This is a genomic window from Serratia sp. CY33525 (assembly GCF_052169115.1).
In the GTDB taxonomy this organism is placed as follows: domain Bacteria; phylum Pseudomonadota; class Gammaproteobacteria; order Enterobacterales; family Enterobacteriaceae; genus Serratia; species Serratia sarumanii.
Window position 1 is genome coordinate 54,390 of record NZ_JBJNLK010000012.1, and the last position, 56,698, is coordinate 111,087.

The following is a 56,698-nucleotide window of genomic DNA, read 5'->3' on the forward strand; positions in this document are numbered from 1 at the left end:
AATCTTTCTTCACCGTATGCAGCGCGATTAACGCCTGGCGATCGCTTTCCGGCAGCGGGAAATCGCCGATGAACGCTTCATAAGAGCGGCCGTTGAGACGATCGCGCGGAATGTCGTCCGCCACCGTGCGGCCCGGATCGCCGCTCACCACCTTGTCGACGCCGAAGTTCTTGCGATCGAAGTAAACCCCGCGGCTCAGGTTCAGATCCGGGTAGAAGGTGGTGTCAAACGCCTGCTCCAGCCGATCGATATCGACGCCGAGATTGCGCAGCAGCCCCATCGCCACCGGGCTGAAGTTGGAGCGCGGCGACTGCAGCGATTCGCTGCCGCCGTAGCCGAGCAGCATGCCGTCGTCGGTGTTGAATTCGTTGCGCTTGGCGTGGCCGCCGAAGTCGTCATGGTTGTCGATCAGCAAAATGCGCTGCTGCTCACCTTTCAGCTGCTGCCAGAAGCAGGCGGCCGCCAACCCGCTGATGCCGGCGCCGACCACCACCAGATCGAACTCTTCAACGGCGGGCACGCTGCCGAAATCAAAGGTTTTGCCGTCGCGCCCCAGCTGGTGCGCATGCTCGAACGAGCCCGGATGGTTACCCCGCAGCCCGGTCAGCGCCGGCGGGTAGTACAGGGTTTGATTGGCGGTTTGCGGCGACGCGCGCAAGATTTGCAGCGGCGTCAACCCGGCGGCGATGGTGATCGCCACCCCGTTGAGAAAATCGCGTCGGGTGATACCCATATAGGCTTCCTTTCAATTTTTATTATCATCGGCCGGCCGGGGCCGGCCCGAAGGCCGCGCTATTGTGCGGATAATTATTGTAAAATCAATGTTTGAACATCACATGACGAATGGCGGTGTAATCCTCCAGCCCGTACATCGACATATCCTTGCCGTAGCCGGACAGTTTCTGGCCGCCGTGCGGCATTTCGCTCACCAGCATGAAGTGGGTGTTCACCCAGGTGCAGCCGTATTGCAGGCGGGCGCTTAAGCGATGCGCGCGGCCCACGTCGCGAGTCCACACGGACGACGCCAGCCCGTAGTTGGATTCGTTCGCCCAGGCCAGCACCTGCTCTTCGTCGTCAAACGGCGTCACCGTCACTACCGGGCCGAACACCTCGCGCTGCACGATTTCATCCTCCTGGCGCGCACCGGCCAGCAGCGTCGGCTGGAAGTAGTAACCCGGCCCCTTCACCTTCTCGCCGCCGGTCACCACCTGCACGTGCGGCAACGCTTTGGCGCGCTCGACAAAACCGGCGACCCGCTCCAGATGCTGGGCGGTAATCAATGGCCCCAGCTCGGTGCTCTCGTCGTCCGGCGCGCCGATCTTCAGGCTGGCCACCGCCTCGCCCAGCCGCTTCACCAGCTCGGGATAAATGCTTTTCTGCGCGTAGATGCGGCAGGCGGCGGTGCAATCCTGCCCGGCGTTGTAGAAACCGAAGCCGCGAATGCCGTCCACCACCTGCTGCAGATCGGCGTCGTCGAACACCAGCACCGGCGCCTTGCCGCCCAGCTCCATATGGGTGCGCTTAATGCCGGCGGCGGTGTGGGCGATGATGTGCTCGCCGGTGGCGATCGAGCCGGTCAGCGACACCATGCGCACCTTGTCATGCCCGGTCAACCGATCGCCGACGCTTGCGCCGCGGCCGAACAGCACGTTGAGCACGCCCGGCGGGAACAGCCCGGCGGCCAGTTCGGCCAGTTTGAAAGTGGTCAGCGGCGTCTGCTCGGAAGGCTTGATCACCACGCAGTTGCCCGCCGCCAGCGCCGGCGCCAGTTTCCAGGCCGCCATCATCAGCGGGTAGTTCCACGGCGCGATCGAGGCCACCACGCCCAGCGGATCGCGGCGGATCATCGAGGTATGCCCGGCCAGATACTCGCCGGCCGCCATGCCGGTCAGGCAGCGGCTGGCCCCGGCGAAGAAGCGAAACACGTCGGCCACCGCCGGCAGTTCGTCGTTCAACACGCAGTGATAAGGCTTGCCGCAGTTGAGCGACTCCAGCCTGGCGAAGGTCTCGGCATGCGCATCGATCAGATCCGCCAGCTTGAGCAGATGCTCGGCGCGCTCTTTCGGCGTGGTTTGCCCCCAGGCGGCGAACGCGGCGTCCGCCGCCAGCACCGCGCGATCGACCTGCTCCGGGCTGGCCTCCGCCACCTGCGCGATCACTTCGCCGGTCGCCGGGTTATACACCGGCTGGGTCGCGCCCTGGCCGTTCACCAGGTGGCCGTCAATCAACAGTTGGCTTTGCATAGGGTTATCCTTTTATCAGAGGTCGGGTAAGGAAATTATTTGCCGCTGCCGGCGACGCTTTCCCCACCTTTGGTCAGGTAGTAAGCGCCGAGGATCGGCAGCATGGTCAACAGCATTACCGACAGCGCCACCACGTTGGTGATCGGCACATCGCGCGGGCGACCGAGCTGGTTCAGCAGCCACAGCGGCAGCGTGCGCTCGTGGCCGGCGGTAAAGGTGGTCACGATGATTTCATCGAACGACAGCGCGAACGCCAGCATGCCCCCGGCCAGCAGCGCCGAGCCGAGGTTCGGCAAGATCACGTAACGGAAGGTTTGCCAGCCGTCGGCGCCGAGATCCATCGACGCTTCGATCAGGCTGTACGAGGTGCGGCGGAACCGGGCGATGACGTTGTTGAACACGATCACCACGCAGAACGTCGCATGGCCGACGACGATAGTCAGGATGCCCGGCTCGATGTTCAGCGCCTTGAACGCGGCCAGCAGCGCCAAACCGGTGACGATCCCCGGCAGCGCGATCGGCAGCAGCAACAGCAGCGAAATGCTGTCCTTGCCGAAGAAATCGCGCCGATACAGCGCCGCCGCCGCCAAGGTGCCGAGCACCAGCGCGATGGCGGTCGCCAGGCAGGCGATCTGCGCCGACAGCAGCACCGCATCGAGGATATCCTGCCGCCCGGCGGCAACGTTGAACCAGTGCAGCGTAAACCCCTTCGGCGGGAAGCTGAAAGCGGCATCCTCGGTGTTGAAGGCGTAGATGGCGATGATCGCCAACGGGAAATGCAGGAAGACAAGTCCGCCCCAGGCGGCCAGCTTCAGCCCTAAGGGCGCGCGTTCAGAGTGCATCGAAAGCCCCCAGACGTTTGACGATGGAAAGGTAGATGGCGATCAGGACGATCGGCACCAGCGTAAAGGCCGCGGCCATCGGCATATTGCCGATCGCACCCTGCTGGGCGTACACCATGCTGCCGATGAAATAGCCCGGCGGCCCCACCAGCTGCGGCACGATAAAGTCACCCAGCGTCAGCGAAAAGGTGAAGATCGACCCGGCGGCGATGCCCGGCACCGCCAGCGGCAAAATGACGTGGCGGAAGGTCTGCGCCGGCCGGGCGCCCAGATCCGCCGAGGCGTGCAGCAGCGAGGGCGGCAGGCGCTCCAGCGCCGCCTGGATCGGCAGGATCATGAACGGTAGCCAGATATAGACGAACACCAGAAAACGCCCCAGCCCTGAGGTCGACAGCGTGTTGCCGCCGACGCCGGGCACCGTCAGCAGCGAAGCCAACAGTGGCTCCAGCCCCAGGTGCTGCAGGAACCACTGCGCCACGCCGTCTTTCGCCAGCAGCAGGGTCCAGGCGTAGGCTTTAACGATATAGCTGGCCCACATCGGCATCATCACCGCGATGTAAAAGAACGCCTTGACGCGGCCGCTGGTGTAGCGCGCCATGTAATAGGCGATCGGGAACGCCAGCACCGCGCTGGCCAGCGACACCAGCACCGCCATGGTCAGCGTGCGCAGGATGATGTCGTAGTTGGCCGGGTTGAACAGCGCCGCCAGGTTGGCGAAGGTCAGATCCGGCGTCACCGCCATGGTGAAATCGTCGAAGGTGTAAAACCCTTGCCACAGCAGCGTCAGCAGCGAACCGAGGTACACCGCGCCGAACCACAGCAGCGGCGGCATCAGCAGCAAAAGCAGATACAGCGTCGGCCGGCGATAGAGCCAGGTCGACAGCGCGCGCACGGTGCCGCCGCGCGCCGAGGGGGAATCGATGCTCATGTCCATCTCACCTCTCCTCCAGCAGCGGCACCATCGCCGCGCGCGGCCAGCAGGCGACGATCGGCTGGCCGATCTGCCGCTGTTGCCCTTCGGCGAGCCACTGCGGATTGGCCTGGCTGACCAGCAGCTTTTCGCCGCCGTTCAGCGCGATTTCATACCGCGTGGCCGCGCCCTGGTAATGGATTTCCTGCAGCGTGCCCTGCACCTGGATCTCGTCCTGCGCCGCGCCGCCCAGCTCCAGCAGGCGGATATGCTCCGGCCGGATCGAGAAGGTTCGGCTTTCGCCGAGCAGGCGCTGCGCCAGCTCGCTGCGCACCACGTTGGAGGTGCCGACGAATTCGGCGACGAACGGCGTCTTAGGCCGCATGTAAAGCTCGCGCGGCGTATCCACCTGTTCGATGCGGCCGTTATTGAACACCGCCACCCGATCGGACATCGACAGCGCTTCGCTTTGATCGTGGGTGACGAAGATAAAGGTGATGCCCAGCTGGCGCTGCAGCTTCTTCAGCTCGCCCTGCATCTGCTCGCGCAGCTTGAGATCCAGCGCGCCGAGCGGTTCGTCCAGCAGCAGCACCCGCGGCCGATTGACCAGCGCGCGCGCCAACGCCACGCGCTGCCGCTGGCCGCCCGACAGGTGCGCCGGTTTGCGTTCGGCAACGAAACCGAGCGCCACGCTCTCCAGCGCCTCTTGCGCCCGCGCCAGCCGCTCGCGTTTGGCGACGCCCTTCACCATCAGGCCGTAGGCGACGTTTTCCAGCACCGACATGTGCGGGAACAGCGCGTAATCCTGAAACACCGTATTCACGTCGCGCTGGTACGGCGGCAGGTTGGCGGCTTCCTGGCCGTGGATGCGAATCGAGCCGGAAGAGAGCTGTTCAAAGCCGGCGATCAGGCGCAGGCAGGTGGTTTTGCCCGAGCCGGACGGCCCGAGCATGGAGAAGAATTCCCCGTCCTGAATGTCGATAGATACCCGATCCACGGCGCGAACATCGCCGAAAGTCCGCGAAACATCGATGAATTGCACGGCAATGGTCATTTTCTGTGCTCCATACTGATGTAGTTCGGGCGCAGCGGGCTGCGCCCCGCGGCTTAGCGGCCGCCCATGATGGCGATGTAATCCTGGGTCCAGCGGCTGTACGGCACGAACTTGCCGCCCTGCGCCTGCGGCGTTTTCCAGAAGGCGATTTTGTCGAACTGGTTGAAGCCGTTGGTTTCGCAGCCCTTCTCACCCAGCAGCGCGCTGGCCTTGCAGCCCGCCGGCGAAGCCGGCACCGACCCGAACCAGGCCGCCACGTCGCCCTGCACCTTCGGCTCCAGCGACCAGTTCATCCACTGGTAGGCGCAGCTCGGGTGCTTGGCGTCGGCATGGAGCATGGTGGTGTCCGCCCAGCCGGTCACGCCCTCTTTCGGGAACACGGTGGCGATCGGCTGCCCCTCGCCCTTCAGGGCGTTGGCCTGATACGGCCAGGCGCTGGAGGCCACCACGCCTTCGTTTTTAAAGTCGCTCATCTGCACCGAGGTGTCGTGCCAGTAGCGGTGGATCAGCGCGTGCTGGCTGCGCAGCAGCTTCAGCGCCGCCTGATACTGCTCTTCGTTGAGCTGGTATGGATCGCTGATGCCGAGCTGCGGCTGGGTGGCCTTCAGGAACAGCGCCGCGTCGGCGATGTAGATCGGGCCGTCGTAAGCCTGCACCCGGCCCTGGTTGCTCTTGCCGTCCGGCAGGTTCTGCTGCTGGAAGATCACCGCCCAGCTGTCCGGCGGCGTCGGGAAGGTTTTGGTGTTGTACATCAGCAGGTTCGGCCCCCACTGGTACGGCGTGCCGTAGGTTTTGCCGTCCACGGTGTACCAGGCGCCGTTCAGCAGGCGCGGATCGATGTTCTTCCAGTTAGGGATCAGCGCGGTGTTGATCGGCTGCACCCGCTTGCCGAAGATCAGGCGCAGCGAAGCGTCGCCGGAGGCGGTCACCAGATCGTAGCCGCCCTTGGCCATCAGGCTGACCATTTCATCAGAGGTGGCGGCGGTCTTCACATTCACCGCACAGCCGGTTTGCTTCTCAAACTGGGTGACCCAGTCGTAGTTTTTGTCGGACTGGCCGCGTTCGATGTAGCCGGGCCAGGCGATGATATCCAGCCGGCCTTCGCCTTTGCCCAGCGTCTGCGGCAGATCGGCCGCCTGGGCCAGGCCGCACAGCACGGTAAGACAGAGCGCGGAGACGGTGGTGGTGACTGCGGTAGTTTTTCCCATCGTAATTACCCCTGTGTTGCTTATCGGTATGCGGCAGGGAACGGCTGCCGCCTGATTTTTCTTGATATAACCGTTAGAAGCCGGCTTTGAACTTCGCCATTACGTGCCTGACAACGCTGTAATCCTGCAGTGAATCGCTGGACAGATCCTTGCCGTAGCCGGAGCGTTTCAGGCCGCCGTGCGGCATCTCGCTCGCCAAGGTGAAATGGGTGTTGATCCAGGTGCTGCCGTACTGCAGATGGGCGGCGATGTGCAGCGCCCGATCGATATTTTGCGTCCACACCGACGAAGCCAGCCCGTATTCCGAGTCGTTGGCCCACGCCACCGCCTGCTCCAGGTGTTCGAAGCGCGTGACGCTGACCACCGGGCCAAACACCTCGCGCTGCACGATTTCGTCGCTTTGCAGGCAGCCCGCCAGCAGGGTCGGCTGGTAGTAGAACCCCGGCCCGGAGTGGGCCGCGGCGCCGGTGATCAATTCGATATGCGGTTGGCTGAGCGCCCGCTCGACGAAGCTGGCGACGCGATCGCGCTGGCGGGCACTGATTAACGGGCCGATCTCATTATCCTGATCGCGCTTGCGGGCGAAGCGCAGGCTGGCAACCGCCTCGCCCAGCGCGTCCACCAGCTTGGGATAGATGCCCGCCTGCGCGTAGATGCGGCAGGCGGCAGTGCAGTCCTGGCCGGCGTTGTAATAGCCGTAGGTGCGAATGCCGTTGACCACTTCGTCGAGATCGGCATCGTCGCAGACGATCACCGGCGCCTTGCCCCCCAATTCCAGGTGGGTGCGCTTGACGCTTTTGGCCGCCGCCTGAAGAATTTTTTGCCCGGTGACGATATCGCCGGTGACCGATACCAGCCGCACCTGCGGGTGCCCCACCAGCTGGCTGCCGACCCCTTCCCCGCCGCCGTAGACGATATTCAGCACGCCCGGCGGCAGGATCTCCTGCAGCGCCGGCACCAGCGCCAGAATGGTCAGCGGCGTATGTTCAGAGGGTTTGAACACCACCGTATTGCCCGCCGCCAGCGCCGGCGCGATCTTCCACGCCGCCATCATCAGCGGATAGTTCCAGGGGGCGATCGAGGCCACCACGCCGATCGGATCGCGGCGGATCATCGAGGTGTGGCCCGGCACATACTCGCCGGCCAACTGCCCTTGCTGCGTGCGTACCGCGCCGGCGAAGAAGCGGAACACGTCGACCGCCGCCGGCAGATCGTCATTGAGCGCCTGATGCAGCGGTTTGCCGCAGTTGAGGGCTTCCAGCTGCGCCAGCTGCGGCGCCTGCCGCTCGATGGCGTCGGCAATGCGCAGCAACAGGGCGGCGCGCTGGGCCGGCGTGGTGCGCGACCAGTGACCAAACGCCTGCTGCGCGGCTTTCACCGCGCTGCCGACCTGCGCCGAAGAGGCTTCGGTCAGGGCGATCAGCGTCTCGCCGTTGGCCGGATTGACGATGCATTCCTGCTGGCCTTCGCCGTCGATAAGCTGACCGTTAATGAACTGCTGACAGGACAAACCTGAGAGAACCTGCACATCTGCCATCGCCTGACGCCCCTAAGTGACAAAAACGTTAACTAAATGTGAATAAGTTAGTTTTAATCAGCCTAAGCGAGCCTCTGGCGGGCAACAAATTCTAAATACTGAACGCCGCGTTCGATTAAATCGAATGCTTAAGCCCGGCGGCGTGTTTGCTGCCGTTCTCGCGCGCGATGGTAAGGAACGGCGTCACCAGCTCCGGCCGCGCGCTGCCGCGCCGCCACGCCAACCCGATGTCCAGCGGCTCCAGCAGATCGTCCAGCTTGCGCGCCTCGATCATGTTGCCTTCCAGCGACCAGGCGCGGTACGCCATGTCCGGCTGGATGGAGACCCCCATCCCCGCCGCCACCAGGCTGCGCACCGCCTCGGTCGAGGCGGTCTTCATGGCGATCTCCGGTTTCAGCCCGGCGCGCGCCCAGATGCGCCGCGCGTGCACGTCCATTTCATCGGCGTTGAGCTGGATCAGCGGCTGTTTGGCCACGTCCGCCAGGCTGATACTCTCGTGCTCCAGCAGCGGGTGCAGCGGCGGCAACCACAGGCGATACGGCGAGTGCATCAGTACCTCGGTCTGCAGCGCGTCGCGGTCTTCGATGTTCGACAGGATCAGCACGCCGATGTCGATCTCGCCGCTGACCAACAGATGCTCGATATACGGGCGCTCGTCTTCAACCACCTGCACGGTGACGTTGGGATAGGCCGATTTAAAGCGCGTGAGCAGCTCCACCAGGAAGTAGCCGGCCACCAGGCTGGTGACGCCGACGGTCAGCTTGCCGGTCAGGCTTTCGGTGCCGATCTGCAGGCTGCGCTTGGCGTTGTCCACCGTCGCCAGGATCAGATACGACTGGCGCAGAAACTGGTGCCCCTGATGGGTCAGCGTCATGCCCTTGGCGTGGCGATCGAACAGCCGCACGCCGATCTCGGTTTCCAACTGCTGGATCGCCAGCGTCAGCGAAGACTGGGAGACAAACACCGCCTGGGCGCCGGCGGAGATCGACCCGGTTTCCGCCACCGCGATAAAGTGGCGGATTTGGCGTAACGTCATCATCCCCATCGCCTTTCAAGCCGCTGCGTTGTTGTCTGCGTTCTATTACGTGGCCCATCCGTGGGCCACGCCCTAACGGGCCGCTGCAAGCAGCGTTCAAATCTGCTCCCGGCAGATTTGTCCCCCCAGTCACTTACTTGAGTAAGCTCCTGGGGATGCACGCCCTTGCCGCCTAGCCGCAACTTGAAATTCATTGGGGATCACCTCAATCAAGATTGTTAGATTGATTGTAGATCCCGCAAAAAAAGCGATCGGGCAAAGTATCAAAAACGCGATAGCGTTCGCTTTTTTAGAATGCTAATGGTGAAAATAACCAGAATTGTGGAGAAGTCGGGAGATGTTCACTGAGGTGTGGGGCGTAGCGAGCGCCGGCCAGATTGGGCACGGCCAGCGCGCAGGGCCCGGAGCGTACACGCAGTACGTGAGGAGACCGAGCACTGCCCAGGCTCAAGCTGGCGGTGCTCGGTAGACGATCACATTAAATCGCTTCTTCGTCCTGCTCGCCGGTACGAATGCGCACCACGCGCGCCACGTCGAAGACGAAGATTTTGCCGTCGCCGATCTTGCCGGTCTGCGCGGTCTGCATGATGGTTTCCACGCAGGTGTCGACGATGTCGTCGGCAACCACGATCTCGATCTTCACCTTAGGCAGAAAGTCGACCATGTACTCGGCGCCGCGGTACAGCTCGGTGTGGCCCTTCTGGCGGCCGAAGCCTTTCACTTCGGTGACCGTCATGCCGGTGATGCCCACTTCGGCCAGCGCTTCGCGGACGTCATCCAGTTTGAACGGCTTGATAATCGCGTCGATCTTTTTCATCTTCTTTCCTTTTACCAATTTTTGCGGCCAAAACCGGATGTGATGGGGTAGCGGCGGTCTTTGCCGAAGTTACGGGCGGTGATACGCGGCCCGACGGCGGCCTGACGCCGCTTGTATTCGTTGATGTCCACCAGGCGGATCACCTTGCGCACGATCGCTTCGTCGAACCCTTCGGCCACCAGATCGGCGACCGACTTGTCGCGCTCAACGTAGCCTTCCAGGATCGCGTCCAGGATATCGTATGGCGGCAGGCTGTCCTGATCGACCTGATCCGGCGCCAGCTCGGCGGACGGCGGACGATCGATCACCCGCTGCGGGATCACGTAGGAGACGGTGTTACGGTATTCGGACAGCTTGAACACCAGCGTTTTCGGCACGTCCTTCAGCACGTCGAAACCGCCGGCCATATCGCCGTACAGCGTGGCGTAACCGACCGCCATTTCGCTCTTGTTGCCGGTGGTCAGCACGATGCTGCGGCGTTTGTTGGACAGCGCCATCAGCACCACCCCGCGGCAACGCGCCTGCAGGTTTTCTTCGGTGGTGTCGCGCTCGGTGCCGGCGAACATCGGCGACAGCTGGCCCATAAAGGCGTCGAACATCGGTTCGATGGAGACGATATCGAACTCCACGCCGAGGATTTCCGCCTCTTCCTTGGCGTCGGCGATGCTGATATCCGCGGTATAGCGGAACGGCATCATCAGCGCCTGCACCTTGTCTTTGCCCAGCGCATCTACGGCGATCGCCAGCGTCAGCGCCGAGTCGATGCCGCCGGACAGCCCCAGCACCGCGCCTTTAAAGCCGTTTTTGGTCACGTAGTCGCGCACCGCCAACACCAGCGCCTGGTACACCTGCGCCAGCTGCGGCAGCTCGGCGGCCGGATCGGCCATCGGCACCACGGCCAGCTCGTTGAATTCCAGGCGGGTCACCTGCTCGTCGAAGGCCGCCAGACGGTGAGTCATGGTGCCGGCGGCGTCGAAGACCTTGGAGCAGCCGTCGAAGATCAGCTCATCCTGGCCGCCGACCTGATTGAGGTACACCAGCGGCAGCTGGGTGCGCTGGCAGTGGCCGGCCATCAGCGTTTTGCGGATATACGGCTTTTCGCGGTTATACGGCGAGGCGTTGATCGACAGGATAATCTCCGCGCCGGCCGCCTTGGCGGCGTCGATCGGCTCAGGGAACCACAGATCTTCGCAAATCAGCAGACCCAGACGGTAGCCTTTCAGCTCCACCACGCAGGTGTCGTTGCCGGCGTGGAAATAGCGCTTCTCATCGAACACGCCGTAGTTCGGCAGCTGCTGCTTGAAGTAGCGGGTCAGCAGGCGGCCTTCGGCAAACAGCGACAGCGCGTTATACAGCTTGTCGCCTTCGCGCCACGGGTGGCCGACCAGGATCGCGGTCTCGGCGGAGGCCTGCTGCAGGCGCAGCAGCTGCGCGTCGCAGCGCTGATAGAAGTCATTGCGATACAGCAGATCTTCCGGCGGGTAGCCGGACAGCGCCAGTTCGCTGAACATGACCAGATCGGCTCCCGCCTTCTGCTGCTCCTGCACGATTTGCAACATGCGTTCGGTGTTGCCTTCAATGTCGCCGACCAGCAGGTTCAGCTGGGCCAGGGCGATGGAAAGTGATCTGCTCATTTGTGTACGATCCCGCTTAATACGTTCCATGGTGCTCTACGCCGGGCGCGCCGCGGCAAAGAGAACGGAGTGTAAATCATTCCGCCGGATTTGTTGAGAACCTGCGTGGCAGGCACCGGCGGCAAACTGTCATTCTTTAAAATCGTTGGCGTCCAGCTCGTGGCGCGACAGCAATTTGTAAAACTCGGTGCGGTTGCGGCCCGCCATGCGCGCGGCCTGGGTCACGTTGCCCTTGGTGATCTGCAACAGCTTGCGCAGGTAGTGCAATTCGAACTGGTTGCGCGCTTCGGCGAAGGTCGGCAGCGCGGTGTTTTCCCCTTCCAGCGCCTGCTCCACCAGCGCTTCGCCGATCACAGGCGCCGAGGTCAGCGCCACACACTGCTCGATGACGTTGACCAGCTGACGCACGTTGCCCGGCCAGCTGGCGGTCATCAGCCGCTTCATGGCGTCGGTCGAGAAGCTGCGCACGAACGGCTTGTGCCGCTGGGCCGCTTCGCGCAACAGGTGGTTGGCCAACAGCGGGATATCTTCGGCGCGTTCGTTGAGCGCCGGGATCTTCAGGTTCACCACGTTGAGGCGATAGTAGAGATCTTCTCGGAACTCGTTCTTCGCCATCGCCTTTTGCAGATCGCGGTGGGTGGCGGAGATGATGCGCACGTCAATGTCCAGATCGCGGTTGCTGCCCAGCGGCCGCACCTTGCGCTCCTGCAGCACGCGCAGCAACTTCACCTGCAGCGACAGCGGCATATCGCCGATCTCGTCGAGGAACAGCGTGCCGCCCGCCGCCGCCTGGAACAGCCCTTCGCGGCTGCTGACCGCGCCGGTAAAGGCGCCCTTGGCGTGGCCGAACAGTTCGGACTCCAGCAGCTGCTCCGGCAGCGCGCCGCAGTTGATGGCGATGAACGCCTTGCCGGCGCGGGGGCTGGCGGCGTGGATCGCCTGCGCCACCACCTCTTTGCCGGTGCCGCTCTGGCCGTTGATCAAGACGCTGACGTCGGACTGCGCCACCATTTTCACCTGCTCCAGCAGGCGCAGCATCAGCGGGCTGCGGGTGACGATATCTTCGCGCCAGGCGTCGTCGCCGGCCGGGGTGGCCGACAGCGCGAGCGCTTCGTCGATCGCCTTGTACAGCGCATCGCGATCCACCGGTTTGGTCAGGAAGCTGAACACCCCCTGCTGGGTGGCGGCCACCGCATCGGGAATCGAACCGTGCGCGGTGAGAATGATCACCGGCATGCCCGGCTGATGCTTTTGGATCTCGGCGAACAGCGCCATGCCGTCCATCTCGTCCATACGCAGATCGCTGATCACCAGATCGATCTGTTCGCGCGCCAGCAGGCGCAACGCTTCCTGGCCGCTTTCGGCGGTGGTGACGTGAAAACCTTCGCTGGTCAGACGCATGCCCAGCAGCTTCAGCAGGCTGGGATCGTCGTCAACCAAGAGCAGGTTGGCCGGTTTGCGTGCGGTCATTGCGCGTGAGACTCCTTATTGGCAGGGGGCGGCGTATAGGTGTCTTCCGGTTCAACCGGCAGCGCGGTGCCCTTTTCCGGTTCGTCCTGCGGCTCCGCCCCTTTGGCGGCCGCGCCGTTTTTACCGGCGGCTTCGCCCTTTTGCGAGCCTGTGTTGTTTTCCGGGATTTCCCCTTGCAGCTGCTTGCGCGAAGAGAGCTGGCGCTCGATGTCGGTCAGGTTTTCCAGCTTGCGCGAGGTGTCCTGCAGCTGCGATTGCAAACGCGCCTGGCTCTGGCGCAGCGAATCGATCTGGCTGTCGCTGCTCTCCTGCAGATGCTGATAGCGCGCTTTTTCATCGAACAGCGTGATCTGCAGCATCTGCTGCTGGCGCCACAGCTGCGTCAGCGGCCGCAACGAGCCGGGGAACTCCATTCGGTAGCTGTTGATCCTGTCGATCATCTGGCGGCGCTCGCCGGAAGTCGGCTGCGCGCTGCCCAGCAGGATGCTCTGTTTGAAAACGCCGGACCAGCTGTCGCCAGGCACCGTTTTCGCCAGCGCGCGCGCCTGGGTCGACCCGATGCGATCGGCGCAGTCCATCGCGCGCAGCCAGTAGAGCGCGTTATCCAGCGCGTCCTTGTCGTCCAACTGCCACAGGGTATCGCAAGCCGCGGTGCGGTAATCGATCACCTTGGTATCCGGGATCGCCTCTTGCTGCTGAGCGTTCAGGCCGCCGCTGACGGCGCGATCGACGCAGCCCGCCAGCAACAGCGGCATAAAGAAGACGGCGCCCAACCAGCCGATCGGGCGTTTGCCGAGCGGCGTCCTGTGCGTGGCACGCGGTGAACCTTCGGTCTGTGAAAGACGAAGGCGCTTAGACCATGTGTACATTATTTATTCATTCTCGGCGGTTAACGGCAATTCAATGCGGAAGCAGACGTCTGCACCGGCGACCGTCGCCAGTTGCAGCTCACCGCGCATGCGACGGATACAGTCCTGAGCGATGCTCAACCCCAGTCCGCTTCCTTTTACCGCCCCTTTTCGCTGGTGACTACCCTGGAAAAAAGGCTCGAAAATCATGGCTCTTTCAGCCTCGGGGATCGGCGTGCCGGTATTGGCGACGTCGATTTGCACCCGTTGTCCAACCTGACGGCTGCGGATCCAAATGTTACCGGATTCCTTGCCGTAGTGCACCGCATTGGAATAGAGATTATCCAGCACGCGCATTAATAGCGTAGGCTCTGCCCAGCAGATTTCCGCCTCCAGCGCAATTTCGGTGGAAATCATCTTCGCCCGCGCCGGCAAACTGTGCGCGGCGACCACCAAATCGACCATTTCGCGCAGCTCGACGTTCTCATGTGCCGCCGGGCCATCGGCCAGTTTGCGGTTGTAATCCAGCAGCTGTTCAATCAGCTGCTGCAGATGGCGGCTGCTGTTGTCGAGGATCGTCACCACCTCTTTCTGATCGGAAGTCAGCGGCCCCGCCACCTCGTCGGCCAGCAGCTCGGTGCCTTCGCGCATGCTGGCCAGCGGCGTTTTCAGCTCGTGCGAGATATGGCGCAAGAACTCGTGGCGCTGCGATTCCAGCCACGCCAGCCGCTCGCTCAGCCAGATAATGCGCTGCGCCAGGGAACGCAACTCGCGCGGCCCTTTGAACGACGCGGTGCTGCCCAGCGCGCGCCCTTCCCCCAAACGGTTGATCATCCGCTCCACGGCCTTGACCGGCCCGATGATCATGCGGGTGAACAGCACCACCAGCAGCACGCTGACCAGGAACAGCAGCAGCGCCTGCCAGCCGAAGAACTGGCCGCGCTCGGCGATGGCCTGCTGCAGCTGCTGGCCGCGCGAGAACACCACCGCGCGCGTGGCCTGCACCATTTCGGCGTTGGAGCGCGAGAACGACTCGAGCAAGGCGGAAGCCTCTTGATCCGGCCCGCTGTTATGGCATTTGATCGCCGCCAGCTGGGTCAGCAGCTGGCGCAACGTTTGATAATAGCGCTCGTCCGGCAGAATCGGCGCATGGGCGTCCAGCATCTGCGAATACTGCTTGCGCTGGTTCTGATACAGCTTTTGCAGCGTGGGATCGACCAGCACGCAGTACTGACGATAGCTGCGCTCCATCTCCAGCGCCACGCTGGTCATCGCCTCGCTGCGCCGCGCGTCCACCAGCGTGGTGCGGTTGATGTCCGCCGCCTGCGCGCTGAGGTGATCCAGGCTCTGGTAGGCCTGATAGGCCAGCACCAGCAGCGGCAGCAGCACTAACAGGAAGGCCAGCAGCACCAATTGCCGCAGCGAACGGGGGAATAAACGCCATCTTTTCAACGAAATCATCTCATTCTCTCAGCTCTGTCACGATGCTAACTGACTCGCCGGAAAGAGAAAAGCCCGGCAAGGGAGAATCCTGAGCGCGCAAGGAAAAAGCTGCGGGATCGGTGAACCGCGCCCATAGGCCTGGCCTGCCGACGGCATGCGGCCCCGGTAACATCAACCGGTGCGATAGCAAGAGTGTGGGGATAGCGTCTGCGTTCGAGGGCATAGGCAACGCAACAGGGATAAGCGCAGCGTTGAGAATTGACATCGGGGCAAGAAACTTGCCCCAACGCAAGGAAAGTGTGGATGCCCTTAAACCTCGTCCCCAGGGTGATGTAGCGCAGCGGCTGGCATCGAACAGGACGAATAGCATCCGTAAGTATCCAGGATTGATGAACCCTTCATCACAGTTGGATACAGGCGGTGCCTCACTCCACGTGTCGCCCGATGCTTGATAAAGCCGCTTGCACGGTCTGTTATCGGTTTGGTTGGACGATAGGCACCATTTCTTTGGCATCATTCGGAGGCTTATGAGGCGATTTGCCGTCTAATTACGGCGCCGTCATAAAAAGGTGAATGAGCAGCCGCCGAGAATAATGCACGTTACGTGCCAACTTTGCAATAAAAATAATAACCAGATGATTTTATTAAAAAATAAGATTATATCAGCAAATTTCTTTGTGCATCACGCCCCGATGAGCGATGAAAAAAACGCCGCGCTGTCGCCAAATGCAGACAACTAAAGCCAAACCCATTTACCATTAATAAAATCAAATAGTTAAGTGTCTCCATTTAGCGACAGGGAAAATAGCGCCTGTCGCAAAATGCAGACACTGCCGCCAGACGGCGAACGCCGGCCATAAAAAAGGGCGCAATTGCTTGCACCCTCTGTACGGCGGTGGCCGTTTTTAGCCCAGCTGCTTACGGGCGTTGCGGAACATGCGCATCCACGGGCTGTCCTCGCCCCATTCTTCCGGGTGCCAGGAGTTGCTGACGGTGCGGAACACGCGTTCCGGGTGCGGCATCATCACCGTGGCGCGCCCGTTGGCGCTGGTCACGGCGGTAATGCCGTTCGGCGAACCGTTCGGGTTGGCCGGGTAAGTTTCCGTCACCTGACCGGCGTTGTTGACGAAACGCAGCGCCACCAGGCCGTGGCTTTCCAGCGCGGCCAGATGCGCCGCATCGCGCACTTCGACATGCCCCTCGCCGTGGGAAACGGCGATCGGCATGCGCGAACCGGTCATGCCCTGCAGGAACAGCGACGGGCTGGCCGCCACTTCCACCAGGCTGAAACGCGCCTCGAAACGATCCGACAGGTTGCGCACAAAGCGCGGCCAGTGCTCTGCGCCCGGGATCAGCTCGCGCAGGTTGGACATCATCTGGCAGCCGTTGCACACGCCCAGCGCCAGCGTCTGCGGACGGTGGAAGAACGCTTCGAACTCGTCCCGCACCCGCTCGTTGAACAGGATAGACTTCGCCCAGCCTTCGCCGGCGCCCAGTACGTCGCCGTAAGAGAAGCCGCCGCAGGCCACCAGCGTGTGGAAGTCCTGCAGATCGCGGCGCCCCGCCAGCAGATCGCTCATGTGCACGTCCACCGCGTCAAAGCCGGCGCGGTGGAACGCCGCCGCCATTTCAACGTGAGAGTTCACCCCCTGCTCGCGCAGCACCGCCACTTTCGGGCGAGCGCCCTTGGCGATATACGGCGCGGCGATGTCTTCCTGCGGTGCGAAGGTCAGCTTCACGTTCAGGCCGGGATCTTGTTCATCCTGCTTGGCCTGATGTTCCTGATCGGCGCACGCCGGGTTGTCGCGCAGGCGCTGCATCTGCCAGGTGGTTTCCGCCCACCAGGTGCGCAGCGTATTGCGGCTTTCGCTGTACAGCGCCTTGCCGTGTTGGGTGATGACGAAACGATCGCCGGCCTGCACGCTGCCGATGTGATGCACATTGTCGGTCAGACCGTGCTGAGCGAACGCCTGCTTCACGTCATCGAGACGTTCGGCGCTCACCTGGATCACCGCGCCCAGCTCTTCGTTGAACAGCACCGCCAGCGCATCATCGCCGAGGCCGTCAAGGTTGACGTCCACGCCGCAGTGACCGGCGAAGGCCATCTCCGCCAGCGTCACCAGCAGGCCGCCGTCGGCGCGGTCGTGGTAAGCCAACAGCGCTTGATCGGCCACCAGCTGCTGCATGGCGTTGAAGAAGCCCGCCAGCTGCGCAACGTTGCGCACGTCGGCTGGTTTGTCACCCAGTTGGCGATAAACCTGCGCCAGCGCGGTGGCACCCAGCGCGTTATGGCCGTTGCCCAGATCGATCAACAGCAGCGCGCTGTCGCCCTTATCGGTGCGCAGCTGCGGCGTCACGGTGTGGCGCACGTCCTCCACGCGGGCGAAGGCGGTGATGACCAGCGACAGCGGCGAGGTCATTTCACGCTGTTCGTTGCCTTCCTGCCAGCGGGTCTTCATCGACATGGAGTCTTTACCCACCGGGATAGTGATGCCCAGCGCCGGGCACAGTTCTTCGCCCACCGCTTTCACCGCTTCGTACAGGCCGGCGTCTTCGCCCGGGTGGCCGGCGGCGGCCATCCAGTTGGCGGACAGCTTCACGCGCTTCAGGCTGCCGATCTCGGTGGCGGCCAGGTTGGTCAGCGCTTCCCCGACCGCCAGGCGGCCGGAGGCGGCGAAGTCCAGCAGCGCCACCGGTGCGCGTTCACCGAGCGACATCGCTTCGCCGTAATAGCTGTCCAGGCTGGCGGTGGTGACCGCACAGTCGGCCACCGGGATCTGCCACGGGCCGACCATTTGGTCACGCGCCACCATGCCGGTAACGGTGCGATCGCCGATGGTGATCAGGAAGGTTTTCTCCGCCACGGCCGGCAGATGCAGCACGCGTTTCACCGCGTCGGCCAGCGTGATGTTCTCGCGCTGCACCGCCTCGCCGCTCGCCTGCAGGCGGGTGACGTCGCGGGTCATTTTCGGCGTCTTGCCGAGCAGTACGTCCAGCGGCATGTCGATCGGCTGGTTGTCGAAGTGGCGGTCGTTGAGCGTCAGGTGCTGTTCTTCGGTCGCTTCGCCGATCACCGCGTAAGGCGCGCGCTCGCGGCGGCAGATCTCGTCGAACTGCGCCATCTGCGCCGGGGCAATCGCCATCACGTAACGTTCCTGCGATTCGTTGCACCACACTTCCAGCGGGCTCATGCCCGGCTCGTCGTTGAGGATATCGCGCAGCTCAAAGCGGCCGCCGCGGCCGCCGTCGCTCACCAGCTCCGGCATGGCGTTGGACAGGCCGCCGGCGCCGACGTCATGGATGAACAGGATCGGGTTCTGATCGCCCAGCTGCCAGCAGCGGTCGATCACTTCCTGACAGCGGCGCTCCATTTCCGGGTTGTCGCGCTGCACCGAAGCGAAGTCCAGATCGGCGTCGGACTGGCCGGACGCCATCGACGAGGCCGCGCCGCCGCCCAGGCCGATATTCATCGCCGGGCCGCCCAGCACCACCAGCTTGGCGCCGACGGTGATTTCCCCTTTCTGCACGTGATCGGCACGGATGTTGCCGATGCCGCCCGCCAGCATGATCGGTTTGTGGTAGCCGCGCAGCTCAACGCCGTTGTGGCTGTTGACGCGCTCTTCATAGGTACGGAAGTAGCCCAGCAGCGCCGGACGACCGAATTCGTTGTTGAACGCCGCGCCGCCCAGCGGGCCTTCGGTCATGATATCCAGCGCGGTGACGATGCGTTCCGGCTTGCCGAAATCCTGTTCCCACGGCTGTTCAAAGCCGGGAATACGCAGGTTGGACACCGAGAAGCCCACCAGGCCGGCCTTCGGCTTGGCGCCGCGGCCGGTAGCCCCCTCGTCGCGGATCTCGCCGCCGGAGCCGGTCGCGGCGCCCGGCCACGGCGAGATCGCCGTCGGGTGGTTGTGGGTTTCCACCTTCATCAGGATGTGCGCGTCTTCCTGATGGTAATCGTAGGTGCCGGTCTCCGGCGCGGCGAAGAAGCGGCCGACCTGCGAGCCTTCCATCACGGCGGCGTTGTCTTTATACGCCGACAGCACATAGTCCGGCGTCTGCTCATAGGTGTTCTTGATCATTTTGAACAGCGATTTAGGCTGCTGTTCGCCGTCGATGATCCAGTCGGCGTTGAAAATCTTGTGGCGGCAGTGCTCGGAGTTGGCCTGCGCGAACATATAAAGTTCGATATCCGTCGGGTTGCGCCCCAAACCGGTAAAGGCATTCAGCAGGTAGTCGATCTCGTCCTGCGCCAGCGCCAGGCCGAGCCGGACGTTGGCCTGCTCCAGCGCGGTGCGCCCTGCGCCCAGCACGTCGACCGACTGATACGGCGCCGGCTGATGGTGCGCGAACAGCTGTTCGGCCTGTTGCAGTTCGCTGAAGACGGTTTCCATCATGCGATCGTGCAGCAGCGCGGCGAGCTGCCGCCACTGGGTTTCCGTCAGCTCGGGCGCCTTGACGTAGAACGCCAGGCCGCGCTCCAGGCGCACGATCTGCTGCAGACCGCAGTTGTGGGCGATGTCGGTGGCTTTGGAAGACCAGGGAGAAATGGTGCCCGGACGCGGCGTAACCAGCAGCAACCGGCCTTCGGGGGCGTGTTCGGCGAGAGAAGGACCGTACTTGAGCAGCCGCTGAAGCTTGGCGTGTTCTTCGGCACTGAGCGGTGCGCTAACATCGGCAAAGTGGACGTACTCGGCGTAGATATCACTGACGGGCAGGTGAGCGTCCTGGCAGCGGGACAGCAGTTTGGTAATGCGAAAAGCCGATAAAGCGGGCGAACCACGCAGAATTTCCATAATCAAAGTTCTCTCGTCTTCGAAGCGACGGATAAGACGCTTCATTGGGCGCAACAGGGGAAAACGCGCGTCATTATAGAGAATCCTCGCCGCCGACGAAACCGTTTGCGTAGGGATAATTGATAAAAGCGTGCCGCACCGTCGAATTGTCATAACGTGTCAATAAAGTTGCACACTGGCGTTTTGTTGCGCAAAATGCCCCCGCACTGGTGATTTAACCATGAGAAAAGTCGCGGTTATCGTCGCCGGCGTACCTGTGCCACCACTGGATAACTATTTGAAACGTCTTAAAATAAACTACATCCTCATCGGCGTTGTCACCCTGCTTCTGGCTCTCGCGCTGTGGCCCAATATCACCTGGCGCAGCGGCCAGGGCGGGCAACTCCAGGAGATCATTTCCCGCGGCGAGTTGCGTATCAGCACGCTGAACTCCCCGCTGACCTATTTCAACACCAAGCAAGGGCCGGGTGGGCTCGACTACGAACTGGCGAAGCGCTTCGCCAACTACCTCGGGGTGAAGCTGGTGGTGATCCCCCATCAGAACATCAATGACCTGTTCGACGATCTGGACGACGACGACGCCGACCTGCTGGCGGCGGGCCTGATCTACAACCAGGAGCGCCTCAGCCGCGCGCGTACCGGCCCGGCCTACTACTCCGTTTCCCAACAGCTGGTGTACCGGCTGGGCACCCCGCGGCCGAAAAGTTTCGCCGACATTAAAGGCAAGCTGGCGGTCGCTTCCGGTTCCGCGCACGTCAGCACCCTCAAGCAGCTCAAACAGGATAAATACCCGGATCTCGCCTGGGAGTCCTCCAGCGATCTCACCTCCAAAGAGCTGCTGGAGCGAGTGGCCGACGGCAAGCTGGACTACACCCTCGGCGATTCGGTGACCATCGCGCTGCTGCAGCGCATCCATCCGCAGCTGGCGGTGGCGTTCGACGTCACCGACGAAGAGCCGGTTACCTGGTATCTGAAACGCGACGGCGACGACAGCCTGTACGCGGCGATGCTGGACTTCTACAGCCAGATGGTGGACGACGGCACCCTGGCGCGGCTCGAAGAGAAATACCTCGGCCACGTCGGCAGCTTCGACTATGTGGACACCAAAACCTTCCTGTCGGCCATCGACTCGGTGCTGCCCAACTTCCGCCCGCTGTTCGAGAAGCACGCCAACGAGATCGACTGGAAGCTGCTGGCGGCCATCGCCTATCAGGAATCGCACTGGAATCCGCAGGCCACCTCACCCACCGGCGTGCGCGGCCTGATGATGCTGACCCGCGCCACCGCCGACGGCCTTGGGGTCAACGACCGCCTCGATCCGGAAGAGAGCATTCAGGGCGGCGCCCTTTACCTGCAGCGGCTGATGGCCAAGGTGCCGGACAGCGTGCCGGAAGACGAGCGCATCTGGTTCTCGCTGGCGGCCTACAACATGGGCTGGGGCCACATGCTGGACGCGCGCAAGCTGACCAAGACGCAAAAAGGCAACCCGGACAGCTGGGTCGACGTCAAGCAGCGCCTGCCGATGCTCAGCCAGAAGCGCTACTACCCGCAGTTGACCTACGGCTATGCGCGCGGGCGTGAAGCCTACAACTATGTAGAAAACATTCGCCGCTACCAGGTCAGCCTGGTGGGCTATCTGCAGGAAAAAGAGAGAAAGGCGGCGCAAGCGGCCGCCGAGCAGGAGGCGTTGGGGAAAGGCTACCCGACGGTGATGCCGGAACTGGCGCTCAACTACTGATTATTCCGGCTTATCCGCCGCCCGCTGCGCCAGCCTGAGCGCTTTTTTCTGTTCACGGCGCAGGCGGAAGAAATTGCTTAGGGTGGCGGCGCACTCCTCCGCCAGCACGCCCGAAACGATCTCCACCTGATGGTTCATGCCCGGATGGCGCAGAATGTCCACCAGTGAACCGGCCGCGCCGGTTTTCTCGTCGGCGGCGCCATACACCAGCCGGCGGATACGGCTGTGCACCATCGCACCGGCGCACATCACGCAGGGCTCCAGCGTGACGTACAGCGTGGCATTCAGCAGACGGTAGTTTTGCAGCACCGCGCCGCCCTGGCGCAGCGCCATGATCTCGGCGTGTGCGGTAGGATCGTGTCGGCCGATCGGGCGGTTCCAGCCCTCGCCGATGACCTGATTGTCCAGCACCAGCAGCGCCCCCACCGGCACCTCGCCCTCTTCCTGCGCGCGCAGGGCCAGCTGCAATGCCTGACGCATCCAGTACTCATCGTTATATTCAGTCATCGCATAATTCCTCGTGCGCTTTTGCGGCGGGCATTATACACACTAGCCCTCCTTTGTCGTAGCCGCCCGCCAATGGCTATACTGGCCGAATCAGCGTGTGATTCAGGGACAAGAAGCATGAAACTCAGTAAAAAGAACGCCGTCGTGGTGCGCAAGGCGCTGGACGGCTGGGTGGGAGAAGGCGCCTTGACGCCCGCACAACGGCAGCAGCTGCTGCAGCATGTGGCCGTGCAGCCTTTCGACTGGCGGCGGCTGGCGCGCTATGCGTTTCTTGCCGCGCTGGCCTCGCTGCTGATCGCCGTCACCAGCCTGTTCGCCGACAGCGAACTGCTTGCATGGCTCAGCGGACTGTTCCGCTTCGACGCGCCGGTACGCATGGCGATCGCCGGCGTACTGGCGGCGCTGGCCTACGTCTGGGCGCTGCGTCGCCGCCGGCGCCACCCGGAAAAACGCTACGGCAATGAGGCGGCGCTGTTTGTCGCCGTGTTGCTTACCGCCTGCGCCTTATGGCAGCTGGGGGTCTGGCTGGATAACGGCAGCGGCCGGGTTTCCGTGCTGCTGCTGTTCGCCGCGCTGCTGTACGGCACGATCGGCTGGTTCAGCCGCTCCGGGCTGGTGTGGTGGTTCGCCCTGCTGTCGCTCGGCAACGCCTTCGGCGCCGAGACCGGCTACCTGTCCGGCTGGGGCGCCTACTGGCTCGGCATGAGCTACCCGATTCGTTTTATCGCCTTTGGCGCGGTGCTGATCGCCGCCGCGCTGCTGCTGCGGCCGCTGTTGGCGCAACGCGGCCTGCAGCGGGTGTCGCTGGCGATGGGCCTGCTGTATCTGTTTATCGCCCTGTGGCTGCTGTCTATCTTCGGCAACTACGGCGACCTCGACAGCTGGTACCGCGCGCGCCAGATCGAGCTGTTCCACTGGAGCCTGCTGTTCGGGCTGGCCGCCCTCGCCGCCATTTGGCTGGGATTGAAGCATGACGACGCCATGCTGCGCGGCTTCGGGCTAACCTTCCTCGGCATTAACCTGTATACCCGCCTGTTCGAGTTTTTCTGGGACAGCATGCCGAAGACGATTTTTTTCGCGCTGCTCGGCCTGAGCCTGTGGGCGCTGGGGCATTATGCGGAGAAAATTTGGCAGTTGGGGCGCCAGCCGCACGACGTGACCGACGACCGATCGCGGTACTGATAAAAACAGCAAGGGCGGAATCCTCCGCCCTTGGCTTATTCCAGCTGCTGCAGCTCGCCCTGCTTACTTACCCGCCAGCGGTGCTCGCAAAAGAACAGCAGCGGATTATCCTGCTTGCTGTCGCTGTAACCGCTGTATAGTCTCAGCGGCGCACCGAGCCGCTGCTCCAGCTGCACCACTTTCTGCGCCCCCAGGCAGCGCAGGGGCAAGACCCAGCCGCCGCAGCGGCGCGTGATGCGGCTGCCGATCAACCGTACCCGCGGCAGAAACGCCGAATCGCGATACACCTGCTCCACCAGCCGCTCCGGCGAGCCGGTAATCAACCACACTTCGGCATCGTGCTCCTCCAGGTACTGCCGCAGCCGCATTTGCACCACCGGAAATGCGGTCACCTTCTGGCGAAAGGCCTCGATAAACTGCCGCTCCAGCGCCTTTAGCGTCGCTTCGGAACGCCCGAAGGTGATCGCCCACAGCAGCAGGCTCATCGGCCAACGCGCGGCGCGCCCCAACAGCAGCAGCGCCAGACCGATCGGCAGCAGCAGCGGTATCACCAGCAACAGGTTCAGCGGTAAGCGGCGCAGCAGAAAACGCAAGAAACTGCCGAACATATCCTCCTGATGCAGAGTGCCGTCCAGATCGAAAAAGACCACGCGGCGCCCCTCTGCGGCCGGTTGTTGCTGCTTGTCGCTCAAACGCTACTCCTCGGGATCGTTGAACCCCATCATCCAGGTGAAGAGAAAACCGGCGATAATCGTAATCAGCATCCCCGCCAGATACAACATCACCTTACCTGAGACGATGGTCAACGCCAAAGGCAGCCCCGAAATGCCGAAGGTGATCACCGTCGCCACCTTCCAGTAGCTGATGAGCGCGCCGCCGACCGCCCCGCCGAGGCAGGCGCCGATAAACGGCCGGCCCAGCGGCAGCGTCACCCCGAAGATCAGCGGCTCGCCGATGCCGAGAATGCCGACCGGCAACGCCCCTTTGATCACCTTTTTCAGCCGCGCATTGCGGGTTTTCAACAGCACCGCCAGCGCTGCCCCCACCTGCCCGACGCCGGCCATCGCCAGGATCGGCAGCAGCGGGTTGGAACCGTGCGCCTGCACCAGCTCGACGTGGATCGGTACCAGCCCCTGATGCAGACCGGAGAGCACCAGCGGCAGGAACAGCCCCGAGAGCAGCGCTCCCACCAGCAGCCCGCCCTTGTCGATCGCCAGATTGGCGCCGTGGGCGATGGCGTCGGAGATAATGCCGCCGATCGGCTGCAGAATCAGGATCGCCAGCGAGGCGGTGACCAGCGTGGTCAGCAATGGATTAAGGATCAGCTCAACCGATTCCGGCAGCAGCGCGCGCAGGCGTTTCTCCACCCAGCACATCAACGCCACCACCAGCAGCACGGCGATCACCCCGCCGCGCCCCGGCTGCAGCGCCTCGCCGAACAAGGTGATCTGCGCCAGCGCCGGGCTGGAGAGAATGCCCGCCATCACGCCGCCCATCGCCTGGGAGCCGCCGAACACCCGCGCGGCGTTGACCCCGACCAGAATGTTCATGATGGCGAACACCGCGCTGCCGAAGATCGCCAGCAACCCCAGCACGTTCGGGTAGTCCACCGCCAGTTGGCCGGCGATGTCGGGCCGTTTCAGCAGGTTGATGATGCCGGTGATCAGGCCCGAGGCGATAAACGCCGGGATCAGCGGAATAAAGACATCGGCCAGCTTTTTCAGCGCACCGCTCATCGGCGCAGCGTATTTTTGCTTGGCCTGCGCCTTGGTGCGGGCCGCGTCACCGACGGCGACGGCAGGCTGCGTGCTACCACTCAGCAATGCGCGCATGGCGTCCACCACCTTGGCGGCGGCGCCTGGGCCGACGATAAACTGATGCTGCTCACCCTGTTTGATATAGCCTTTCACGCCGGGCAGCTGCTTGAGGGCGGCCAAGTCCAGACGCTGCTCGTCGCTGACCTCGACGCGCACCCGCGTCATGCAGTTCTCCAGTTTGAGGATATTGCCCTCGCCCCCCACGCCCGCCAGGATCTGTGTCGCCAATGCCGTTGTCTTGTCCATCGCCGCCCCCACCGTGAGTTAACGCGCCAGCGCCGCGCGCAGGTAGCCATCGTGCCGCTGCAGCCGCTGCTGCGCCTCTTCGGCGCTGACGCCGGCCAGAATCATCAGGATCGCCGGCTTGACCTCGAAGCCGGTCTGCGCCAGCGCCGCCTCCGCCTGAGCGCGTTCGGCGCCGGTGGCCTCCACCACGATGCGGCAGGCGCGATCCACCAGTTTGACGTTGGTGGCCTTCACGTCCACCATCAGGTTCTGATAGACCTTGCCCAGCTTAACCATCGCGCCGGTCGACAGCATGTTGAGCACCAGCTTCTGCGCGGTGCCGGATTTCAGGCGCGTCGAACCGGTCAGCGCCTCCGGCCCCACCACCGGTGAAATCGCCACCTGCGCTTCGTGCGCGATCGGCGAATCCGGGTTGCAGGAGATGGCCGCCGTCGGGCAGCCCAGCCCGCGCGCATAGCGCAGTGCGCCAATCACATAAGGCGTGCGCCCTGAGGCCGCCAACCCCACCACCATATCGACGGCGGTGAGGTTCAGCGCCCGGAGATCGGCTTCGCCCAAAGCTTCGTCGTCTTCCGCCCCCTCCACCGCCTTGAGCAACGCGCCCGGCCCGCCGGCGATCAAGCCCACCACCACGCCGTGCGGCACGCCGAAGGTCGGCGGGCACTCGGAGGCATCCAGCACGCCCAGGCGGCCGCTGGTGCCGGCGCCCAAATAAATCAGCCGCCCACCGGCCTTCAACGCCGCCGCCGCCAAATCGACCGCCTGCGCAATCGCCGGCAGCACCTTTTCGATCGCCTCCGGCACCTTGCGGTCTTCCTGGTTAAAGCAGCGGACCATCTCCAGCGTCGACATCTCATCCAGCCTCATGGTGGCCGGGTTGCGGGTTTCCGATACCAGTGCGCCTAAGTTCATCTGTTCACCTTTGAATTTTTAATTCACAAAATTAAATCAATATTTGAATATTTTATTCAACAAAGCGAGCGCTATTTGCTATTTTAACGGCGAGCTCACAAAAATTTTCACCGCGCGTTTTCGCCGCCTGCGTGGCAAAATGGCCGCTGGTTTCCAGGGAAAGATCAATGAGTACCCTTCTGCGCATTCGCCAGATGTATCCGACACTGGCGCAAAACGACCGCAAGCTGGCGGATTTTTTGCTGAACAACGCCGAGCAGGCGCGCCATCTCAGCTCACAAAAGCTGGCCCAGCTGGCCGGCATCAGCCAGTCGAGCGTGGTGAAGTTCGCCCAAAAGCTGGGCTATAAAGGTTTCCCGGCGCTGAAGCTGGCGCTGAGCGAGACGCTGGCCCAGCCACAGGCCGAACCGGTCGTGACCGTTCACAACCACATCCTCAGCAGCGACACGCTGAAAACCGTCGGTGAAAAGCTATTGGCGGAAAAGCAGGCGGCGCTGCGCGCGACGCTGGACATCAACAGCGAAGAGCGGCTGCATCAGGCGCTGGACATGCTGCGCCAGGCGCGCCGGGTAATGCTGATCGGCATCGGCGCTTCCGGGCTGGTGGCCAAGGATTTTTCCTTCAAGCTGCTGAAAATCGGCGTGATGGCGGTGGCCGAAGCGGACATGCACGTTCAGCTGGCGGCGGTGCAGGCGCTGGACAAACGCGATCTGCTGCTGGCTATCTCCTTCAGCGGCGAACGGCGTGAAATCAATCTGGCGGCGGAAGAAGCGCGCCAGGCCGGCGCCAGGGTGCTGGCGCTGACCAGCTTTTCTCCCAACGGCCTGCAGCAGCGCGCGGATCACTGCCTCTACACCATCGCCGAAGAGCCCCACACCCGCAGCGCGGCCATCTCTTCCAGCACGGCCCAGTACGCTCTCACCGATCTGCTGTTTATGGCGCTGATCCAGCACGATCTCGATCATGCCCGCGACCGCATCAAGCACAGCGAACAGTTAATGAAAAAGTTGGTTTGAGGCGTATAATGGCGGCCGATAAAACGCCGCCAGCTCAATTATTTCCCTTCTCTGCATTCGAAAAATAATGTGCGGGCGGTGACTCGCTCAATTATCAATCAATAATTGAGCATGCATGGACAGCATTATTTAACGATACCATTATGAATACACACACTGTTATTTTAGATAAGTTGCGGCACTCCGTGACTCACCCGACCCTGCGCACTTTTTTATTTTACGCCATTATTGCTTTGATATTGATCAAAGCGATGGGATACAGCGGTGGAAAAGGCATTGATATTCTTTTTATTGCACTTATCTTGTTATTATTATCTATCCATTCGCTTACCCGTTACGGCCTGATTATTCCGTTTATTCTGCTGTGCGCGCTGTATGCGCCAGTCGGGGCCATATACGGTTCCCCATCAGCCATCGTGGTGTCAGCCCTGCTGCAATCCAACCCGATAGAGGCAAGGGAGTTTTTGCAAACCCTCCCAGTCAGCTGTTATCTGTTGCCTATCGCCATTCTGGTTACGCCGGTCATTCTCGGTCGATTTATTTGGCGACACCCCCTGTCAAAGAAAACAATATTGATCGCATTGGCCCTGCTTACGGCGATTACTATCGCCAGAGCATTCAGCGGTGGGTTGAGCAATCTCAGATTGCCTGACTTCTTTTTATCCACTTATTCGGCTTACCATCAATACCAACAGCAGATTGATGAATTAAACACCGACGCTTCAGCACCAAACCGCTGGTCGCTTACCGCCGGCGCACCAACGAATGAGAACTATGTCATTATCGTCGGCGAAAGTATGCGCAGGGATCATATGTCCTTATTTGGTTATCCGGTGTCCACTACACCGTTTCTGGATAATGCCAAGGGACGGTTTTACAGTAATTATATTTCCACCGCGCCGAATACATTCGAATCGCTCCCCCGCACGCTGGCTTTAAGCAACGGCCACAGCATTGCCCTCGGAGATAATATCATCACCCTGGCAAAAGCCGCCGGCCTCAATACCCACTGGCTGTCCAATCAGGGCATGTTCGGGCAATTCGATACGCCGGTATCAAAAATCGCTATGTTCAGCGATAACCATTACTTCCTGAAGAAAGGCGACTATCAATCGCGCAACACCGATGATGATGCACTGCTGCCGATATTTGACCAATTATTGAGCCGCCAGGGGCAAGGCAACCTGTATGTGCTGCATCTGATGGGCTCGCACGCCGACTTTTGCGAGCGGCTTAACGGCGAACCGCCGAGCGTCGAGTCGCCGAATAAGGAGCTGGCCTGCTACCTCTCTACCTATCGCAAGACTGATCGTTTTATCGAGCAGGTTTATCACAGTCTGAAACAGACCGGCGCGCCGTTTAAACTGTTCTATTTCTCCGATCACGGTCTTTCCCATAAGGATATCGGCGGCATACGTTCTCTGCGTCACAGCGGCGATACCCGGCAGAATTACCAGGTGCCATTGCTGGTGCTGAGCGATCGCGACCAACAGCACCAGATCATTGATGATCCCTTGAGCGCGTTCGATTTTATCGGGTTGTTTGCTCAAGAGGCGGGAATACGGGTTACCCATCCGGAGGTGATGCCTACGATGCGTATGGCGGATACCGATAAGCGCTGGGTGTTTGACGGGCAGAGAAGGGTTGATTTCGATCAGTTGGCTGACGACCCACCTGAGTTACCCTAAGCGGTAAGATGACGAAAAAACGCCCGCCGCGCGGTGATTCTATGATAGATTGCGCGCCAGCCCGAGCACACCGATGGAAAGATAACTGACAATGGCACTGCTGATTACCAAGAAATGCATCAACTGCGATATGTGCGAGCCGGAATGCCCGAACCAGGCGATTTCGATGGGCGATGAGATTTATCAGATCGATACCGATCGCTGCACCGAGTGCGTCGGCCATTACGATACGCCGACCTGCCAGCAGGTTTGCCCGATCGACAACACCATCATCACCGATCCGCAGCATCGCGAGACCAACGAACAGCTGTGGGACAAGTTCGTGGTGCTGTACCACGCCGATCGCATTTAATTTGCCGCAGGACTGACAAGGGCGCACCGGCGCCCTTGCTATTTTCAGCTTTCGACGATCACCGTCGCGCAGGCGTAGCGCCGTTCGTCGGCCAGCGAAACGTGGATCGCGGTGACCCCCATCTCCCCGGCCAGCTCGGCGGCGCGGCCGTGCAAACGAATATTCGGCTTGCCCAGCGCATCGTTGAACACTTCGAACTGATTGAACGCCAGGCCGTTGCGAATGCCGGTGCCGAACGCCTTGGCGGCGGCCTCTTTCACCGCGAAACGTTTGGCCAGAAAGCGAATCGGCTGCTGGTGCTGCTGATACAGCGCCCACTCGGCGTCGCTCAGCACGCGGCGCGCCAGGCGATCGCCGCTGCGCTCCACCACCGCTTCGATACGCGCCATCTCAACGATGTCGGTTCCCAGCCCGAGCACCGCCATTACCGGCGCGCTTCCCGCATCAGCACTTTCATGTCGGCAACCGCGGCCGGCAGCCCGCTCATCACCGCCTGGCCGATAATCGCATGGCCGATGTTCAGCTCGTGCATCTCCGGCAGCGCGGCGATCGGCTGCACGTTATGGTAGGTCAGGCCGTGGCCGGCGTTGACCTTCAGCCCTTTCTCGGCCGCGTAGGCGGCGGCTACCGCGATGCGGCGCAGCTCGGCCTGTACCGCCAGCTCACCCTGCGCTTCGGCGTAGGCGCCGGTGTGGATCTCGATATAGGGTGCGCCCACCGCCACCGCCGCGTCGATCTGGCGATGATCGGGATCGATGAACAGCGAGACCAGAATGCCCGCCTGCGCCAGGCGCTCGACCGCCACGCTCATTTTGTCCAGCTGGCCGGCGACGTCCAGGCCGCCTTCGGTGGTCACTTCTTCGCGCTTCTCCGGCACCAGGCAGCAGAAATGCGGCTTCAGCTCAATGGCGATGTCCAGCATCTCGTCGGTCACCGCCATCTCCAGATTCATGCGCGTCTGGATGGTCTGGCGCAGCAGGCGCACGTCACGGTCGGTGATGTGGCGGCGGTCTTCGCGCAGATGCACGGTAATGCCGTCGGCTCCCGCCTGTTCGGCAATGAATGCCGCCTGAACCGGATCCGGGTATTGGGTTCCGCGCGCGTTACGTAACGTGGCGATGTGATCGATATTGACGCCCAGCAGCAAATCAGCCATGACAACCTCTAAATACGATTTTCAGTGCCAGCAGTTTACACGCGGGCGCAAGGCGGCAAAAGGGGAAAAGGTCAGGCGTCGTCGACCGGCGTATTCGGCTGTTTGCGCACGAACTGGCGGAACAGTTCGCGGCTCTTCAACGGCTTGCCGCCGAGGTAGGGTTTCAGCGCCATACGGGTGAAACGCTTGGCGGCGCGCAGCGTCTCGGCATCGGGAAACTGCCGCTCCGCCAGCGCGCGCAGTTCGCGCCCGGTGAAGCTGTAGTGATCCACCACCAAGCTGGCGATAAAGCCTTTCTCTTCGCGGTAGCGGTAGGTCATGGCGTCATCCACCGGCAGGCCGCTGCCGGCGCAGTGCAGGAAATCGAGGCCGTAACCCAGGTGGTGCAGCAAGGCCAGCTCGAACTGGCGCAGCGCCTGCTCCGGCGAGCTGTCTTCCGCCGCCAGCGCCTGCAGGCATTGCAGATAATCGAAGAACAGCACCGAGTAGTTGGTTTCCTGCTCGAGCACGCGCGCCAGCAGTTCGTTCACGTACAGGCCGCTGTACAGCATCATGCCGCTGAGGGGTAAACCGAGGGAGACCGCTTCGGCGTTGCGCAGCGTTTTCACTTCGCCGCGGCCGCCCCAGCGCACTAACAGAGGAGTAAAGGGCTGCAGGCAACCCTTCAGATTGGAGCGGCGGCTGCGCGCGCCTTTCGCCAGCAAGCGCACCCGCCCATGACCTTCGGTAAACAGATCCAGCATCAGACTGGTTTCACTGTACGGCCGCCCATGCAGGACGAAAGCGCGCTCCCAGCCGTCCACGGATCGTTACTTCAGATCGTCAACATAGCCCAGGCTGCGCAGCGCACGTTCGTCGTCCGCCCAACCGGATTTCACTTTCACCCACAGCTCGAGATGCACTTTGGCGTCGAACATCTGTTCCATGTCCTGGCGCGCTTCGATGCCGATGGTTTTGATCTTGGCGCCTTTGTTGCCGATGACCATTTTCTTCTGGCCTTCGCGCTCGACCAGGATCAGGCCGTGCACATCGTAGCCGCCGCGATCGTTGGCCACGAACTGTTCGATTTCTACCGTCACCGAGTACGGCAGCTCTTCGCCCAGGAAACGCATCAGCTTCTCGCGGATGATCTCGGACGCCATAAAGCGCTGTGAGCGATCGGTGATGTAATCTTCCGGGAAGTGGTGCTCCGCTTCCGGCAGCAGCTTGCGCACGATGCCGGCGATGGTGTCGACGTTCATGCCTTTTTCGGCGGAGATAGGCACCACGTCGAGGAAGTTCATCTGCTGGCTGAGGAACGCGATGTGCGGCAACAGCTTGGATTTGTCGGTGACGTTATCGACCTTGTTGATCGCCAGCAATACCGGGCAGCGCAGGCTGCGCAGCTTGTTGACCACCATTTCGTCGTCGGCGGTCCAGTTGGTGCCTTCAACCACGAAGATCACCAGTTCAACGTCGCCGATCGAGCTGCTGGCCGCGCGGTTCATCAAGCGGTTGATGGCGCGTTTTTCTTCGATGTGCAGCCCTGGGGTGTCGACGTAGATCGCCTGATAGGCGCCATCGGTGTCGATGCCCATAATGCGGTGACGGGTCGTCTGCGGCTTACGCGACGTAATGGAAACCTTCTGCCCCAGCAGTTGGTTCAGCAACGTCGATTTGCCCACGTTCGGGCGGCCGACGATGGCGATAAACCCGCAGTGTTGTTTTACTTCGCTCATTCAAGCTCCAGCTTTTTCAGCGCTTGTTCCGCTGCCGCCTGCTCGGCTTTACGGCGGCTCGAGCCGGTGCCCACTACGGGCTCGCTCAAACCACTCACCTGGCAGTGGATGGTAAACTCTTGGTCGTGCGCTTCACCGCGAACCTGCACTACCAAATAAGAAGGCAACGGCAGATGACGCCCCTGCAAAAACTCCTGCAGACGGGTTTTCGGGTCTTTCTGCTTATCACCGGGGCTGATTTCGTCCAACCGGCTGCGATACCAGTCCAAAATCAGACGCTCGACGGTCTGGATATCGCTGTCCAGGAACACGCCGCCGATCAATGCCTCCACCGTATCCGCCAGGATTGACTCGCGGCGGAACCCACCACTTTTCAATTCGCCCGGCCCAAGCCGCAGACATTCGCCCAGGTCAAACTCGCGCGCCATCTCCGCCAGCGTGTTGCCGCGCACCAGCGTGGCGCGCATGCGGCTCATATCGCCCTCGTCGACGCGAGGAAAGCGGTGATAGAGCGCATTGGCGATGACAAAGCTCAGAATCGAGTCACCCAGAAACTCAAGACGTTCATTGTGTTTACTGCTGGCGCTGCGGTGAGTCAAAGCCTGCAGTAAAAGCTCCTGCTGTTGAAAAGTGTAGCCCAGCTTCCGCTGCAGCCTGTTTATTACGATGGGGTTCATGAGTTACCAATAGATCAAGAATGCGTCAAAAACTTGCAGCATACGGAACAGGCCTGCTTCGCCGAAAGCCGATCCAAAGCTGTTTCGTTTGCAGTGGCTCCCAGCAGGGGCCAACTTTTTATCGCTCGAGAAAGTATTCTACAACGAGTGGAAACATAATGCTGTGTTTTATATCCCCTTAATCTTTCACGCCGCAGTAGGCTGCGGCGTGAAATTAACAGGGAATCAGTCAGCGATTAATGAATGCCGCCGATCCGGCTGAAACGCACGCCGGTAGGCCACTCACCTTCCTGCTTTTCAAAGCTCATCCAGATGGCCGTGGCTTTACCCACCAGATTCTTCTCCGGCACAAAGCCCCAGTAACGGCTGTCCGCGCTGTTGTCGCGGTTGTCGCCCATCATGAAGTAATGCCCGGCCGGCACCACCCACTCCGCCAGCGGTTTGCCCGGCTGTTGGTAGTAAGCGCCCACCCGATCCTGCGCGTCCGGCACGGTCAGGATACGATGCGTGACGTTGCCGAGGCTTTCCTGGCGCTCGCGCATGCGAATGCCGCCCGGCGGCACGTTATCGCTCAGCGGGATCTGGTAGAAGCCGTTGCTGGCCTCGCCCATGCCGCTGCGGCTGAACAACTGCACGAAGTCGCTCGGCTGCGCGTCGGCGTAGGTCACCGCCAGCGCGGTATCGCAGGACTGCCCACTGTTGCAGGACGGCTGCACCGTAACGCGCTTATTCACCGGATCGTAAGTAATACGGTCGCCCGGCAGGCCGATCACGCGCTTGATATAATCCAGTTTCGGATCCAGCGGATATTTAAATACCGCAATATCGCCGCGCTTCGGATGGCCGGTTTCAATGAGCGTGGTCTGGGTAATCGGATCTTTAATGCCGTAGGCATATTTCTCCACCAGAATGAAATCGCCAATCAACAGCGTCGGCATCATTGAGCCGGACGGGATCTGGAACGGTTCGTAAATAAACGAACGCACCACAAAGACCAGCAGCAACACCGGGAACACCGATGCGCCGGTCTCCACCCAGCCTGGCTGCTTCGCCACTTTCGCCAGCGTTTTATCGTCTACGGCGCCCGCGGTCTGTGCGTTGACCGCCGCAATCTTCGCGCGGCGGGCCGGCGCCCATTTGAAGCGCTCGAAGCACCAGATGATCCCGGTGACCAAGGTGGCCAACGCCAGGATCAGGGCAAACATATTCGCCATGCAAACTCCCTCGTTTCGCGAACTCGTCGCGGTTACTTGCCGTCTTTACCGACGTGCAGAATGGCCAGGAACGCTTCCTGCGGCAGTTCGACGTTGCCGACCTGCTTCATGCGTTTCTTACCGTCTTTCTGTTTCTGCAGCAGCTTTTTCTTACGGCTGACGTCACCGCCGTAGCATTTCGCCAGCACGTTTTTACGCAGCTGCTTCACGGTGGAACGCGCGATGATGTGTGTGCCGATCGCCGCCTGAATCGCGATGTCGAACTGCTGACGCGGGATCAGATCTTTCATCTTCTCCACCAACTCGCGGCCGCGATACTGCGAGTTGTCGCGGTGAGTGATCAGCGCCAGCGCATCCACGCGCTCGTTGTTGATCAGCACGTCCACGCGCACCATGTCGGAGGCCTGGAAGCGCTTGAAGTTGTAATCCAGCGACGCATAGCCGCGCGACGTGGACTTCAGGCGGTCGAAGAAGTCGAGCACCACTTCCGCCATCGGGATTTCATAGGTCAACGCCACCTGGTTGCCGTGGTAGACCATGTTGGTCTGCACGCCGCGTTTTTCAACGCACAGGGTGATGACGTTGCCCAGGTATTCCTGCGGCATCAGCATGTGACATTCGGCGATCGGCTCGCGCAGTTCCTGGATGTTGTTCAACGGCGGCAGCTTGGACGGGCTGTCGACGTAGATCACTTCTTTGCCGGTGGTTTCCACTTCGTAGACGACCGTCGGCGCGGTGGTGATCAGATCCAGATCGTATTCACGCTCCAGACGCTCCTGAATGATCTCCATGTGCAGCAGACCGAGGAAGCCGCAGCGGAAGCCGAAGCCCAGCGCGGTGGAGCTTTCCGGCTCGTAGAACAGGGAAGCGTCGTTGAGGCTCAGCTTGCCCAGCGCATCGCGGAAGGACTCATAATCGTCGGAGCTGATCGGAAACAGACCGGCGTACACCTGCGGCTTCACTTTCTTGAAGCCCGGCAGCGCTTTATCCGCCGGCTGACGCGCCTGCGTCAGGGTATCGCCCACCGGCGCGCCGAGGATGTCTTTGATCGCACAGACCAGCCAGCCCACTTCGCCGCAGTTCAGCACGTCGCGATCGACCTGCTTCGGCGTGAAGATGCCCAGGCGGTCGGCGTTGTACACCTGGCCGGTGCTCATGACCTTGATCTTGTCGCCCTTGCGCAGCGTGCCGTTCTTGACGCGCACCAGAGACACGACGCCCAGGTAGTTATCGAACCAGGAGTCGATGATCAGCGCCTGCAGCGGCGCATCGGGATCGCCCTGCGGCGGCGGGATGTCGCGCACCAGGCGCTCCAGCACGTCGGGCACGCCGACGCCGGTTTTGGCCGAGCAGCGCACCGCATCGGTGGCGTCGATGCCGACGATGTCTTCAATTTCCTGTGCGGCGCGATCCGGATCGGCGGCCGGCAGGTCGATTTTGTTCAGCACCGGCACCACTTCCAGATCCATTTCGATCGCGGTGTAGCAGTTGGCCAGCGTCTGGGCTTCGACGCCCTGACCGGCGTCCACCACCAGCAGCGCGCCTTCGCAGGCCGCCAGCGAGCGGGAAACTTCATAGGAGAAGTCAACGTGGCCGGGGGTGTCGATAAAGTTGAGCTGATAGGTCTGCCCATCCAGCGCCTTATAATCCAGCGTCACGCTCTGCGCTTTGATGGTGATGCCGCGCTCGCGCTCCAGATCCATGGAATCGAGCACCTGCGCGGCCATTTCACGGTCAGACAAGCCGCCGCAGATTTGGATAATGCGGTCAGACAGCGTCGACTTACCGTGGTCAATATGGGCAATAATGGAGAAATTTCGTATATGCTTCATTATAAAAGTTTTTCTGCCTTGGTATTTCTGAATTACTCGCCTATAGAAACCCGCATGGACCTAAAGCGACAGTGAATGGGTTAGGCCGTCTTGCACCTGAATCGCTGCATTCTACATGCCACACCACTGAAAACCTAGCGATCGGTGCAGTGAAGGCATTCTATTATGCGCCGCTAAATGTTACAGGGCGCCCCGGCGGGTGAAAACAGATGTTAACGCGGACGATACGGCCTGAACCCAAGGCTTGCCGATGATTCGTGGCCACCAAACTCCGGCGCTAATACATAACCGGCCGCAGCGCAATAAACCCTCTCCGAAATAATAAAAAAAGAATATTTGGATCAACCTCTTAGATTTCCATCTCATCCATCTTCCTTTAGGAAAAACCCCATATACGCCACCACCGCCCCTCGGATAGAAAGGGCATGAACTCCGCGACAAAACATTATTCAGGGCACTACATCGGCAGCCTACCGGGGTTCACCAGCATATCTGCGTACGTTGATTGGAAGGTGCATTATGATCGATAAAGGGCAAATGCTGAGCCGGCACGATTTTTCAAAGGTCAACTGGGGCATTCTGGCGGCGGCGGCGCTGCTGTTTAGCGTGGGGGCGGCGCTGTTGGTGCTGCCGCTGCTGAGCAGCATTGATGAGAGCGAGGTCATCACGCTATTGCAGGCCGGCGCGGGCACGATTTTACTCGGCTGTACGCTGCTGGCGCTGCGGCATTATCTGCGCCCGACGCTGACCTATCGCCTGTACGAGCACGGCGTGCGGGTCTTTGACGGCCACCATCATAAAGAGCGCTTCATCCCGTTTGAGAAGATCGGCGATATCTATCGCTTTCGCGGCGGCCAGGCTTTTGGCGGGCTGTTTGACGTCACGGCGTTCCGCGCCGGCGCGGATCAGCCCTGGTGTACGGTTTTCAGCAATGTCGCCCATTCGTGGCGGCTGGCGGACGTGATCGTCGACCAACAGCTGCAGCAGCGCGGGCCGCTGGCGCTGAATGCGCTCTATCAAGGGGAGACGGTGTCGTTTCACACCGTTGAGGGCGACGCGCGCTGGCTGTGGCAACTGCTGCTCGGCAAGCGGCAAGGCACGCCGACCGAAACGCTGCGGCTGAGCGCCACCTTGCTGACCACGGAGCGGGGCAACGTGCCGCTCGAGCAGATCCGCGCGGTGGAAAACCATCCGCAGCGCGGCATCCGTTTGCTCGACGGCCAGGGAAATGTGCTGTTCGCGATTAACTACGATTCGCTGCTCAGCGCCGATCTGTTCATCGCGCTGCTGGAGCATATGATCCACAACCGCATCCCCGCCTATCACAACCCGGCGATGACGCGGCCGTCGGTTTAAATCAGCGGGGAATTTTCCGCCTGCATGCGCATCGCGGTAGGCGGCAACCCAATCTGCAGCACCACCGGCTGGTAATCGGCCTGCTCACCCAGACGCCGGGCCAACCGGCGCGCCAGCATAAAGGCCGCCCCGCCGCCCAGTACGGCGCCGACGGCCGCCGAGGCGTCGCTGCCGAAACAATATTGCAGCAACGTGCCGCCCAGCATCATGCCCAGCAGCGGCGTCAGGTAAACCAGCATGGCGGAGCGCAGCAGGCTGCCTTCCGCAATGCCGACCTCGACGCGCTGCCCAGGTTCGAGCGGCTGATCGATATGCACCTGCAGCTGATGCTCGGTTTCCGGCACCAGTTCGTTCAGCGCGCGCGCGCCGCAGCCGGAACGCGCGGTGCAGCTGCCGCAGCCGGCCTTGGGTTCACAGCGCAGCAGCGCTACGCCCTGTTGCCACGAAACCACCGTGGCCCACTCCTTCATCATTGCGGCGATACCTTGAAAGAAATGCTGTCGGCGATGCGCTTGGCCGTAGCCGGCGGCAATTCGCCCACGATAGTGATTTCGTTGCCCGCGCGCACTTCGGTCTGAATGGTGCGGCGCCCCTGACGGTAGTATTGCTGTCCGGCTCCGCTGCCCGCCGGGCTGACGTTGACCGAGAAGCTGAACAGGCCGTCGCTGTAGAGCCGGGATTCAACCGGCACGGCGACGTTCGGCAATTTGCGGCGATTGCGCGCCACCTCGTCCACCCCGGCCGGCAGCCAACCGGTGCTCCAGCTGAGCTTGACGTTTTCTACCGCCGGCAGCGACAGCAGCGGCGGCAGGTTGGCTTTGAGCAGCCCCTGCATCGCGCCCTGCACGTCGGCGCCGACCGCGAAGGAGATCACCCGATATTGCTCCAGCGTTTCGCCGTCGCGATCGAGCAGGTCCACCCGCAGCGGCAGCTTGGTGTCCTCGTCCATCCAAACGATATAGCTGTAGCGGGAACCGTCGCGCGCCACCACGCGCAGCACTTCACACGGCCGATCGGCGATGCGGGTGCTGCCCACGGAGATAAAGTCGTAGTACTTGGCCAGGCGGGTGAAATCGGCATAGACGATCGCCGGCAGCGCATCGACGATGTGATCGCCGGTGAGCGTGAACGGCTCCAGGCCGGGTTCGAAGTAGCTGATCCCGCCGCCGCGCTGCAACACTTCGCGGCGCGGGCCGTCCATATGCAGCAGCTGGCCGAGCGGCACGTTGCCGATCACCGCATGGCGATAGCGCAACGACTCGATTCCCTGCTTGCTGATGCTGATGTAGGCGAGCTCGTAATTGAGAGAACGGCTGGCGCTGCTCATCTGTTGCAATAACGCCCCGGACGCAGTTGGCTGCGCCGGGGCGATGCTGGAATAGAGCAGGCTGCCCGTCAATAAACAAACGGAGAACCAGATTTGCTTCATTACTGCTGTTGCATTCCTAAAGACTGGGTTCCGGGAACCTGAATGGCGGCCTGTTGCGGGTTGCCTTGCTCAAGCTGCAGCTGATCCGAATGCAGGCGACGTTGCAGTTCATAGTCCTGCAGCATGGCGTTGATACGCTTGCGCTGTTCCTGCACCTGCTGCTGTTGGCCGCTGCCGGTGGAGAAACTGTCGGCCGGGACGCCCAGGCTGACCGGCGAGGCCTGGCCCATGATCGGCAGCGTGGTGAAGGCCGGCGATTCGGACGCGTTCGAGGGCGCAGAAGGCTGATTGTACTGCTGCACGCCGACGATCACCGCCAGCGACACGCAGGCCGCCATACCGATTTGCGTAATCTGGCTCGCCCAAGGACGCACTTTGTCCCAGAACGGCATTTTCTGCCAGGTGTGAGGCTGCGGCTGAGATTCCTGAACGGCGGAAGGCACCAGCCGGGCGGGTTCTTTCTCAAGTGCAGCGGCTACGCGATCGGCGATGTCGAGATGCATCACTTGCCCGACATCACCTCGCAGTGTGTCACGTATCAGGTGATAGCTCTGCCAGCTTTGTTGAAGCGTTCGATCTTGCGACAGAGAACTCAACAGCTCGCTGTCGAACGATTCACCATCCATCAGAGCGGAAAGCTTTTCTTTCTGCATGCCTAAGTACCCTTCCTGTGCCCGCCATTGCTAACGCTGGATCAGCGGTTGAACTTTATTATCGATAGCTTCCCGGGCGCGGAAAATACGCGAACGTACGGTTCCGACCGGGCAATCCATGATGGCGGCTATCTCTTCGTAGCTTAGACCATCCAACTCCCGCAGGGTAATCGCCATGCGAAGATCCTCGGGGAGCGACTCAATGGTACGGAAAACTATCTGTCTCAGCTCTTCTGACAACATTAAGTTCTCAGGGTTCGAAATTTCTTTCAGTGCGCCCGCACTTTCGTAATTTTCCGCATCGTTGGCGTCCACATCACTGGATGGCGGACGGCGCCCCTGAGCAACCAGATAATTCTTTGCCGTGTTCACGGCGATTCGATACAGCCAGGTATAAAAAGCGCTGTCGCCACGGAACGATTCCAGTGCGCGATAGGCCTTGATAAACGACTCCTGCACCACATCGGGCACATCGCCCTGCGGCACATAGCGGGAAACGAGACTCGCCACCTTATGCTGATAGCGCACTACCAGTAGGTTAAACGATTTCTGATCGCCCTTTTGGACCCGCTCGACCAGAACTTGATCCGTTAACTGCTCGCTCATCCGAGGTAAACTCTCCCCAAATCCGTCTCCACGCGTAAAATTGTACTGCCAGCCATACATTATTTTCCTGAGCAAGCACTCGCTTGGAGTTCATATAGAACACGAAGTTCCATATCGCCATTTTTTCTGTTGATGTCACCCTATCCGTGGCTTTTGCCCGGACAGTTAGGCTAACATGAAATTCACTCTTCTTCTGCACACATCATACGTTATGCAACCATCATCTGAACATGTAAGCGATGTACTGATCGTCGGCAGCGGCGCTGCGGGCCTGTCACTGGCGCTGCGCCTGGCGCAGCATTGCAAGGTTACCGTTCTCAGCAAGGGGCCGCTCAGCGAGGGAGCCACCTTTTACGCCCAGGGCGGGATCGCCGCGGTGTTCGATGAGACGGACAGCATTGCCTCACACGTTGATGACACTTTGATTGCCGGCGCCGGCCTGTGCGACAAAGAGGCCGTCGAATTCATCGCCGGCAACGCGCGCCACTGCGTGCAGTGGCTGATCGATCAGGGCGTGCTGTTCGACACCGAGGTCAACGCGCAGGGCGAGGAGCATTATCACCTCACGCGCGAAGGCGGCCACAGCCATCGCCGCATCCTGCACGCCGCGGACGCGACCGGTAAGGAAGTAGAGACCACGCTGGTGGGGAAAGCAAGCGCTCACCCCAATATTTGCGTGATGGAGCGCCGCAACGCGGTTGACCTCATCACCTCGAACAAAATCGGCCTGCCGGGCACCCGCCGAGTGGTGGGCGCGTACGTCTGGAACCGCGAGCTGGAGCGGGTGGAAACCTACCGCGCCAAAACGGTGGTGCTGGCGACCGGCGGCGCGGCCAAGGTATACCAATACACCACCAACCCGGACATCTCCTCCGGCGACGGCATCGCCATGGCCTGGCGCGCCGGCTGCCGGGTCGCCAACCTGGAGTTCAACCAGTTCCACCCGACCTGCCTGTTCCATCCGCAGGCGCGCAACTTCCTGCTGACCGAAGCGCTGCGCGGCGAAGGGGCTTACCTGAAGCGCCCGGACGGCAGCCGCTTTATGCCGGATTTCGACCCGCGCGGCGAACTGGCCCCGCGCGATATCGTCGCCCGCGCCATCGACCATGAAATGAAGCGCCTGGGCGCCGACTGCATGTACCTGGACATCAGCCACAAGCCGGCGGAGTTCATCACCCAGCACTTCCCGATGATCCACGAGAAGCTGCTGACGCTGGGCTTCGATCTGACCCGGCAGCCGATCCCGATCGTCCCGGCGGCGCACTACACCTGCGGCGGCGTGATGGTCGATCAGCACGGCCGCACCGATCTCGACGGGCTGTACGCCATCGGCGAGGTCAGCTATACCGGCCTGCACGGCGCCAACCGCATGGCGTCGAACTCGCTGCTGGAGTGCCTTGTGTACGGTTGGTCGGCGGCGGAAGACATTCTGCCGCGCCTGCCGTTCATTCAGCAGGCCAAACAGGTGCCGCAATGGGATGAAAGCCGGGTGGACGATGCGGACGAACGGGTGGTGATTCAGCACAACTGGCACGAGCTGCGGCTGTTCATGTGGGATTACGTCGGCATCGTGCGCACCACCAAGCGGTTGGAGCGCGCCCTGCGCCGCATCAACACCCTGCAGGCGGAAATCGACGAGTACTACGCTCACTTCCGCATCTCCAACAACCTGCTGGAGCTGCGCAATCTGGTGCAGGTGGCCGAGCTTATCGTGCGCAGCGCCATGGCGCGTAAAGAGAGCCGCGGCCTGCACTACACGCTGGACTACCCGGATTTACTGCCGGAAGCGCTGCCGACCATATTGCAGCCTTAAACTCTGCGACAGGGCGCCTAATCGGCGCCCTTTTCTTTTCAGTAGAACAGGTAGAAGTCAGCGATCAAATGGCGGAAATCGTCGGTGTAGCTGCCGTCGGCCTGCTTGATCGCCAGCGCCTGCGCCTGCAGCGGCGTTTCCCGCCGCGTCAGCGCCAGCAGCACCCGGTGCAGCGGCGTATCGGCCCGATCGCTGACGTTCACTTTCGCCGCCGTGTGCCAGCCGCTTTGCTGCGCCAGGCGTTCGAATTCGGCGCCGATATCGTGCGGCAGCACCACGCAGAACGTCCCCTGTTCCGTCAGCAGCTGCGCCGCACAGGCCAACAGCGCCTCGTGTGTCAGGGTTTCGGTGTAGCGCGCGTTGTGGCGCGCCTGGTCGCGACAGGCCACCGCCGGCTCGAAATACGGCGGATTGCTGACGATCAGATCATACTCAGCGGCATGCCGCTGCGCATAATGGTGAATATCCTGCGCATGCACGCGGATGCGCTGCGGCCACGGCGATGCCGCCGCATTTTCGCGCGCCTGGCCGGCGGCGGCTTCGTCCAGCTCCACCGCGTCAATGGTCACTTCGTCGCCGCTGCGCTGCGCCAGCATCAGCGCGATCAGCCCGCTGCCGCTGCCGATGTCCAGCACCCGGCGCGCCTGCCCCAGCGGCGCCCAGGCGCCGAGCAGCACCCCGTCGGTGCCCACTTTCATGGCGCAACGATCGTGGGCGACAAAGAATTGTTTAAAGGTAAAACCCCCGCGGCGCGGGGTAAAATCGGCTTTCGATCGCTTGCTCACACTCACCACCTGGCTATAAAACTGGCGTAGCATAAGGCAATCTGATCGACGGGAAAAGAGCGGCTTTCCGCTTAAATAGGTGAAGATCGCGGCCAACCCGTCTATAATCGGCGCCCCAAGTAGAGGTAGACCATGACAGCAACCACTTTTTCCGAACTCGAACTCGATGATCGCCTGATCGACGCGCTGCGCGACAAAGGCTACGATCGCCCCACCGCCATTCAGGCCGCTGCGATCCCGCCGGCGATGGACGGGCGCGACGTCTTAGGTTCGGCTCCGACCGGCACCGGCAAAACCGCCGCCTTCCTGCTGCCCGTGTTGCAGCACCTGCTGGACTTCCCACGCAAGAAATCCGGCCCGCCGCGCGTACTGATCCTGACGCCAACGCGTGAACTGGCGATGCAGGTCGCCGATCAGGCGCGTGAATTGGCTGCTCATACCTCGCTGGATATCGCCACCATCACCGGCGGCGTCGCTTACATGAACCACGCGGAAGTGTTCAGCGAAAACCAGGACGTGGTGGTCGCCACCACCGGCCGTTTGCTGCAATACATTAAAGAAGAGAACTTCGACTGCCGCGCGGTGGAAACCCTGATCCTCGACGAAGCCGACCGCATGCTCGACATGGGCTTCGCGCAGGACATCGAAACCATCTCCGCCGAAACCCGCTGGCGCAACCAGACGCTGCTGTTCTCCGCCACGCTGGAAGGCGAAGCGATCCGCGAATTCGCCGAGCGCATCCTGAAAGAGCCGGTGGAAGTGGAGGCCGATCCGTCGCGCCGCGAACGCAAAAAGATCCTGCAGTGGTACTACCGCGCCGATGACGTGCAGCACAAAACCGCGCTGCTGATCCACCTGCTGCAGCAGCCGGACGTGCAGAAATCGGTGATCTTCGTGCGCAAACGCGAGCGCGTGCACGAGCTGGCCACCTGGCTGCGCGAAGCGGGCATTAACACCTGCTATCTCGAAGGTGAAATGGTGCAGGCCAAACGCAACGAAGCGGTTAAACGCATGATGGATGGCCGGGTTAACGTGCTGGTGGCCACCGACGTTGCCGCACGCGGCCTGGATATCCTCGATATCACCCACGTGTTCAACTTCGACATGCCGCGCACGGCGGACACCTACCTGCACCGCATCGGCCGTACCGGCCGCGCCGGGCGCAAAGGCACCGCCATTTCGCTGGTGGAAGCGCACGACCATCTGCTGCTGGGCAAAGTGGGCCGTTACCTGAACGAGCCGCTGAAAGCGCGCGTGATCGACGAACTGCGGCCAAAAACCAAGGTGCCGAATGAGAAGAGCAACGGCAAGCCGTCGAAAAAAGTGCTGGCCAAACGCGCGGAAGATAAAGCGAAGAACAAAGAAAAGGCCAAGGTAAAAGTGCGCCATCGCGACGCCAAAAACGTCGGCAAACGCCGTCAGGCGAAGGCCAAACCGGCCGGCGACGCGGAATAACCCCCGCTGCCTAAGAAAAAACCGCCTGTACAGGCGGTTTTTTTATGGGCGTTTACGGCTGCGCGTAGTGCGTGGCCAAGCGGTGCCCCTGCAGCCATTTGTCCAGTTCGCGGAACTGCGCCTTCAGCTCGTCATTCTGCAAATGCGCCGGCGTTTGCGAGAAATAAAACTGGAACGCAAAGCCCTGCTGGTTGCGCGCCCGGGCATCGGCCCCGGCCTGCAACAACAGCAGCGCCAAGTGCGGCGCGTTAATCTTCGCCGCCAGATGCAGCGGGGTATCCCCCAGCCGATCGCTCAAGGTGGTGTCCGCCCCGGCCGCCAGCAACAGCCGCAGTTGATCTTCGCGCCCGGCCAGCACCGCCGCCGCGAGCGGCGTGGCGCCGGTAACGGCATTGCGCACGTTCACCTGCACCCCTTCGGTCAGCAGCAACCGCAGGTACTGCGCGTCTTGCAACATCGCCGCGGTGTGCAGCGCGCTGTTGCCGTCCAGCCCCGCCGCCGCCGGGTCGGCCCCGAGATCCAGCAACGCCTGCACGCTACCCGGCTGCTGCGAAAGCACCGCCCACTGCAACAGCGTGACCTGCCGATCGCCCCGCTCGCGCAAACGATCCTGCGTGGCCTGCGCACGGATGCCCTGCGTATCGCCGCGCGCCACCGCCTGAGCCAGCGCCAGATTGCTGTGGCCGTCAAACGGCGAAATCTCCTGCCCCATCTGTTGCTCCTTAGCCATCATCAGTAAACCGGTCACCGCGACCAGCGCCAGTAAGGCTATCGCCAGCGCCCACCGCAAGCGACGCCCTTCAGGCATTGGCCTTCGCCTCCCACGGCTTTTGTTCCGCCATCGAGCTTATCACCTTGTCGATGCCGTGCGCCGTCAGGCTGCGATCCAGATGCTTGCTCGGCCGCCAGTCATCGATGCCGGTCAGGGTATCGTTGTTGGCCAGGGTGATGTTGTGGCCGATGGCGTCCGGGATCAGCGAGGTCGATTCCTGGGTGCTGGTCAGCATGTCATATTGCTCGCTGTAGCGGCGAATGCTGCCGGCTTCGGCATCTTTCTTCGCCGCCGTCGGATCGATGCCCAGGCGATTCAGGGTGTAATCCGAGACCCCGGCCGCGTTGAAGGTGACCGCGACGGTGCCGGTCGCCAGCGCCGCCGTGGCCGCCAGACCACCGCCGAGCGAATGGCCGGCGATCACCAGCGCATCGCCGAAGGCCGCCTTGGCGCTTTTGGCGGCGGCAACCGCCTGATTGTACTGCACATCGTCATAGCCCGTCGCCTGCCGCACGTTGCTCAGCCAGTCGCGCCAGTCGTTGGTGCCGGCGAACGCCAACACATACTGCTTGTCGTTGCTGTAAATCCCAGCTTGGAAACCGCTGCCCGCGTCGTGCAGGCTGGCGGGATCGATGCCGAAACCGAGCAGCGCGCTGTCGCTCAGGCGGTTGAACCCGGCGGCACCCTGGCCATTGAGTGAATAAACGTCCTTGGCCAACAGCGCCAATGCATAATCCCCCTCCTGCGATTGCTGCCCCCGCGTCACGCCCGGCGCTGCCGCCGCCGTCGGTGCCGCCGCTGAGATATCGCCGACCAGCGTATTCAACAGATTCTGCGCATTGAGCGTGTTCTGAGAGGGGGTGGCTACCGGCGCCGAATTTGCCGGCGTTGCCGCGGGCAGCGCCGCCGTCGCCGTCTCGGCAGCGGCGCGAGGCGTAGGGATCGCGGCCACCGGGGATACTGCAGAGGTAAAACTTAAAGGCATACTCATGCCGACTCCTTGTCGATAGACTTTTTATTGAGCACCTGAATAGGTGCTGATTTAGCTATCGGCAGGTCGGATGAGTTCTGTATTAGAAATGCTTATCTTTGTGCAGAATGTGATCCGCGTTCGATTTTCGGCCGTCAAACGCAGAAAAGGGAGCCGAAGCTCCCTGATTGACTGCGCCGCAAATTACAGGCTTTCGGTAAAGGTGCGGGCGATAACGTCGCGCTGCTGTTCCGGCGTCAGGGAGTTGAAGCGCACCGCATAGCCGGACACGCGGATGGTCAGCTGCGGGTATTTTTCCGGGTGCTTGACCGCGTCTTCCAGGGTTTCGCGACGCAGCACGTTGACGTTCAGGTGCTGGCCGCCTTCCACGCGCACGGTCGGCTGCATTTCCAGCGGCACTTCACGGTATTCGATCTGGCCCAGATCGCTCACCGCGACAACCTGATCTTCCGCGTAGTTGGCCTTGGCGCACACGCAGCGAGCTTCCGCTTTTTCATCGTCCAGCAGCCAGAAAGAATTCACCAGCGCCTGGTCGTTCGCTTTGGTAATTTGAATACCGGTAATCATTATGTTGCCTCCGTACAAGGGCGTAAAAATTCACGTCGTGAGAAAACCCAATTCTGGTTTCGGCCATTTGGTAAAACCATTGTTGTCTTGTTGTTCTGTATACCAGCCTGACTAAGCCAGTTCCTTGATTAAAGTCAATTTTTACCGGGTAGGCACAAGGCGTGAAGGGGCAAATTTATGTTTTATATCAATTTTCCCACTGCGGCAAAAACCAATTATTTTTTGTAAATTTTCAAAATTAATTGCATAAGACGCAGCGGCGAGAAATGAAAAGCGGGTTTCGCTGCGCGAGCCGACACGGTAAGCTATAGCCCATGAATTGCTAAAGAAAACAAAGGAGAGCGTTTATGGCCACCTCCCTCACCTGGCATGACGTGATCGGCAAAGAGAAAGAGCAACCCTATTTTGTTGAAACGCTCGCCTTTGTTGCCGCTGAACGCCAGGCCGGTAAGACCATTTATCCACCGCAGAAGGACGTGTTCAACGCTTTCCGCTATACCGAGCTGGCGGACGTCAAAGTCGTCATCCTCGGCCAGGATCCCTACCACGGCCCCAATCAGGCGCACGGCCTCTCTTTCTCGGTGCGCCCCGGCGTGCCGGCGCCGCCGTCGCTGGTGAACATGTATAAAGAGCTGGCGACCGACATTCCCGGTTTCGAACGCCCGGATCACGGCTATTTGCAAAGCTGGGCCGAACAGGGGGTGCTGCTGCTCAACACCGTGCTGACGGTGGAAGGCGGCCGAGCGCACTCGCACGCCAACCTGGGCTGGGAAACCTTTACCGATAAAGTGATCGCCGCCCTGAACGAGAACCGCGAAGGCGTGGTGTTCCTGCTGTGGGGCTCGCACGCGCAGAAGAAAGGCAACTTTATCGACCGCAACCGCCACCATGTGCTGAAGGCGCCGCACCCGTCGCCGCTCTCCGCGCACCGCGGCTTCCTCGGCTGCCGCCACTTCTCCCAGGCCAATCAGCTGCTGGAGCAGCAAGGGCTCACGCCGATCGACTGGATGCCGCGCCTGCCGCAGGCGTAACCCAGAAACAAAAAAGGCACCCTCGGGTGCCTTTCTTTATGCCGTTGCCGGGGCGATTACGCCTTGGCTTTGGAGACCGCAACCATCGCAGGGCGCAGCAGGCGGCCGTTCAGCGTATAGCCTTTCTGCATCACCATCATCACGTGGTTCGGTTGATGATCGGCGGATTCCATCATGCTCATCGCCTGATGCACTTCCGGGTTGAACGGCACGTTGACGTCGCCGACGATTTCGATGCCGTACTTACGCACCACGCCCAGCAGCGATTTCAGCGTCAGCTCGATGCCTTCGATCATCGCGGCCAGTTCCGGATTGTTTTTATCCGCCAGATCCAGCGCGCGCTCCAGGTTGTCGATCACCGGCAGCAGATCGCCGGAGAATTTCTCCAGGGCGAACTTGTGCGCTTTCTCGACGTCCAGTTCGGCGCGGCGGCGGATGTTCTCCGCTTCGGCTTTGGCGCGCAGCAGGCTGTCGCGCTCGTGCTGCTGAGCTTCCGCCAGTTGGGCTTCCAGTTCGGCGATACGCGCATCGCGCAGATCGACGCCTTCCGCCGCTTCCGGCAGCGTATCCTCGTGGTGAGCGTGTTGTTCCATTTCTTCCGAGACTTGCTCGTTTGGCGTCTTCTGTTCTTTACTACTCATGAATATCTCCGCGTTTTAGCATTAATCTCGCAACTTGGCTTATTATGGGGATCAAAACCGGGGTTTCAAGTCAACCGGTCACAATGTGGGGCATAAACGGCTCCCGGTGAGGAAAATCACAACAAATGAATAAAAAATTCGCCTGTATTGGCATTGTTGGCCACCCGCGTCACCCTTCAGCGCTGGCAACCCACGAGATGCTGTTCCACTGGCTGGTCGCCCGCGGCTATTCGGTGATGGTCGAACGCCAGATCGCTCATGATTTAGGGCTGAAAGACGCCGTGACCGGCAGCCTGGCGGATATCGGCCAGCGCGCCGACCTGGCGGTGGTGGTCGGCGGCGACGGCAACATGCTCGGCGCCGCGCGCGTGCTGGCGCGCTACGAGATCAAAGTGATCGGGGTCAACCGCGGCAACCTCGGCTTCCTCACCGATCTCGATCCCGACAACGCCCTGCAGCAGCTGGCGGACGTGCTGGAAGGCGAGTACATCGACGAACAGCGTTTCCTGCTGGAAACCATCGTGCATAAAGAGCACCAGCAGTGCCGCATCAGCACCGCCATCAACGAAGTGGTGCTACACCCCGGCAAAGTGGCGCACATGATCGAATTCGAGGTGTACATCGACGATCGCTTCGCCTTCTCGCAGCGCTCCGACGGCCTGATCATCGCCACGCCAACCGGCTCCACCGCCTACTCGCTCTCCGCCGGCGGGCCGATCCTCACCCCGTCGCTGGAAGCGATCGCGCTGGTGCCGATGTTCCCGCATACCCTCTCCGCCCGGCCGCTGGTGATCAACGGCGACAGCACCATCCGCCTGAAGTTTTCGCAGATCGGCAGCGATCTGGAGATCAGCTGCGACAGCCAGATCGCGCTGCCGATCCAGGAAGGCGAAGAAGTGCTGATCCGCCGCAGCGATTTCCACCTGAACCTGATTCACCCAAAGGACTACAGCTATTTCAACACGTTAAGCACCAAACTGGGCTGGTCGAAAAAATTGTTCTAAAATCTGCGCCGGCCACTTTACTGTATATAAAACCAGTTTATACTGTATGAAACTACAGTTATGTGTTTATACACAGGAAGGTTCCCATGCTGGCGCAATTAACCATCAGCAACTTTGCTATCGTTCGTGAGTTGGAAATCGATTTTCAACCGGGTATGACGGCGATCACCGGTGAAACCGGCGCCGGCAAATCCATCGCCATCGATGCGCTGGGGCTGTGCCTCGGCAACCGCGCCGACGGCAACGTGGTGCGCCTGGGAGCCGCCCGCGCCGACATCTGCGCCCGCTTCTCGCTGGCGGACACCCCGTCCGCGCGCGAGTGGCTGGAGCAGAACCAGCTGGACGACAGCAACGAATGCCTGCTGCGCCGGGTGATCAACGCCGACGGCCGTTCGCGCGGCTTTATCAACGGCACCGCCGTGCCGCTGTCGCAGCTGCGCGAGCTGGGGCAACGCCTGATCCAAATCCACGGCCAACACGCCCATCAGTTGCTGCTCAAACCGGAGCACCAAAAAGCGCTGCTCGACGCCTACGCCGACGAACCCGCCCTGCTGGCGGCGATGAGCCAGGCCTACCAACGCTGGCACCAGAGCTGCCGCGAGCTGGCGCACCATCAGCAGCAGTCCATCGAGCGCGAAGCACGCAAGCAGCTGCTGCAATACCAATTGAAAGAGCTGAACGAATTCGCGCCGCAGGCCGGCGAGTTCGAACAGACCGACGCCGAGTACAAGCGCCTGGCCAACAGCGGCCAGCTGCTGACCCTCAGCCAGCAGACGCTGCAGCTGCTGGCCGACAGCGACGAGAACAACATGCTCAGCCAGCTCTACAGCGCCAAGCACCTGCTGCTCGAGCTGGCCGGGCTGGACGACAAGCTCAGCGGCCTGCTGGACATGCTGGAAGAGGCTTCTATCCAGATCAGCGAAGCCAGCGACGAGCTGCGCCACTACGCCGATCGCATGGATCTCGATCCCAATCGCCTGCACGAACTGGAACAGCGCCTGTCGCGCCAAATCGGCCTGGCGCGCAAACACCAGGTTGCGCCGGAAGAGCTGCCGCAGCTGCATCAGCAGTTGCTGGATGAACAGCAGCTGCTGTCGCAGCAGGAAAGCGACCATGAGCACCTGAACGAGGCGGTCACCCTGCATCACCAGCAGGCGCTGGCGCTGGCGAAACAGTTGCATCAGAAACGCCTGCATTACGCCGCCGAGCTGACCACGCTCATCACCGACAGCATGCAGGCGCTCTCCATGCCGCACGGCAAGTTCAACATCGACGTGCGTTTCGAGCCGCAGCATCTGAGCGCCGAAGGGGCCAGCCGCACCGAGTTCTGCGTCTCCACCAACCCGGGGCAGCCGCTGCAGCCACTGGCGAAGGTCGCCTCCGGCGGTGAGCTGTCACGCATCGCGCTGGCGATTCAGGTGATCACCGCCCGCAAGATGGAAACCCCGGCGCTGATCTTCGATGAGGTGGACGTGGGCATCAGCGGCCCGACCGCCGCCATCGTCGGCCGCCTGCTGCGCCAGCTCGGCGAATCCACCCAGGTGATGTGCGTGACCCACCTGCCGCAGGTGGCCGGATGCGGGCATCAGCACCTGTTCGTTAGCAAGCAGACCGACGGCACGGTCACCGAAACCCAGATGGCGCCGCTGGATAAACGCGCCCGGCTGCAGGAGCTGGCGCGCCTGCTCGGCGGCAGTGAAGTCACCCGCAATACGTTGGCGAACGCCAAAGAACTGCTGGCGGCATAAAAAAGCTCAACTTTTTCACTTTCCTGCGGTCTGACAGTGACGCTGTTGACCCGAAAGATATCTAAAGTGCGGCGCGGCGGCGATCCTAAGCCTCCTCAACGGCCTGAAACATGCCAAGCGCTTGAGGTGCTGAAAGAAAGCCAACGCGTCGCAACTTGAAAGATGAAGGGTATAAAGGTTTCCAACTGCCGCAAGGTCTATTATCATCGGCATCCTATGCCCTAAAGGAATGTGATTACTATGCGCTGTAAAACGCTGACTGCCGCCGCTGTAGTTCTTGTGATGCTGACTGCAGGCTGTTCTACTTTTGAAAAGGTGGTTTATCGTCCTGACATCAACCAGGGGAACTACCTGACGTCGACCGACGTGGCGAAAATTCAGAAAGGGATGACCCAGCAACAGGTCGCTTACACATTGGGCACCCCAATGCTGCAAGACCCGTTCGGGACTCAGACGTGGTTCTATGTGTTCCGCCAGCAGCCTGGCCATGAAGACATCACCCAGCAGACGCTGACGCTAACCTTCGACAGCGCAGGCGTGTTGACCGATATCCAGAACAAACCGGCGCTGACCAAGTAATCGGCGCCGCTCTTCCGGCCCATGAGGGGGCATGCTGTTCCTCATGACAGTCGCAGGCTGCAACGCGGAAGAGAAAATCAGTTTCAGATAAAAAAATAAGGCGCTATAAGCGCCTTATTTTTTTGCCTTTTCTGCCCGTTGCCGGCGCAGCTCTTTCGGATCGGCTATCAGCGGCCGGTAGATCTCCACCCGGTCGCCGTCGTTCAGCGTATCGCCCAGCTTGGCCGGGCGGCTGTAGATGCCGATTTTGTTGCTCTTGAGATCGATATCCTGGCGCAGCTCCAGCAGGCCCGAAGCCTGGATCGCTTGCTCGACGCTGCTGCCCTCGGCCAGCTTCACCTTGCGCAGGTACTGGCGCTCCGGCAAGGCGTACACCACCTCGACCTGGATGTCAGACACTGTAGACCTCTTTCGCCCGCTGGGTGAATGCCTGCACCATGTTGCCCGCCAGCTCTTTGAACACCTTGCCGAACGCCAGCTCAATCAGTTTGTTGGTGAACTCGAAGTCCAAGTGCAGCTCCACCTTGCAGGCCTCTTCGCTCAGCGGCGTGAACTGCCAACCGCCCATCAGCTTGCGGAACGGGCCATCGACCAGCTGCATATTGATGCTCTGGTTATCCAGCAGCGTATTGCGCGTGGTGAAGGTCTTGCTGATACCGGCCTTGGCGACGTCCACCGCGGCGGTCATTTCGTTGGAGGTAGCGTTAAGCACCCGGCTGCCGGTGCAACCTGGCAGAAAATCGGGATAAGAGTGAACATCGTTAACCAACTGATACATCTGCTCGGCGCTGAACGGCACTAATGCAGACCGACTGATCTGGGGCATATCATTTCCTGTGAGACATAAAACGTACAGATAATACCATTTATCTGGCGGCAAACAAAAAATCTGCTAAGGGATGAAGGCGCCAAAAATGCGAAAAATTGCGCAGGTGCTGAACGGGAAAGGATTTCTTTCGCTGAAGCATCCAGTATAATGAACGCACTATGACAAAGAAAAAAGCACACAAACCCGGTTCCGCCACCATTGCTCAAAACAAGCGCGCGCGTTTCGAATACTTCATTGAAGAAGAGTTCGAGGCGGGCCTGTCGCTGCAAGGGTGGGAAGTTAAATCGCTGCGTGCAGGCAAAGCCAACCTCAGCGACAGCTACGTGACGTTCCGTGACGGTGAAGCCTATCTGTTTGGCGCCACCATCACTCCGCTCAACGTGGCTTCGTCGCATGTGGTGTGCGATCCGACGCGTACCCGTAAACTGCTGCTGAAACGACGCGAGCTGGATACCCTGCTCGGCCGCGTCAACCGCGATGGTTACACCGTGGTGGCCTTATCCCTGTATTGGAAAAATGCCTGGAGCAAGATCAAGATCGGCGTAGCCAAAGGCAAGAAAGAGCACGACAAACGCGATGACATCAAAGATCGCGAATGGCAGACGGCGAAAGCCCGTATCATGAAGCACGCCAATCGTTAAGCCGCTGGCTTATCGCAGTAAACTTCTGGTATACTGCACAAAGTTACTTGGGGCTGATTCTGGATTCGACGGGATTTGCGAAGCCCTAGGAGCATGCCGAGGGGCGGTTGGCCTCGTAAAAAGCCGCAAAAAAATAGTCGCAAACGACGAAAACTACGCTTTAGCAGCTTAATACCCTGCTTAGAGCCCTCTCTCCCTAGCCTCCGCTCTTAGGACGGGGATCAAGAGAGGTCAAACCCAAAAGAGATCGCGTGGATGTCCTGCCTGGGGCTGAAGCGTTAAACTCAATCAGGCTAGTCTGTCAGTAGCGTGTCCATCCGCAGCTGGCCGGCGAATGTAAAGATTGGACTAAGCATGTAGTGCCGACGGTGTAGTAATTTCGGACGCGGGTTCAACTCCCGCCAGCTCCACCACTTTTTAGTTGTTTGAAGTTCAATGAAGTCTACTAAGCCCGCATGGAACCAGCCTTGCGGGCTTTTTTACGTCTATAGTAGTCTACCGAGAATTGCTAGAAGCTACTCGTTATGGCACCCTTTTTGGGACCCAACACAAAGGGTCCAAAACAAGAGGGTCCCAAACATGGCAAAAATCGCTAAGAAGCTCACTGACACTGAAATCAAAAGCACCAAACCTGCCGAGAAAGAGGTTAACCTTTTTGACGGCGATGGTTTGCTCCTGCGAATCGCTCCTTTCGCAAAAGGAGGGAAGAAAAATTGGTATTTCAGATATGCAGTGCCTGTGACCAAAAAGCGAACTAAGGTGAGCTTAGGAACCTATCCTCACCTTACACTTGCGAAGGCACGAGCTTTACGTGATGAATACTTGTCGTTGCTTGCAAATGGTATAGACCCACAAGTTCATAACACCCAGAAAGCCAATGCCCTGAAAGATGCCACGGAGCATACATTTCAAGCAGTAGCCAAGAAGTGGCTTGATGAGAAAGCCAAAACGTCAGGCATCTCCCAGGATCATGCTAACGACATCTGGCGAAGCCTAGAGAGAAATATCTTTCCAACGTTGGGTGATACCCCCATTAAGGAGATTCGCCCTAAAATGCTTAAACAGCATTTAGACCCCATAGAAAAACGAGGTGTCCTTGAAACACTTCGCCGCATCATATCCCGCCTGAATGAAATTTTCCGCTATGCAGCAACAGAAGAACTCATAGAATTCAATCCGGCTGACAATCTTGCCCAGAGATTTAGTAAGCCGAAGAAACAGAACATGCCAGCCCTGCCCCCAAGCGAACTGCCCCGCTTCCTAATGGTGTTAAATAATGCCTCAGTCCGTATGGAGACACGATTACTGATTGAATGGCAGTTACTAACTTGGGTCCGCCCCGGTGAAGCGGTTCGCGCAAGATGGACAGATATTGATATAGAAACCGGCATGTGGAACATCCCGGCTGAATTTATGAAAATGAAGAAGCCTCATAAAGTTCCACTAAGCAAAGAAGCTTTGAGAGTCCTGGGGTCAATGAAAGCGATAAGTGGGCATCGTGAATGGGTGTTTCCAAGCATAAAGGCTCCTCTTAATCATATGCATGAACAAACAGCTAATGCGGCCATAATCCGTATGGGCTTCGGAGGTGAGCTTGTAGCTCACGGTATGCGTTCCATCGCTAGAACGGCTGCTGAGGAGTCTGGAAGGTTCAGGACAGACGTCTTAGAAGCAGCCCTTGCCCACTCGAAGAAGGATGAAATAATTGCCGCTTATAATCGTGCAGAGTATCTGGCAGAACGAGTGGTTCTCATGCAGTGGTGGAGTGACTATGTGCAAACTCAAAGGCTAAAAGCTATTGCTGCCTAATTGTATAGAAATTAATTTTATTAATGGAATTATAAACAATGTATAGAGTAAATCAAATCATCAAAACAATAAGTAAAATGAATTCTTATGCTCCCTATAATCAAATAAATAAAAAAAGCAACTTACTTAGAAAGGTTCAAGTATTTTCATTTCTCACATCACTCATTTCTCTTGTTTTAATGGTGATAATGGCAGTTATCTATAAAATTTTTAACTTTCCCAAGGGGCCATTTCTTTTACCAGCACTCGTTCTGTATGCCCTCAATTCGCTTGCCGGTATAGTTTATTTGTTTACACCTATAATTCCAGGTGTGAAGTTCATGCTCAACTTCAAAAAAGAAATTTTCAATGATCTAATTTGTGAAATTGACAATGATGAACAAAACATAGAAAAACTGATGCCTTACTCGTTGACTGAATTAAACTATTCAATAGATTGGTTAAACATAAAGATACAAAGAGTGAAATCAAGGATAAATGATTTTTTTGGAGAAAAAACTGCCGTCTTATCAATAATTGGATTGGCATACTCAGCAGTTCAAGGTTTTGGTGGGTTAGACAAATTGGGTGATACCATATCAAAAGGGATCTTCAATTCCGGCACAGCAAATACACTAATCGTATTTGGATTAGCTTTTCTTTTAGGATTATCACTTGGAGCATTAGCACTCAAACATATATCCAACCACCTTCAATATCTCAAAGAAATATTAGAGTTGGCAAAAAAAAGAAAAAGAACAGCAAGAAAAATAAATATAAGATAGATATTAAAATTCGAATGAAGCCATGCATTAACCATGTAGGGCTTCATTATCTAATTAAGAAATCATAGGGGATTTACACCCAAAAATCTTCAATATTATTGAAGCCATAATCTTTCGCATTTTTAAATTCATTATGTAACGAAAACCCACAACATTCACATGTTATTTTCCATATGTAAGTAATGACATTGCTTACCTCGTTATCATTATTATACTCACAATCTGATTCAGGGTATAAAATCAAAGAATTTACACCGCATACAGGGCAAGTCTTCAACTCTGCATGATGTTTCTGTAATTCCTGATTAGCGACATCCTCAGCTTTTTGAATAGAAGCATTATCAAATAATGAAGAGAAGTTTTGTCTTCCTGTTCTTTTTAAAACAGTTTCATATAAAGGATTATTATATGCAGCTCTTCCCATTTCTTTTAAAAATGCAACTTTATCCAACTCAAAAGCCGTATTGAAATTAATATTGCTTAATTCAGAAATCGGGTCAACATTACAGTGTAGATCTTTATATTTCCAATTTATTTCATTACCATAAAATACATTCAGAGATAAAAACTCACTGACTAACGGTAAAATAAATCGGCAAACTAACTCATCAAGTGCTTCGTAGCGTAAAACAAAAAGCCCTCTATGCCAGATTCTATTCCTAAGTGAATTTACAGTTCTCAACACTTCTTCACCAGAAAGGATAAAATTTAATAATTTGAAATCATTGATACTTTCATTTTTAATCAACTCTAACAATCTGGATATTGCTTCGCTGAACTCTATTGACTGTAAACTATTATCTTCAATCTCATTTAGAATTTCGCCTTTCAAAAGCTTTGATAGAACAACGGCTTTTTTAGATGCAACGTCAGCTAAAAGGGGGTGTTCATTTTTTAAAATATGTTTGCAGGCAAGTTCAAAGAAATGCTGAAAATGAACGATAGTCTCTGTACAAGACTCATAATAAGAAAGAGAATAATTTTTATCAACATCTTCAATATTAAAAATATTACTATTAAGGGATGACAAATTTAGTTTGAGATCACGATAAGTAGAAAAATATGCTTTAAGCGCAAGCCTGAGTGAAATAAAAGCAATATCAAGTTCATTTTCGCGTGACTCACAAACCCTGAATCCGTTTTTAGAAATGTCGATAATTTTATTCATACAACCCTCTTAAACCAGTCAATTTAAATACATTTTATTTTCGCATTATTAAAATAAAAACTTATATATCATTACATACATGACAGATAATGCCATTTTTATAAGTAGAGAGTCAAATCCACTTTTCACTAGAATGAAATTATTTAAAGCATAGATATTTTTAG

Annotated in this window: 52 protein-coding genes and 1 other RNA gene (1 of these 53 running past the window's edge); 16 read left to right on the forward strand and 37 right to left on the reverse strand. The window is 59.8% G+C overall.

The genetic code is table 11. The annotated features are described in order from the left end of the window. The 14 genes from ACJ8IM_RS22425 to purL form a co-directional block, all read right to left on the reverse strand. Positions 1 to 733 carry the beginning of an NAD(P)/FAD-dependent oxidoreductase gene (locus tag ACJ8IM_RS22425; protein WP_033654291.1) on the reverse strand. Its footprint begins 1,178 nt before the window's first position, so 733 of the gene's 1,911 nt are visible here — the first part of the coding sequence; the start codon lies at positions 731 to 733; its stop codon lies off the left edge, out of view. Positions 734 to 818: 85 nt separating this feature from the next. Further along, positions 819 to 2,243 (reverse strand): aminobutyraldehyde dehydrogenase, encoded by a 1,425-nt coding sequence (patD, locus tag ACJ8IM_RS22430; protein ID WP_033648927.1) that lies wholly within the window; start codon positions 2,241 to 2,243, stop codon positions 819 to 821. A gap of 35 nt (positions 2,244 to 2,278) precedes the next feature. After that, a complete protein-coding gene (locus ACJ8IM_RS22435; protein WP_004941378.1) occupies positions 2,279 to 3,085 on the reverse strand; it encodes an ABC transporter permease in 807 nt (268 codons plus the stop codon). After that, complete coding sequence (locus ACJ8IM_RS22440) at positions 3,075 to 4,019, reverse strand: ABC transporter permease (protein WP_033654292.1); 945 nt, start codon at positions 4,017 to 4,019, stop codon at positions 3,075 to 3,077. Before ACJ8IM_RS22440 ends, ACJ8IM_RS22435 begins: the two co-directional genes overlap by 11 nt. Before the next feature lies 1 nt (position 4,020). Then, positions 4,021 to 5,049 (reverse strand): ABC transporter ATP-binding protein, encoded by a 1,029-nt coding sequence (locus ACJ8IM_RS22445; protein ID WP_033654293.1) that lies wholly within the window; start codon positions 5,047 to 5,049, stop codon positions 4,021 to 4,023. Positions 5,050 to 5,102: 53 nt separating this feature from the next. After that, the gene (gene ydcS, locus ACJ8IM_RS22450) at positions 5,103 to 6,257 is read right to left on the reverse strand and encodes a putative ABC transporter substrate-binding protein YdcS (protein ID WP_033648931.1); all 1,155 of its coding nucleotides are present in this window, start codon (positions 6,255 to 6,257) and stop codon (positions 5,103 to 5,105) included. Positions 6,258 to 6,330: 73 nt separating this feature from the next. Beyond that, entirely contained in the window at positions 6,331 to 7,794 is a 1,464-nt protein-coding gene (locus ACJ8IM_RS22455) for a gamma-aminobutyraldehyde dehydrogenase (protein ID WP_033654294.1), read from the reverse strand. A gap of 115 nt (positions 7,795 to 7,909) precedes the next feature. Beyond that, a complete protein-coding gene (locus tag ACJ8IM_RS22460; protein ID WP_004941365.1) occupies positions 7,910 to 8,833 on the reverse strand; it encodes a LysR substrate-binding domain-containing protein in 924 nt (307 codons plus the stop codon). Positions 8,834 to 9,308: 475 nt separating this feature from the next. Beyond that, positions 9,309 to 9,647, reverse strand: coding sequence for a nitrogen regulatory protein P-II (gene glnB, locus ACJ8IM_RS22465; RefSeq protein ID WP_004847623.1), 339 nt, complete (start codon positions 9,645 to 9,647; stop codon positions 9,309 to 9,311). 11 nt (positions 9,648 to 9,658) lie between these two features. Further along, positions 9,659 to 11,281: an NAD+ synthase gene (locus tag ACJ8IM_RS22470; protein WP_025303930.1), complete on the reverse strand. Its 1,623-nt coding sequence runs from the start codon at positions 11,279 to 11,281 to the stop codon at positions 9,659 to 9,661. A 129-nt stretch (positions 11,282 to 11,410) separates the two neighbouring features. Next, on the reverse strand, positions 11,411 to 12,751 hold the full coding sequence (gene glrR / locus ACJ8IM_RS22475) for a two-component system response regulator GlrR (RefSeq protein ID WP_033635613.1): 1,341 nt from the start codon (positions 12,749 to 12,751) through the stop codon (positions 11,411 to 11,413). Continuing rightward, positions 12,748 to 13,620, reverse strand: a complete 873-nt coding sequence (qseG, locus tag ACJ8IM_RS22480; RefSeq protein ID WP_051917635.1) for a two-component system QseEF-associated lipoprotein QseG — start codon at positions 13,618 to 13,620, stop codon at positions 12,748 to 12,750. Before qseG ends, glrR begins: the two co-directional genes overlap by 4 nt. A gap of 3 nt (positions 13,621 to 13,623) precedes the next feature. Beyond that, positions 13,624 to 15,060, reverse strand: a complete 1,437-nt coding sequence (locus ACJ8IM_RS22485) for a sensor histidine kinase (protein ID WP_033635614.1) — start codon at positions 15,058 to 15,060, stop codon at positions 13,624 to 13,626. Positions 15,061 to 15,947: 887 nt separating this feature from the next. Beyond that, positions 15,948 to 19,841, reverse strand: a complete 3,894-nt coding sequence (gene purL, locus ACJ8IM_RS22490; protein WP_172448749.1) for a phosphoribosylformylglycinamidine synthase — start codon at positions 19,839 to 19,841, stop codon at positions 15,948 to 15,950. 274 nt (positions 19,842 to 20,115) lie between these two features. Here purL and mltF point away from each other — a divergent pair, with 274 nt between their 5' ends. Next, a complete protein-coding gene (gene mltF, locus ACJ8IM_RS22495) occupies positions 20,116 to 21,576 on the forward strand; it encodes a membrane-bound lytic murein transglycosylase MltF (protein ID WP_004941352.1) in 1,461 nt (486 codons plus the stop codon). On the opposite strand, the gene tadA is transcribed toward mltF, so the two are convergent. Next, positions 21,577 to 22,083: a tRNA adenosine(34) deaminase TadA gene (gene tadA / locus ACJ8IM_RS22500; protein ID WP_033648933.1), complete on the reverse strand. Its 507-nt coding sequence runs from the start codon at positions 22,081 to 22,083 to the stop codon at positions 21,577 to 21,579. It lies immediately after the preceding gene. Positions 22,084 to 22,200: 117 nt separating this feature from the next. Here tadA and ACJ8IM_RS22505 point away from each other — a divergent pair, with 117 nt between their 5' ends. Then, positions 22,201 to 23,265 carry a DUF2157 domain-containing protein gene (locus tag ACJ8IM_RS22505; RefSeq protein ID WP_033654295.1) on the forward strand — a complete coding sequence of 355 codons (1,065 nt, stop codon included), beginning with the start codon at positions 22,201 to 22,203 and terminating at the stop codon, positions 23,263 to 23,265. A 35-nt stretch (positions 23,266 to 23,300) separates the two neighbouring features. Here the strand turns inward: ACJ8IM_RS22505 and yfhb are convergent, their stop codons facing one another. Genes yfhb through murQ form a run of 3 tightly spaced genes read right to left on the reverse strand, consistent with a single transcriptional unit; the run spans position 23,301 to position 26,240 of the window. Then, a complete protein-coding gene (gene yfhb / locus ACJ8IM_RS22510) occupies positions 23,301 to 23,957 on the reverse strand; it encodes a phosphatidylglycerophosphatase C (RefSeq protein WP_033654296.1) in 657 nt (218 codons plus the stop codon). Between the two features lie 3 nt (positions 23,958 to 23,960). Continuing rightward, positions 23,961 to 25,328 (reverse strand): PTS transporter subunit EIIC, encoded by a 1,368-nt coding sequence (locus ACJ8IM_RS22515; RefSeq protein ID WP_033654297.1) that lies wholly within the window; start codon positions 25,326 to 25,328, stop codon positions 23,961 to 23,963. A gap of 18 nt (positions 25,329 to 25,346) precedes the next feature. Next, positions 25,347 to 26,240 carry an N-acetylmuramic acid 6-phosphate etherase gene (gene murQ, locus ACJ8IM_RS22520; RefSeq protein WP_033654298.1) on the reverse strand — a complete coding sequence of 298 codons (894 nt, stop codon included), beginning with the start codon at positions 26,238 to 26,240 and terminating at the stop codon, positions 25,347 to 25,349. Between the two features lie 167 nt (positions 26,241 to 26,407). On the opposite strand from murQ, the gene ACJ8IM_RS22525 reads away from it, so the two are divergent. The 3 genes from ACJ8IM_RS22525 (at position 26,408) to ACJ8IM_RS22535 (ending at position 29,296) form a co-directional block, all read left to right on the forward strand. Then, positions 26,408 to 27,256: a MurR/RpiR family transcriptional regulator gene (locus ACJ8IM_RS22525; protein WP_033654299.1), complete on the forward strand. Its 849-nt coding sequence runs from the start codon at positions 26,408 to 26,410 to the stop codon at positions 27,254 to 27,256. Positions 27,257 to 27,399: 143 nt separating this feature from the next. Beyond that, positions 27,400 to 28,944, forward strand: a complete 1,545-nt coding sequence (locus ACJ8IM_RS22530) for a phosphoethanolamine transferase (RefSeq protein WP_195758017.1) — start codon at positions 27,400 to 27,402, stop codon at positions 28,942 to 28,944. Positions 28,945 to 29,035: 91 nt separating this feature from the next. After that, the gene (locus ACJ8IM_RS22535; RefSeq protein WP_033654301.1) at positions 29,036 to 29,296 is read left to right on the forward strand and encodes a YfhL family 4Fe-4S dicluster ferredoxin; all 261 of its coding nucleotides are present in this window, start codon (positions 29,036 to 29,038) and stop codon (positions 29,294 to 29,296) included. A 44-nt stretch (positions 29,297 to 29,340) separates the two neighbouring features. On the opposite strand, the gene acpS is transcribed toward ACJ8IM_RS22535, so the two are convergent. From acpS to lepA, 7 genes are all read right to left on the reverse strand, one after another. Beyond that, positions 29,341 to 29,721 (reverse strand): holo-ACP synthase, encoded by a 381-nt coding sequence (gene acpS / locus ACJ8IM_RS22540; RefSeq protein WP_004929169.1) that lies wholly within the window; start codon positions 29,719 to 29,721, stop codon positions 29,341 to 29,343. Beyond that, positions 29,721 to 30,452 (reverse strand): pyridoxine 5'-phosphate synthase, encoded by a 732-nt coding sequence (pdxJ, locus tag ACJ8IM_RS22545; protein ID WP_025303943.1) that lies wholly within the window; start codon positions 30,450 to 30,452, stop codon positions 29,721 to 29,723. The genes acpS and pdxJ overlap by 1 nt, the downstream gene beginning before the upstream one ends. Before the next feature lie 71 nt (positions 30,453 to 30,523). Beyond that, on the reverse strand, positions 30,524 to 31,255 hold the full coding sequence (gene recO / locus ACJ8IM_RS22550; RefSeq protein ID WP_004929165.1) for a DNA repair protein RecO: 732 nt from the start codon (positions 31,253 to 31,255) through the stop codon (positions 30,524 to 30,526). A 6-nt stretch (positions 31,256 to 31,261) separates the two neighbouring features. After that, on the reverse strand, positions 31,262 to 32,170 hold the full coding sequence (gene era, locus ACJ8IM_RS22555) for a GTPase Era (protein ID WP_004929162.1): 909 nt from the start codon (positions 32,168 to 32,170) through the stop codon (positions 31,262 to 31,264). Next, positions 32,167 to 32,847: a ribonuclease III gene (gene rnc / locus ACJ8IM_RS22560; protein ID WP_004929158.1), complete on the reverse strand. Its 681-nt coding sequence runs from the start codon at positions 32,845 to 32,847 to the stop codon at positions 32,167 to 32,169. Before rnc ends, era begins: the two co-directional genes overlap by 4 nt. Before the next feature lie 236 nt (positions 32,848 to 33,083). Continuing rightward, positions 33,084 to 34,061: a signal peptidase I gene (lepB, locus tag ACJ8IM_RS22565; protein WP_033635624.1), complete on the reverse strand. Its 978-nt coding sequence runs from the start codon at positions 34,059 to 34,061 to the stop codon at positions 33,084 to 33,086. 32 nt (positions 34,062 to 34,093) lie between these two features. Next, positions 34,094 to 35,893: a translation elongation factor 4 gene (gene lepA, locus ACJ8IM_RS22570; protein ID WP_033648940.1), complete on the reverse strand. Its 1,800-nt coding sequence runs from the start codon at positions 35,891 to 35,893 to the stop codon at positions 34,094 to 34,096. A gap of 519 nt (positions 35,894 to 36,412) precedes the next feature. On the opposite strand from lepA, the gene ACJ8IM_RS22575 reads away from it, so the two are divergent. Continuing rightward, positions 36,413 to 37,249 carry a hypothetical protein gene (locus ACJ8IM_RS22575; RefSeq protein ID WP_033654302.1) on the forward strand — a complete coding sequence of 279 codons (837 nt, stop codon included), beginning with the start codon at positions 36,413 to 36,415 and terminating at the stop codon, positions 37,247 to 37,249. On the opposite strand, the gene rseC is transcribed toward ACJ8IM_RS22575, so the two are convergent. The 4 genes from rseC to rpoE are packed head-to-tail and all read right to left on the reverse strand — an operon-like array spanning position 37,246 to position 39,937. Further along, the gene (gene rseC / locus ACJ8IM_RS22580; protein ID WP_004929144.1) at positions 37,246 to 37,722 is read right to left on the reverse strand and encodes a SoxR-reducing system protein RseC; all 477 of its coding nucleotides are present in this window, start codon (positions 37,720 to 37,722) and stop codon (positions 37,246 to 37,248) included. The genes ACJ8IM_RS22575 and rseC overlap by 4 nt on opposite strands. Continuing rightward, positions 37,719 to 38,678: a sigma-E factor regulatory protein RseB gene (gene rseB / locus ACJ8IM_RS22585; protein ID WP_033635628.1), complete on the reverse strand. Its 960-nt coding sequence runs from the start codon at positions 38,676 to 38,678 to the stop codon at positions 37,719 to 37,721. The genes rseC and rseB overlap by 4 nt, the downstream gene beginning before the upstream one ends. Continuing rightward, positions 38,678 to 39,331 carry an anti-sigma-E factor RseA gene (rseA, locus tag ACJ8IM_RS22590; protein ID WP_016929795.1) on the reverse strand — a complete coding sequence of 218 codons (654 nt, stop codon included), beginning with the start codon at positions 39,329 to 39,331 and terminating at the stop codon, positions 38,678 to 38,680. Before rseA ends, rseB begins: the two co-directional genes overlap by 1 nt. Before the next feature lie 30 nt (positions 39,332 to 39,361). Continuing rightward, complete coding sequence (gene rpoE, locus ACJ8IM_RS22595) at positions 39,362 to 39,937, reverse strand: RNA polymerase sigma factor RpoE (RefSeq protein ID WP_004929136.1); 576 nt, start codon at positions 39,935 to 39,937, stop codon at positions 39,362 to 39,364. 211 nt (positions 39,938 to 40,148) lie between these two features. Between rpoE and nadB the strand changes: the two genes are divergently transcribed. Continuing rightward, positions 40,149 to 41,750 (forward strand): L-aspartate oxidase, encoded by a 1,602-nt coding sequence (gene nadB / locus ACJ8IM_RS22600; RefSeq protein WP_172448745.1) that lies wholly within the window; start codon positions 40,149 to 40,151, stop codon positions 41,748 to 41,750. Between the two features lie 38 nt (positions 41,751 to 41,788). Here nadB and trmN read toward each other — a convergent pair whose 3' ends face one another. Next, positions 41,789 to 42,535, reverse strand: a complete 747-nt coding sequence (gene trmN / locus ACJ8IM_RS22605; protein ID WP_172448746.1) for a tRNA(1)(Val) (adenine(37)-N(6))-methyltransferase TrmN — start codon at positions 42,533 to 42,535, stop codon at positions 41,789 to 41,791. A gap of 132 nt (positions 42,536 to 42,667) precedes the next feature. Between trmN and srmB the strand changes: the two genes are divergently transcribed. Next, positions 42,668 to 43,990 (forward strand): ATP-dependent RNA helicase SrmB, encoded by a 1,323-nt coding sequence (gene srmB, locus ACJ8IM_RS22610; RefSeq protein WP_025303951.1) that lies wholly within the window; start codon positions 42,668 to 42,670, stop codon positions 43,988 to 43,990. 52 nt (positions 43,991 to 44,042) lie between these two features. Here the strand turns inward: srmB and ACJ8IM_RS22615 are convergent, their stop codons facing one another. From ACJ8IM_RS22615 to grcA, 3 genes are all read right to left on the reverse strand, one after another. Then, entirely contained in the window at positions 44,043 to 44,798 is a 756-nt protein-coding gene (locus tag ACJ8IM_RS22615) for an ankyrin repeat domain-containing protein (RefSeq protein ID WP_033654306.1), read from the reverse strand. Next, positions 44,791 to 45,753, reverse strand: a complete 963-nt coding sequence (locus tag ACJ8IM_RS22620) for a DUF2974 domain-containing protein (RefSeq protein ID WP_033654307.1) — start codon at positions 45,751 to 45,753, stop codon at positions 44,791 to 44,793. Before ACJ8IM_RS22620 ends, ACJ8IM_RS22615 begins: the two co-directional genes overlap by 8 nt. A gap of 183 nt (positions 45,754 to 45,936) precedes the next feature. After that, a complete protein-coding gene (gene grcA, locus ACJ8IM_RS22625) occupies positions 45,937 to 46,320 on the reverse strand; it encodes an autonomous glycyl radical cofactor GrcA (RefSeq protein ID WP_004929114.1) in 384 nt (127 codons plus the stop codon). A gap of 347 nt (positions 46,321 to 46,667) precedes the next feature. Here grcA and ung point away from each other — a divergent pair, with 347 nt between their 5' ends. After that, on the forward strand, positions 46,668 to 47,351 hold the full coding sequence (ung, locus tag ACJ8IM_RS22630; protein ID WP_033635636.1) for a uracil-DNA glycosylase: 684 nt from the start codon (positions 46,668 to 46,670) through the stop codon (positions 47,349 to 47,351). A 56-nt stretch (positions 47,352 to 47,407) separates the two neighbouring features. Here ung and grpE read toward each other — a convergent pair whose 3' ends face one another. After that, the gene (grpE, locus tag ACJ8IM_RS22635; RefSeq protein WP_033654308.1) at positions 47,408 to 47,992 is read right to left on the reverse strand and encodes a nucleotide exchange factor GrpE; all 585 of its coding nucleotides are present in this window, start codon (positions 47,990 to 47,992) and stop codon (positions 47,408 to 47,410) included. 125 nt (positions 47,993 to 48,117) lie between these two features. Here grpE and nadK point away from each other — a divergent pair, with 125 nt between their 5' ends. The 3 genes from nadK to bamE all read left to right on the forward strand — a co-directional run bounded on the left by nadK (position 48,118) and on the right by bamE (position 51,323). After that, positions 48,118 to 48,996 (forward strand): NAD(+) kinase, encoded by an 879-nt coding sequence (gene nadK, locus ACJ8IM_RS22640; protein WP_033654309.1) that lies wholly within the window; start codon positions 48,118 to 48,120, stop codon positions 48,994 to 48,996. 86 nt (positions 48,997 to 49,082) lie between these two features. Further along, entirely contained in the window at positions 49,083 to 50,744 is a 1,662-nt protein-coding gene (gene recN, locus ACJ8IM_RS22645) for a DNA repair protein RecN (protein WP_033654310.1), read from the forward strand. 240 nt (positions 50,745 to 50,984) lie between these two features. Then, positions 50,985 to 51,323 (forward strand): outer membrane protein assembly factor BamE, encoded by a 339-nt coding sequence (gene bamE / locus ACJ8IM_RS22650; protein WP_004929101.1) that lies wholly within the window; start codon positions 50,985 to 50,987, stop codon positions 51,321 to 51,323. 114 nt (positions 51,324 to 51,437) lie between these two features. On the opposite strand, the gene ACJ8IM_RS22655 is transcribed toward bamE, so the two are convergent. Both ACJ8IM_RS22655 and ACJ8IM_RS22660 read right to left on the reverse strand, forming a co-directional pair. Continuing rightward, positions 51,438 to 51,722 (reverse strand): RnfH family protein, encoded by a 285-nt coding sequence (locus ACJ8IM_RS22655; protein ID WP_004929098.1) that lies wholly within the window; start codon positions 51,720 to 51,722, stop codon positions 51,438 to 51,440. Next, positions 51,715 to 52,149 carry a type II toxin-antitoxin system RatA family toxin gene (locus ACJ8IM_RS22660; RefSeq protein ID WP_033648948.1) on the reverse strand — a complete coding sequence of 145 codons (435 nt, stop codon included), beginning with the start codon at positions 52,147 to 52,149 and terminating at the stop codon, positions 51,715 to 51,717. Before ACJ8IM_RS22660 ends, ACJ8IM_RS22655 begins: the two co-directional genes overlap by 8 nt. 161 nt (positions 52,150 to 52,310) lie before the next feature. Here ACJ8IM_RS22660 and smpB point away from each other — a divergent pair, with 161 nt between their 5' ends. The 4 genes from smpB (at position 52,311) to ACJ8IM_RS22680 (ending at position 55,366) form a co-directional block, all read left to right on the forward strand. Then, the gene (smpB, locus tag ACJ8IM_RS22665; protein WP_033654311.1) at positions 52,311 to 52,793 is read left to right on the forward strand and encodes an SsrA-binding protein SmpB; all 483 of its coding nucleotides are present in this window, start codon (positions 52,311 to 52,313) and stop codon (positions 52,791 to 52,793) included. A gap of 49 nt (positions 52,794 to 52,842) precedes the next feature. Continuing rightward, positions 52,843 to 53,206: a transfer-messenger RNA gene (gene ssrA, locus ACJ8IM_RS22670) on the forward strand. A gap of 166 nt (positions 53,207 to 53,372) precedes the next feature. Further along, complete coding sequence (locus tag ACJ8IM_RS22675; protein ID WP_106731705.1) at positions 53,373 to 54,602, forward strand: integrase domain-containing protein; 1,230 nt, start codon at positions 53,373 to 53,375, stop codon at positions 54,600 to 54,602. A gap of 38 nt (positions 54,603 to 54,640) precedes the next feature. Then, entirely contained in the window at positions 54,641 to 55,366 is a 726-nt protein-coding gene (locus ACJ8IM_RS22680) for a hypothetical protein (protein ID WP_106731706.1), read from the forward strand. Positions 55,367 to 55,439: 73 nt separating this feature from the next. Here ACJ8IM_RS22680 and ACJ8IM_RS22685 read toward each other — a convergent pair whose 3' ends face one another. After that, positions 55,440 to 56,534, reverse strand: a complete 1,095-nt coding sequence (locus ACJ8IM_RS22685) for a hypothetical protein (protein ID WP_106731707.1) — start codon at positions 56,532 to 56,534, stop codon at positions 55,440 to 55,442. Positions 56,535 to 56,698 lie beyond the last annotated feature (164 nt).

Excerpts from the sequence above, each read along its gene's own strand:
- era (WP_004929162.1), bottom strand. The coding sequence starts at position 32,170 with ATGAGCGAAGTAAAACAACACTGCGGGTTTATCGCCATCGTCGGCCGC.
- recN (WP_033654310.1), top strand. The coding sequence starts at position 49,083 with ATGCTGGCGCAATTAACCATCAGCAACTTTGCTATCGTTCGTGAGTTG.
- ACJ8IM_RS22530 (WP_195758017.1), top strand. The coding sequence starts at position 27,400 with ATGAATACACACACTGTTATTTTAGATAAGTTGCGGCACTCCGTGACT.
- lepA (WP_033648940.1), bottom strand. The coding sequence starts at position 35,893 with ATGAAGCATATACGAAATTTCTCCATTATTGCCCATATTGACCACGGT.
- rpoE (WP_004929136.1), bottom strand. The coding sequence starts at position 39,937 with ATGAGCGAGCAGTTAACGGATCAAGTTCTGGTCGAGCGGGTCCAAAAG.
- qseG (WP_051917635.1), bottom strand. The coding sequence starts at position 13,620 with ATGTACACATGGTCTAAGCGCCTTCGTCTTTCACAGACCGAAGGTTCA.
- nadB (WP_172448745.1), top strand. The coding sequence starts at position 40,149 with ATGCAACCATCATCTGAACATGTAAGCGATGTACTGATCGTCGGCAGC.
- tadA (WP_033648933.1), bottom strand. The coding sequence starts at position 22,083 with ATGACTGAATATAACGATGAGTACTGGATGCGTCAGGCATTGCAGCTG.
- rseC (WP_004929144.1), bottom strand. The coding sequence starts at position 37,722 with ATGATGAAGGAGTGGGCCACGGTGGTTTCGTGGCAACAGGGCGTAGCG.
- grpE (WP_033654308.1), bottom strand. The coding sequence starts at position 47,992 with ATGAGTAGTAAAGAACAGAAGACGCCAAACGAGCAAGTCTCGGAAGAA.
- ACJ8IM_RS22615 (WP_033654306.1), bottom strand. The coding sequence starts at position 44,798 with ATGCCTGAAGGGCGTCGCTTGCGGTGGGCGCTGGCGATAGCCTTACTG.
- rnc (WP_004929158.1), bottom strand. The coding sequence starts at position 32,847 with ATGAACCCCATCGTAATAAACAGGCTGCAGCGGAAGCTGGGCTACACT.
- ung (WP_033635636.1), top strand. The coding sequence starts at position 46,668 with ATGGCCACCTCCCTCACCTGGCATGACGTGATCGGCAAAGAGAAAGAG.
- ACJ8IM_RS22535 (WP_033654301.1), top strand. The coding sequence starts at position 29,036 with ATGGCACTGCTGATTACCAAGAAATGCATCAACTGCGATATGTGCGAG.
- ACJ8IM_RS22440 (WP_033654292.1), bottom strand. The coding sequence starts at position 4,019 with ATGGACATGAGCATCGATTCCCCCTCGGCGCGCGGCGGCACCGTGCGC.
- ACJ8IM_RS22445 (WP_033654293.1), bottom strand. The coding sequence starts at position 5,049 with ATGACCATTGCCGTGCAATTCATCGATGTTTCGCGGACTTTCGGCGAT.
- ACJ8IM_RS22680 (WP_106731706.1), top strand. The coding sequence starts at position 54,641 with ATGTATAGAGTAAATCAAATCATCAAAACAATAAGTAAAATGAATTCT.
- ACJ8IM_RS22470 (WP_025303930.1), bottom strand. The coding sequence starts at position 11,281 with ATGAGCAGATCACTTTCCATCGCCCTGGCCCAGCTGAACCTGCTGGTC.
- acpS (WP_004929169.1), bottom strand. The coding sequence starts at position 29,721 with ATGGCGGTGCTCGGGCTGGGAACCGACATCGTTGAGATGGCGCGTATC.
- pdxJ (WP_025303943.1), bottom strand. The coding sequence starts at position 30,452 with ATGGCTGATTTGCTGCTGGGCGTCAATATCGATCACATCGCCACGTTA.
- rseB (WP_033635628.1), bottom strand. The coding sequence starts at position 38,678 with ATGAAGCAAATCTGGTTCTCCGTTTGTTTATTGACGGGCAGCCTGCTC.
- ACJ8IM_RS22575 (WP_033654302.1), top strand. The coding sequence starts at position 36,413 with ATGATCGATAAAGGGCAAATGCTGAGCCGGCACGATTTTTCAAAGGTC.
- ACJ8IM_RS22455 (WP_033654294.1), bottom strand. The coding sequence starts at position 7,794 with ATGGCAGATGTGCAGGTTCTCTCAGGTTTGTCCTGTCAGCAGTTCATT.
- srmB (WP_025303951.1), top strand. The coding sequence starts at position 42,668 with ATGACAGCAACCACTTTTTCCGAACTCGAACTCGATGATCGCCTGATC.
- ACJ8IM_RS22525 (WP_033654299.1), top strand. The coding sequence starts at position 26,408 with ATGAGTACCCTTCTGCGCATTCGCCAGATGTATCCGACACTGGCGCAA.
- ACJ8IM_RS22515 (WP_033654297.1), bottom strand. The coding sequence starts at position 25,328 with ATGGACAAGACAACGGCATTGGCGACACAGATCCTGGCGGGCGTGGGG.
- smpB (WP_033654311.1), top strand. The coding sequence starts at position 52,311 with ATGACAAAGAAAAAAGCACACAAACCCGGTTCCGCCACCATTGCTCAA.
- ACJ8IM_RS22460 (WP_004941365.1), bottom strand. The coding sequence starts at position 8,833 with ATGATGACGTTACGCCAAATCCGCCACTTTATCGCGGTGGCGGAAACC.
- bamE (WP_004929101.1), top strand. The coding sequence starts at position 50,985 with ATGCGCTGTAAAACGCTGACTGCCGCCGCTGTAGTTCTTGTGATGCTG.
- ACJ8IM_RS22505 (WP_033654295.1), top strand. The coding sequence starts at position 22,201 with ATGAAACTCAGTAAAAAGAACGCCGTCGTGGTGCGCAAGGCGCTGGAC.
- murQ (WP_033654298.1), bottom strand. The coding sequence starts at position 26,240 with ATGAACTTAGGCGCACTGGTATCGGAAACCCGCAACCCGGCCACCATG.
- ACJ8IM_RS22620 (WP_033654307.1), bottom strand. The coding sequence starts at position 45,753 with ATGAGTATGCCTTTAAGTTTTACCTCTGCAGTATCCCCGGTGGCCGCG.
- ydcS (WP_033648931.1), bottom strand. The coding sequence starts at position 6,257 with ATGGGAAAAACTACCGCAGTCACCACCACCGTCTCCGCGCTCTGTCTT.
- rseA (WP_016929795.1), bottom strand. The coding sequence starts at position 39,331 with ATGCAGAAAGAAAAGCTTTCCGCTCTGATGGATGGTGAATCGTTCGAC.
- ACJ8IM_RS22485 (WP_033635614.1), bottom strand. The coding sequence starts at position 15,060 with ATGATTTCGTTGAAAAGATGGCGTTTATTCCCCCGTTCGCTGCGGCAA.
- grcA (WP_004929114.1), bottom strand. The coding sequence starts at position 46,320 with ATGATTACCGGTATTCAAATTACCAAAGCGAACGACCAGGCGCTGGTG.
- ACJ8IM_RS22660 (WP_033648948.1), bottom strand. The coding sequence starts at position 52,149 with ATGCCCCAGATCAGTCGGTCTGCATTAGTGCCGTTCAGCGCCGAGCAG.
- lepB (WP_033635624.1), bottom strand. The coding sequence starts at position 34,061 with ATGGCGAATATGTTTGCCCTGATCCTGGCGTTGGCCACCTTGGTCACC.
- glnB (WP_004847623.1), bottom strand. The coding sequence starts at position 9,647 with ATGAAAAAGATCGACGCGATTATCAAGCCGTTCAAACTGGATGACGTC.
- ACJ8IM_RS22675 (WP_106731705.1), top strand. The coding sequence starts at position 53,373 with ATGGCAAAAATCGCTAAGAAGCTCACTGACACTGAAATCAAAAGCACC.
- patD (WP_033648927.1), bottom strand. The coding sequence starts at position 2,243 with ATGCAAAGCCAACTGTTGATTGACGGCCACCTGGTGAACGGCCAGGGC.
- nadK (WP_033654309.1), top strand. The coding sequence starts at position 48,118 with ATGAATAAAAAATTCGCCTGTATTGGCATTGTTGGCCACCCGCGTCAC.
- ACJ8IM_RS22435 (WP_004941378.1), bottom strand. The coding sequence starts at position 3,085 with ATGCACTCTGAACGCGCGCCCTTAGGGCTGAAGCTGGCCGCCTGGGGC.
- ACJ8IM_RS22685 (WP_106731707.1), bottom strand. The coding sequence starts at position 56,534 with ATGAATAAAATTATCGACATTTCTAAAAACGGATTCAGGGTTTGTGAG.
- glrR (WP_033635613.1), bottom strand. The coding sequence starts at position 12,751 with ATGACCGCACGCAAACCGGCCAACCTGCTCTTGGTTGACGACGATCCC.